Consider the following 56,480-nt stretch of genomic DNA (forward strand, 5'->3'; position numbering starts at 1 on the left):
ACAGCGCCGATGGTACTGCACCCGAAAGAGTGTGGGAGAGTAGGACACCGCCGGACACAACATTGAATGACTGAGGCCCGAATCAGGCAATGATGCCTGATTCGGGCCTCAGTTGTATGCACAGACGATTCGCAAGCAATACGATTTCACGCTAAAATTGATCTTCGCGTGCTTAGCTAAATTGTGGCTCTAGCACGTGGCCACGGGGTGTGGCGCAGCTTGGTAGCGCGCGTCGTTCGGGACGACGAGGTCGCAGGTTCAAATCCTGTCACCCCGACCACAAATCGCTGATACTACAGGCACGCAGCCCGGCTCCGCATCACGCGGTAGCTGGGTTTTCTGTTGAACCCACCACTTTTCCACCACAGACGGCTACATCCAGACGCTGCGTCACCGGCGGCTTGCAGTTCCGTGAGCTTCTTTCGGCGAACCCAGCACAGTGCAACCACAAGCGCCCAAGGCGGCTACAGCCCCATCGCTCGATTGTGCGTCTGCGAGGCTGATTCAGACTCCGTCGGGGCAGAATGCGGTCACCTGTATGGGGCTGGGGCTTGCGCGGTATGCGATGCCGGATTGACTGTGTGTTGTGAACAGGTGTGAACCATAGCGCAGATCCTGCGAGGTGAGCATAGTAAAGTTGCAGCGCTGAACCCGAAGGAGGTCCCAGGAGATGATTCCCTTGTTACTTGAGGAGACGTCTGTGGGATAGTGACGGAACGAGAGAGGAGGCTGCTTGATGTCCGAGGCCCTTGATTTCGACCCGAAGACAGACACCCCCTTCGACAAGTTTGGCAATCTGTCCAAGGCAGAGGCGATGCGTCAACTGGCCGCGTCTGACATCAACGAAGAGCTCTACGCAGCTGAGCTTAATGCTGAGTATGATGCCTATGCCGTGGTGAGGCCCAGGGAGTCCCTGCCGAGGAGCTCTACGCCGAGCTTGGCCTTGACGAGGAATGATCCGTTTTCGTGCCTGAATCACCCTCGTGGCGACTGATTCATCTGCCGAGAGCGCAGAAGAGTCTCCGTAAACGTGATAAGCAGGTTGCTCGAGAAGTACGGCGGCAACTCGACAGGCTCACCACTTTCGAGGATCTCGCTCAAGGGCTCAAACCGCTGTCTGCGCCGCTGGCGGGTCACATTCTCCTCCGGGTGTTCAAGGACTGGCGTGTGCTCATCCGGTTGCGGCATGGTGAGCTGGTCATCGTCGCTGTTGATGTCGACCACCGCTTGGCCGGCGTCTACGACTGAGCGTCCAGCACGTACGGTTCTTCCGGAAGAGGCGATGGAGGAAGAACCCACCCCCATAGGGGGTATCCACTTATCGTCGAAGACAGGTTGAGGGGCAGCCCGGCACCGCATGAGGCGGCAATAGACTTCATGTCTTAAGAGACTGGGTTTCACCTCACATGTCCTCAGATCCGAGGAGTGCACCACCACCCAGGTGGCGCCTATCCTGATGTATGTCGCGGTCATCTGAGCCGCCTCATCATTGTTCAACCAAGGAGGCGACATATGAGCACTCCGCACGCTGCACAGCGTCATGACGCCCAGCCCCAAGCCCAGGGATTGGCGGACCTGGTCAGTTCCACCCACCGTGCGGGTGAGGTGTGGGTGAGCAGTCCCTTCGACGGCACCCTGGTCGGCACGCTGCCCGCGTCCAGCGATGAGGATGTGCACAGCGCCGTCGCTGCTGCTCGCGACGCCCACCAGGAATGGGCGGCGCGGCCGGTGGCTGAACGCGTTGCGCCGCTCCTTGAATTCCGCGAGCTGGTTCTCCAGCACTCCGAGGAGCTGCTGGACCTAGTGCAGCTGGAGACAGGAAAAGCCCGGTCCAGCGCACTGGAAGAGATCGCTGACATCGTCCTCTGGTCCAGCTACCTGGTCCACCACGGGCCCCGCGCACTGCGCAGTCAACGTCGCTCCTCGGCGTTTCCGCTGCTGACCCGCACCACGGAGCACCACAAGCCCATCGGCGTCGTCGGGGTCATCACGCCATGGAACTACCCGCTGACCCTGCCGGTGACAGACTCGCTGCCTGCCCTGCTGGCAGGCAACGCTGTGGTGCTCAAACCCGATGAACAGACCAGCCACACCGCACTGCGCCTACTGAGCCTGCTGCGCCACGCAGGGATCCCTGAGGACCTGATGCAGATTGTGGTCGGTTCGGGTCCCGAAGCCGGAGCGGCCTTGGTGGACTGCGCCGACTACCTGATGTTCACCGGCTCCTCCGCCACCGGGGCACGTGTGGCCGCTCGCTGTGCCGAGAGGCTCATCGGCTTCTCCGGAGAGCTGGGCGGAAAGAACCCGATGCTGATTCTCGACGACGCCGATACCTCCAGAGCAGCGGCCACCGCCGCCCAATCCTGCTTCTCCAACGCCGGACAGCTGTGCGTCAGCATCGAACGGATCTACATCCACGATTCAGTCTGGGAAGAGTTCACCACCAGGTTCCTGCGAAGAGTCTCCCAGCTCAAACTGGCCCCCGGGCTGACCTGGCAAGCCGATGTGGGATCGCTGATCAGCGAGCAGCAGCTCAAGGTTGTCGCAGAGCACGTCGAAGACGCTGTGGAGAAGGGCGCCACCGTCCTCACCGGGGGCAAACCCCGGCCTGACCTCGGCCCCTTCTTCTACGAGCCCACAGTGCTCACCGACGTGACTGAGCAGATGGCGCTGCACAGCACAGAGACGTTCGGGCCGGTGGTCAGTCTCTACCGCGTGACCAGCGAAGAAGAGGCCATCGCGGCAGCCAATGACTCCCCCTATGGGCTCAACGCCAGTGTCTTCTCCGCCAAGCGCGGCCCCGCTGTGGCCCGCCGCCTACAGACCGGCAGCGTGAACATCAACGATGGATACGCTGCCTCTTGGATATCCCTTGACGCCCCCATGGGCGGGATGAAGAGATCAGGCGTGGGCCGCCGGCACGGTACACAGGGCATCCTGAAATACACCGAAAGTCAGACCGTCGCCCGGCAACGCTTCGCCTCAGTGGCGCGGCCAGCCGGAGTGGGGCGCCGGCTCTGGGCGCAGATGATGCTGCGCGGGATCAACGTGCTCAAGCGTCTGCGGTAGCATGACTGCCCGTGCAGTATGACCTTCAGAACAGAAAAGTCCTGGTCACCGGCGGCGCACGCGGTATTGGCCGGCTTCTGGCTCTCGGTGCCGCCCACCGGGGTGCCCGAGTGGCGATTTGGGACATCGATGCAGCTGCCGCCGAACGGGTCAGCCGCGAGATTCACCGCACCGGTGCAGCAGCAGAGGCCTTCGGTGTTGATGTCGCCGACCGCACTGCAGTGAAAGCGGCTGCCCAGAGCACCGGTGAGATCGATGTGCTGATCAACAACGCCGGGGTGGTCACCGGAAAGAAGCTTCTGGAGGCTCAGGAGGATGAGATTGAGCGCACTTTTCAGGTCAATGTGCACTCCTTGTACTGGGTGACCAGAGCATTCCTGGGCGGCATGGTGGAACGGGGGCATGGCACGGTGGTCACAGTAGCCAGCGCGGCAGGGCTGGTGGGAGTGGCCCGGCAGACCGACTACTCGGCGTCGAAATTCGCCGCTTTCGGCTTCGCAGAGTCCCTGCGCGCCGAGCTGGCCAAGGACAGCACCGGCGTGAACTCGTTAGTGGTCTGTCCCTCCTATACCAGCACCGGTATGTTCGACGGCGTCCGCACCCGCTTCCCGCTGCTGCTGCCGATTCTGCGCCCGGAGACTGTGGCAAAACGTGCCCTGGACTGCATCGAGAGGGGTGAGTCCCAGCTGGTGATGCCACGGCTGGCCAGAACGATTCCTGTGGCACGCGCCATGCCGGTGAGGATCTTCGACAGGACCATGAACTTCTTCGGGGTCAACACCAGCATGGACGGCTTCCGGGGCCGCGCCACTAGACCTGCTGACCGCGCCGAGCAGCCGGATGGCCTCACCAAGGAGCTCAAGTAGTGAGTCCGGCTAGACCGGCTGTCCCGCTGCCCTTTTCTTAGCAGCTCCTTTGTGCTGGTCGAATCGTATTATGGCGTTGCTGTGTACGGGCGGCTCCGTAGACTTGATGCTGTGAGCCCAGTGATCGCCTCGGTACAGCGCCCAGAGCTCTTCGGCGGTGTGCACCTGGGTACATTGGTCGTCACGGTGCTTCTGGCTATCCTGGTGATCTGGGCCGGGCGGCGGCTGCGAGGAACTGACGCGGAGGCCGCTCTGAGCCGGAGTGCAGGCTGGGTTCTTCTTGCCGCCTCCCTGGGGTGGATGATCTGGGGCATGCTCCCGGCCAACTGGGATATTGAGGACTCACTGCCGCTGCACTATTCGGATGCTCTGCGGTTCATCACCGCTGTCGCGCTGATCCGTAAGTCACAGTGGGCTGTGGCCGTGTGCTACTACTGGGGGCTGACCCTGAACACCCAGGCCATGATCACTCCGCATCCCAGTCAACTCGAGGTGTTCTCCGTGAACTTCGTGTTCTATTGGGGCCTGCACATCGCTGTTTTTCTGGGGCCGCTGTGGCTGGTCTGGGGATTGGGGCACCGGCCGCAGTGGAAGGACTTCTTCATCGCCTTCACTGCCGCCCTCCTGTGGGCCGGGATGGTGATGGTGGTCAACTCTGTGCTCGGGACGAACTACGCGTTCCTGAACCGAACGCCTGAGGGCGCTTCACTGCTGGACTTCCTGGGTCCATGGCCCATCTATGTCCTATGGCTGGTCGCGCTCACCGGAATGGTCTGGGCGCTGATGACCTGGCCCTGGACATCAGCGGTGAGGTCCTCTCCACCTTCCGCCGATAGGGTGGACACGTGACACTAGAAGGCCCCACACCGGGGGGAAGACGGCAGCAGAGGAAGCTCAAGGTCTCTGCGTCCCTTGCCGCGTTCCTCATCGGTTTCGTGATCCTGCTGGTCCTGATGCTGCCCAACCCCTGGGCACTGGCGGCAGGCGCCGTCGTCGGCGGTGCCGCTGCCGCAGGCACCTACGGCATGATGTACGGCAGAGAGATCAGCAGCCGGCGCAGATACGTTGAACTGACCACACAGCAGGAGGCGCTGAAGTCCAGACTGGCTGAGATCGGCACCACAGTGCGGGCCAGGTCGAACCAGTTTCCGCCGGCCACCCACGGCCAGCTGCGCATGACAGTCCTTGGACTGGAGGAGATCGTTCAGCGCTGGGAGACCCTGGACCGCGCCCCTGAGCAGCAGGATGCGGTCTATCACACCATCACCCGCCATCTGCCGCGGACTCTGGAGCTGTTCCTCGGGTTGCCCGACTCGGCCAAGCCCAAGCACGCCGAGGAGTTCAAGGACCAGATCAGCGTGATGGCTCAGGCGGTGGCGAAGACTCGCGATCAGGTGGTGCAGAAAGACCTCCAAGCCTTGAAAGCCAACCGTGCCCTGCTGGAGGAGGCGCTCACCGATCCTGATGAGCGGCTGTTCCGGCAGGAGGGTCTGTAGCTGTAGCCGCGGACCTTTCCCCCAGCAGCTGCGCGGCGATGATGCTCTTGGCTGTGAGTCTCTGGCCCGGTGATGACGCAGTCTCAGCAGAACAGTTGATACTGTGACGATCACTGCATTCGGAAGGAAGCCTTCATGACCCTCAGCAGCGTTCTCATGGGAGTCTTCATCGCCGTCGACCTCATCATCAAAGTCGTCGCCATCGGGGTGGTCCCGGAGAACCGCAAGCCATCCTCCTCAACCGCTTGGCTGCTGATCATCCTCTTCTTCCCCTTCATCGGGCTGCCGCTTTTTCTGCTCATCGGCAGCCCCTACATCAACAAACGCAGGCAGCGTATCCAAGCACGGGCGAACACCATCCTGGCCACAGGCGCTGAACAGCTGCCCTCGGCGCCGCCGACGGTTGAGCTCTCCGGTGAGCTGCGCGGTGTGGTGGAGCTGACCCGTTCGCTGACCTCGCTGCCGATGGTCACCGGGAGCAACCTCGGGGTCGAGATGGACTACCAGAGGTGCTTCGAACGGATGGCCGAGCTGGTGAAGACAGCCGAGGAGACCGTCGAGGTCGAGTTCTACATTGTCGCCCGGGACTCGACCACCGAGGGATTCTTCCTGGCACTTGCCGCCGCGGTCCGGCGCGGCGTGAAGGTCAGGCTGCTGCTGGATCACATAGGCTCGCGCAAGTACCCCGGCTTCACAGCGATGCAGAGCTGGATGACTGAGGTGGGGATCGACTGGCACTTCATGCTGCCCTTCCGACCGTTCAGAGGCTCCTGGAAACGACCCGACCTTCGCAACCACCGAAAACTCCTGGTGGTCGACGGCCGGGTCGCGATGATGGGGTCGGCGAATCTCATCGGCTCCACCTACGGCTCTGAGAAGAACCACAGGATGGGCAGGCACTGGCACGACATCATGGTCGAGCTCACCGGAGAAATCGTCAGCTCCCTGGAGGCGGTCTTCGCCGTCGACTGGTACAGCGAAACCGGCGAAGTCATCAATATCCACGCCTACCGGTTCAGTGAGCACCTACCAGATGAGCGCTTGCTGCCCTCGGCACACGGGCCTGAACGCGAGGTGGGCGGGTCGGTCAACGCTCTCCAGCTGATCCCTTCCGGTCCTGGTTTTCGCACCAGTGCCAGCCTGCGCGCCTTCAACTCCCTGATGTACACCGCCAAAGAGCGTCTGGCGATCGTCAGCCCCTACTTTGTGCCCGAGGAGTCTCTGCTTGAAGCGATGACCACCGCAGCAATGCGTGGAGTTCAGGTGGAGCTCTACGTCAGTGAGCAGGCCGATCAGTTCATGGTGGACCGCGCGCAGTCGTCCTATTACCAGGCGCTGCTCGACGCCGGGGTGAAGATCTACATGTACCCGGCACCGCAGGTGCTCCACACCAAATGCTTCCTCATCGACCAGACCTGCGCAGTGCTGGGCTCATCGAATATGGATATGCGCTCATTCGGCCTGAACTACGAGATCAGCCTGCTGGCCACCGGCGGCAACGTCGTGGAGCAGATTCATGGTGTGATCGCCGAGTACCAGCGGCTCAGCACGCTGGTGGACCCCGAAGAGTGGCCCAAACGCTCCGTGGCCAGGCGCTACTCCGAGTCGGTGATGCGCCTGACCTCGGCCCTGCAGTAGATACCGGCTTCGTCTGCGGCGACCTACCTGAGGATCTTGTAGGCAGGTGTGGTCAGGAAGTCCTCGTAGTTCTCGGTGTCGAGGACCAGGTGCCTGATGATGTCCGCCGCCGGCTCGAAGTAGCTGGTGAAGGTTTCGGCGTCGTCAATCTCTGAGCGCAGCCGCTCCACCTCCTCATCCAGCAGTTTCTGCACCAGATCGGTGGTGACGGTGACACCGGTATCAGCAGTGACCGTCTTGTTGTGGATCTGCTGCCACACCTGGGATCGGGAGATCTCGGCGGTCGCGGCATCCTCCATGAGGTTGTGGATGGCCACTGCGCCGTTGCCGGAGAGCCAGACCGCGGTGTAGTACACCGCCACGTAGAGGTTCATCCGGACACCCTGTTCGGTCACATCGCCCTCGGCGGCACCGACGTTGAGCAGGTCTGCTGCGGTGACCACGACGTCGTTGCGCTTGCGCTGAATCTGGTTCGGTTCCGAGCCCAGGACTTTGGTGAACTCCTCATCGCAGAGATCCACCAAGTCAGGATGGGCCACCCAGGAGCCGTCGAAGCCGTCAGTGGCCTCACGGGACTTATCATCGCGGACCTTCTCGATCGCCTTGGCGGTCACCTCAGGTTCACGGCGGTTCGGGATGAACGCGGCCATGCCGCCCATGGCGAAGGCCTCGCGCTGGTGGCAGGTCTTGACCAGCAGCTCCGTATAGGCCCGCATGAACGGCTGGGTCATGCCCACCTGGGCACGGTCGGGCAGGACGAACTGCGGCCCTGAGGCGCGGAAGTACTTGATGATGCTGAACAGGTAGTCCCAGCGGCCGGCGTTGAGCCCGGAGGCGTGGTCGCGCAGCTCGTAGAGGATTTCGTCCATCTGGAAGGCGGCGGGAATCGTCTCGATCAGCACGGTAGCTTTCACGGTGCCGTGTGGGATGCCGAGCTTCTCCTGGGCGAAGGTGAACACGGCGTTCCACAGCCGCGCCTCCAGGTAATGCTCCAGCTTCGGCAGGTAGTAGAACGGCCCGGTGCCCTTCTCCGCAAGAACCGCTGCGTTGTGGAAGAAGTGCAGGCCGAAGTCGACGAGGGCGCCGACAGCCGGTTTGCCGTCGATCTCGATGTTCTTCTCCGGCAGATGCCAGCCGCGGGGGCGCACGACGACGACCGGAAGGGTCACGTCCTCGCGCAGTGTGTACTCCTTGCCTTCTGGAGAGGTGAACTGAAGGGTTTCGCGGGCGGACTCGTAGAGGTTCTTCTGGCCATCGACCAGGTTTCGCCAGGAGGGGGAGAGGGCGTCCTCAAGGCAGGCCAGCCAGACCTTGGCGCCAGAGTTCAGGGCGTTGATGGCCATCTTGGCCGGCGCCGGCGGGCCGGTGATCTCCACCCGGCGGTCGGCCAGGCTCGCCGGCTGTTCGGCCACGGTCCAGTCACCATTGCGCACTTCGGCGGTCTCGGCGGGAAAGTCCATGGTGCCGGCCTTCGCGGCCTCAGCCTGGGCGGTGCCCCGCTTCTGCAGGAGATCGTCGCGGGTTCCGGCGAACCTGGCGTGCAGCTCTTCGATGAAATGCAGTGCTTCGCTGGTGATGATGAGGTCGGTTCCGTCGACGTCATAGGGCTTATTGACAGTGATGCTCATGGCTGCTCCTAGATGGTCACAGGGAAGTGAGGTGGTGTTCAGCATCATTTCTATGTCATAGAATCCACACTATGAAAGATGCAGTCCACCATGCGGACTCACTGCGTGTCGGCAATCCCCAACGGGTTCAAGTGGTTGAGCGCGCTTTCGGGCTGCTGGACGCCTTGGTGAAGTTCGAGGGCAGCGCCACCGCCGGGCAGCTCAAGGAGGCCTCAGGGTTGGCGGGCCCCACGGTGCACCGGCTGCTGCACACCCTCATTCACCTGGGTCTTGTGCATCAGCTTCCTGACCGGCGCTATGCCCTGGGCGCGAACCTGGTGCCTCTGGGGGAGGGGGCAACACGTCAGATGGGCGGATTGGCCGTGCCGCAGATGCAGTCGCTGGTGGCAGAGCTTGGCGAAAGCGTGAACATGGCGGCTATGGAGTCGGAGATGGTGGTCTATATCGCCCAGGCCCCGTCTCCGCACTCCATGCGGATGTTCACCGAAGTCGGGCGCCGGGCCTATATGCACTCCACCGGTGTGGGGAAGGCAATGCTGGCTACGCTGGACGAAAGACGGGTCAGGGAGGTGCTGGCCTCCACCGGCATGCCGTCGATGACGCCGAAGACCCTCACCCGGCCGGACGCCCTGGTGGAGCAGCTGCCCACCATCGCCCGGCAGGGTTATGCGCTCGACGACGAGGAACAGGAGCTGGGTGTGCGGTGCCTGGCCGTGTCCATCCCGCACGGCCCCACCCGGATGGCGCTCTCGGTGTCCGGGCCCACCTCCAGGATGGACGATGGCTTCGTCCGGCATGCTGCGCCGCTGATGGCGCGTACTGCCGCGGAGATTTCCCGGAAGTTCTCCCGCCGCTGATCCCTTGCCAAAGCGTAAGTTGAAACTTACACTTTAAGGGTGGATGTCTTTGAAGCGATCAGCGATCCCACCCGACGCCGCATTATCGAGTTGGTGGCGGCAGCTCCACGCGCCGCCGGTGAGATCGCCGGAGAATTCTCCATCTCCCGCCCAGCGGTCTCTCAGCATCTGGCCGTCTTGACCGCCTGCGGGGTTCTGCGGGTGAAAGCACAGGGGCGGCGGCGGGTCTATTCCCTTGACGACCAGGCTCTTGCTCAGCCGCACCACTGGCTGGAGGAGCAGCGTGGTCGGTGGAACAGTGCGCTGGATCGGCTGGAAGCTGCGATGGAACTCCAGGACGGCGCCAACCAACAGGAGGACGAAACCGATGAATGATAGTGACAGCTCACGCGGAACGCTTGGCGTTGGCCCCGACGGATCGTTTCAGATCCAATTCGTTCGCACTCTGGTTCAGCCGCCAGAACGGGTGTGGCTCTGGCTGACTGTTCCGGAGCTGCTGCAGCAGTGGCTTCCCGGCTGTGAGATCGATGCGCGGGAAGGCGGTGCGGTGCGATTCGACTTTGGAGAAGAGGGAACCGCCACCGGGGAGGTCCGCAGTCTCTCGGAATCCGGCGCAGACGCTGGGTATCTGCGGCACACCTGGGTGTGGGAAGGGGTGCCAACTTCTCTGGTGACCTGGACTGTGGAAAAAGAGGGCGACGGCCGAACCCGGCTGTCTCTGCTGCACCAGGAACTGGTCGAAGAGCCGGCCCGCGAATTCGCCCTTGGCTGGCACATGATCCTGGACTCACTGGACCTAGACCTGCGGGGCCAGTCCACTGATCCTGCCTGGGAGGCGGCGGAGGAGCTGGCCGGAATCTACCTCGGGGCGGGATAGCCGCACCCTGATCGGGTGCCGTCCCTCGTCATCAATCCCAGCAGGGGACGGTGTCCTCAGAGGCCGGGCGGGGCTCTTGACGCCCTTAATCAGTGACCGGCGGCATCGCATCCTTCACTAGCGCACCACCGAGCTGAGCAGCAGGCTGGTCTCCGAGTTCATGATGCCCTTGACCCCGCGTAGGCGGGTCAGCAGCGCGTCGAACTGGCTGAGATCGGCGCAGGAAATCTCCGCCACCAGGTCCCAGGCTCCGTTGGTGGTGTGCAGTGCGGTGATCTCCGGATAGCCGCGCAGTTCGGCAATGACCTGGCTGGTGGCCCGGCCGAAGAGCTCGATGAGGCTGACGGCCCTGACTTCCCCGACTTCCTGGGGGTCCCGGATGCGCACGCTGAAGCCCACGATGATTCCCTCAGCGGTGAGCTTGTCGATCCGCTTGGCCACTGTGGCCCGTGAGACTCCAAGACGGTCCGCCAGGGCTGAGACGGCGGCACGGCCGTCGCGCCGGAGCTCTGAGATGAGCCGCCGGTCAAGGTCAGAGACAGGTTCCATGGTCATCATGGTAAATCATAGGTGGCAAAGTGTTCCTACAATGATCATAATTTGTGCGAGATGGGTATTACGGTTGCACATCGATATTCGTATCCTGGTCTCAGACCCTGATGCGCAGACATGATGGAGGCCTCTTCGTGACCCAGTTCGTTGATGTGAAGAACATGACTCGGTGGATTCACCGCGACGGCGTGGAGCCGATCATGGCCGGGATGGTTCAGTACCTGGAGGATGACTTCCTCCGCTGGGAGAAGTTCGACAAGGTCCCCCGGGTCGCCAGCCACACCCCCTTCGGCGTCATTGAGCTGATGCCGACCTCCGACCATCAGGAGTATGCGTTCAAATACGTCAACGGACATCCCTCCAATCCGGCCCGCGGTTTTCAAACGGTGACAGCCTTCGGGATGCTCGCCGACGTGGACAACGGCTACCCCACCTTTCTGGCGGAGATGACGCTGCTCACCGCCCTGCGCACCGCCGCCACCTCAGCCATGGTCGCCAAGCGGCTGGCCCGCCCGGACTCCACCGTGATGGCGATGATCGGTGCCGGCTCCCAGGCGGAGTTCCAGGCTCTGGCCTTCCGTGCGGTGCTGGGCATCGATCAGCTGCGGGTCTACGACGTCGCTCCCGAGGCGGTGGTCAAGCTGCGCCGCAACCTTGAGCCGCTGGGCTTCGGCATTCTCGCCGCGGACTCCACCGATGAGGCTATCGAGGGCGCGGATGTGATCACCACCTGCACCGCGGATAAGGCGCGCAACACCATTCTTCGCAGTGACCAGGTGGGCCCAGGGGTGCATCTGAACGCCGTCGGCGGTGACTGTCCCGGCAAGACCGAGCTGGAGGCGGCCATTCTGGACCGTGGCAGAGTCTTTGTCGAGTACCCTGAGCAGACCCGGATCGAAGGCGAGATCCAGCAGATGGCTCCGGACTTCCCCGTGGTGGAGTTCTGGAAAGTGCTGGCAGGCCAAGAGCATGCCCGGTGCAGTGAAGGGGAGATCACCATCTTCGACTCCGTCGGCTTCGCCATCGCCGACTTCTCCGCGCTGCGCTATCTGCGCGATGCCACCGCCGGCACCGATATGCAGGCCAGGATCGACCTCGTCGCAGATCCGGAGGACCCCAAGGACCTGTTCTCGCTGATCAACTCGCTGAAACCGGTGGGCTAGCGATGACCGCCGAGCTGCTTGCCTCGCCTGCGGCGGCAGGCGCTTTCGGCGTGATGGACGCCACCTTGACCGGCCGGGGCAGACCCCGTCAGGGACCGGGCGGGATCCGCCCGCCGGCCCCACCAGCACAGGCACCGGCACATGTCGCGATGGTGCGGCCGCACCGGTTCACCGTCAACCTCGCCACCGCCGCGGACAATGCGTACCAGCGAGCAGCTGTTGAGACTCCTGACGCCGCCAGGCTTGCCTATGAGCAGTCCAGCAGACTCGCAGAGGCCCTCGCTGCAGCGGGGGTGGGAGTTTCGCTCTTCGACGACGAGCACGGACTGAGCCCGGACAGCGTGTTTCCGAACAACTGGTTCACCACCCACCCTGCTGGACAGGTGGTCCTGTGCCCCATGTACGCTCAGAACCGCCGGCAGGAACGGCGGGGCGACGTCGTCGAGCACCTGCGGGCGGCGTTCCAGGTCAGTCAGGTGGTCGATCTCAGCGCAGCCGAGGAGGCCGGCCAGTTCCTGGAGGGCACTGGTGCGGTGGTCATCGACCACGCCGGCGGGCTGGCCTATGGATGCCGTTCGCACCGGCTGTCCCAGGAGCTCTTCCAGCACTACTGCCGGCTGCTCGGCCTGGAACCGGTGCTTTTCGACGCAGCGGACGCCGCCGGAAAGCCGGTGTTCCACACCAATATCATGCTCAGCGTGGGGGAGAACGTGGTGTTGATCGGCAGCGAGCTCATCCGTGATCCCGCCCAACGGGCAGCAGTGCTGGAGCGACTGCGGGAATCGGGGCGCACAGTGGTGGAACTGACCGAGACCCAGATTCGCGGTTTCGCCGGAAATGCGCTGCAGCTGACCGGCGATGACGGCCCGGTGCTGGCGATGTCCATCACGGCCAGGGCCGTGCTGCGCCCCGATCAGGCGGAGGCGATCAGGCGGAGCTCACAGATCCTCAGCGCCGATGTCTCCACCATTGAGGCCTCCGGCGGGTCAGTGCGCTGCATGCTCGCCGGCATCCACCTGCCTCCCCGCTGACCCAGGATCCGCACCTGCAGTGTGGCCTTGAGGTGCTGACATATCGCAGTTGTGAGACATCGGAGGTGCGATGAGCGTCCGGCAGGCAGGATCATGAGCAGTGCCCGGTGAAGCGTCTCAGCCGTACTCAGCCGTACCAGGCGGATGCATCCTGGTCGGGGACGGACTCTTCCTGCTCTGCGGGGTGAGCACTCGGGTCCAGCTGTCTGATCACATCGGTCGGGGGGTTGACCATCAGGATGGCCTCGTCACGGTAACCGCGCAGCTCCTCGTCAATGAAGCTGGGCAGCGCCTCCTCCAGCTGGACGTCCCGGCCCTGGCGATCGGAGAGCTGCCAGCGGTAGTCCAGCAGCTGATGCATGATCTCCGCCGGCTCCAGCTTGTCGCGCAGATCACGTGGAATCTTGCTGATAGTGGGTTGGAAGACGTTCTGGGTCCACATATGTGCGGCCACTGACTCATCGCCGTGCGGATCGGTGGCCGCGCGGTAGGCATCGATCGCGCCCAGCAGCCGGCGCGCCTGGTTCTCCTGTACGTCCAGCCCGGTCAGCGCCATCAAACGCCGGTGGTGATGCCCGGGGTCGACCACCTTGGGCCGCAGCAGCAGATTTCCCTCTTCGCGTGCGGAACGGATGTCGTACTCCTCCACATCGAAGCCCAGCTCATTGAGTCTGCGGATACGTTCTTCGATCAGCCAGCGCTGATCAGGATTGAACGTGGTGTCGCCGGTCAGCTCCTGCCAGAGTCCGCGGTAGGAGTCGATGAACTGGTGGCTGGTGGCCACGGCATCGACGTCCTCGTCCACGAACCCGCCTTCCATGAGGTCCATCAGCTCCCCGGCGATGTTGACCTGGGCGACGTCGAGATCGTACTCCCGCTGCCCCGCAGAGAGGCTCGGGTGGATCTCCCCGGTCTCCGCATCCACCAGATAGGCCTTGAAATGGCCCGCGTCGCGCCGGAAGAGCGTGTTGGACAGGGAGACATCGCCCCAGTAGAAGCCCAGCAGATGCAGCTCCACCATCAGCAGCGCCTGGGCGTCGATCAGCCGCTGCAGAGTGTCCTTGCGCATCATCTGGTTGAACACCGCCCGGTAGGGCAGGGAGAACCGCAAATGCCGCGTGACCAGCGCCGGGGAGAGCGGCTGGCCATCCTCGCCGGCCCGTCCGGTGACCTCCGCCACGGGCTTGACGCAGGGAGCCCCCAGCCGGCCCAACTGGCGAAGCATCCGGTATTCGTGCCGGGCGGCCCGCTCCGAGGTCTCCTTGATGGCGATCACTGAGCCGCCCAGATAGGCGAAGCGCACAATATGGCGTGAGATGCCGCGCGGCAGGGCAGCCAGCACGTCATCGGGCCATTCAACCAGGGGCAGATGCCAGGGAAGGTCCAGCAGTTCTTGGGGAATGGTGCCCGATGCGGTCAGGCTCAGGCCCGCGGCAGGTCTCATAGGTCCTCAGTGTAGGGGCACCTGCGCCCTGGCGTCAGCGAGTCTGTTGAGCACCTCGGCCAGGGCCTCCGGTTCGGGAATCCGATAGTCGGCCTTGGTCTGACCCTCGCCGACCTTGACCCCCAGGTCTCCGGTGCGGAGCACGGCGAAGCCGTGTTCGTCGGTGACGTCATCGCCGGCGAAGAACACCGCATCAGGTGATGTCAGCTCGCGCAGCTCCTCGATGGCTTCGCCCTTGGTGGACTGCACCACGACTGCTTCCAGGATGCGTTTGCCCTCTTTGACATGCGCCCCGTCGACCAGGCTCAGTGCGGCGCGTGCCTGGTCCAGTACCTGCTCGCCACGGCTGTGGTCTGTGATGTGACGGACATGGACCGCCCCGCCAGCCGGTTTGTGCTCCACCCAGGCGCCCTCATGCTCGGAGGCGATGGACTCCAGGACCTCGAGCACCTGGGCGCGAGCGGTCTGCTCGGCGCCGGTCAGCTCCAAGCCGGGGGAGTCCGGTCCCAGCCAGCGCTCCGCGCCGTGGGAGCCGAACAGCAAGGCGCCCTGAGGCGGACGCGCAAGCGCACGCAGGGTCTCCAGGGGGCGCCCCGAGACATAGGCCAGGGTCACCCCAGCCTGTTCGGAGAGCCGCTCGATGGCCTGCGCATTGGCCGGAACTGGCCGGGCGGAGGCGGCATCGGCCACCAACTCGGCCACGCAGCCGTCAAAGTCCAGGCACAGCAGGACAGTGTCCTTGGCCGCGAACTGCTCAACGGCGTCGGCGAGTTCGGGTGAAAGCGTCACAGAGAACCTCCCTCATGGCGTGGTCACAGTTGTCCCAGTCGGTCAAGGAAATCCTCGGCCCAGCGCTGCACATTATGGGAGACCACCTGGCGGCGCAGTGAGCGCATCCGCTTGCGCACGTTCTCCCGGTCCAGGGTGGTGGCTTGCACGATGGCGGCCTTGAGCTCGTCGATGTCATGGGGGTTGATCAGCAGCGCCTGCCGCAGCTGGTCCGCCGCGCCGGTGAACTCGCTGAGCACCAGCACCCCGGTGCCGTCCTTGCGCGCTGCCACATACTCCTTGGCCACCAGGTTCATCCCGTCGCGCAGCGCGGTCACCAGCATCACGTCTGCGGCCAGGTACAGCGCGACCATCTCCTCTATCGGGTACGAATGGTGCAGGTACCTGATGGCGGTGTGGCCCATGGTGTCGAACTCGCCGTTGATCCGGCCCACCGCCAGCTCGATCTCATCGCGCAGACGCTGGTAGGACTCCACGCCCTCGCGGGAGGGTGAGGCGATCTGCACCATAGTGTGTTCTCCGGCCCGGATACGGCCCTCCTGCAGCAGTTCCTCGTAGGCCTTCATGCGGTGCCGGATGCCCTTGGTGTAGTCCAGCCGGTCCACGCCTAGGAAGATCGTCTCCGGGTTGCCCAGCTCGGCCCGGATCTGCGCGGCCCGGGCGATGATCTTGGGGTCGTTGGACAGCTCCACGATCCGCTCGGTGTCGATGGAGATGGGGAACGCCTTGGCCTCCGAGCGGCGGAAGGTGCCCTCTGCAGGCGCTGACAACTGGCGGGATGCGGTGCCGCGGGCAGGGTCGGCGTGGAAACCTTCGAAAGGTGCTTCGGCGCCGTCGTCCTCCAGAGGAACGTGCACCTGGTCCGACCTGATGTAGTAGCCCAGTCGGTACCGCACCGCGCGCTGGAAGTTCCGGGCGTCGGACTCGCGCTGGAAGCCGATCAGGTCCGCCCCCAGCAGTCCCTTCATGACCGAATGGCGCCACGGCAGCTGGGCGAACAGGCCCGGCGGGGGGAAGGGGATGTGGTTGAAGAAGCCGATCCTGAGGTCCGGGCGAAGCTCGCGCAGCATCTGCGGCACCAGCTGCAGCTGGTAGTCCTGCACCCACACCGTGGCACCTTGGGCGGCGACTTTGGCGGCTCCCTCGGCGAAGCGCCGGTTGACCTTCTGGTAGGCGTCCCACCAGTGGCGGTGGAACAGCGGCCTGGCGATCACATCGTGGTACAGCGGCCACAGCGTGCCGTTGGAGAAGCCTTCGTAGTAGTCTTCGACCTCCTGGGCGCTCAGCGCCACCGGGTGCAGGTGCATATCGGCGTGGTCGAAGGGCTCCAAGGTCTCATCGGCGGCGCCGTGCCAGCCGACCCAGGCTCCCTCTGAGCTGGACATGATCGGAGCCAGGGCGGTGACCAGCCCTCCAGGTGAGCGCTGCCAGCCGATGGAGCCGTCATGGTGGGTGATCCGATTGACGGCCAGCCGGTTGGCGACGACGACGAAGTCGTACCCGGTCTGATATCCGCCCTTGTCAGCTGTCTCAGTCATCGCCGCTGTGCCCCTTTCTCCTTATTGCTCTTACCCTACCGTGAGCAGCACTCAGGTGTGATGGTTGGCACCTTTCTGGCGGCTGGAGCGGAGGTTCCAGGACTTCGGTTGTACCCTGGTAGCTGTTGTTCATCTCCCTCTACCGCGTTCAACGGAGACAAATCTATGGCACGAAACGGCGGCGCAAGCGCACGCGAACAGGCTCGCAGGCTCCAGCAGGAGCAGGAGCGCAAACGGAAGCTCCAATCTTTGCTGCTGCGCATCGGCGTCGTGGTGGTAGCACTGGCCGTCGTGGTGGGTCTGACGTTCTACGTGGTGACTCGGGAGGACAACGGAAGCTACACCGAAGGTCCGGCGCCGGCCGCCGCCAACGAGCAGGGCGGCATCGTCCTGACCTCCTCCACCGAGCTGGCCGAGGGCGACGATCTGAGCACAGTGGATTCCGAAGAGATCGATGATGCGCTCACCGTCGGCTCTGCCGGTGACCTTCCGCCCGGTGTGGAGCCCCGCGAAGAGGGTGAGCCCCCGCATGTGGTCATCTATACCGATGCCGGCTGTCCCGGCTGCGGAAGCTTCGAGCAGCAGAACCATCAGATCCTGATGGAATGGCTCGATGCCGGGGCCATCACCCTGGAGTACCGTTCGGTTGACTACCAGCTGCCGTATTCGGCGCGCGCTGCCAATGCGTTCTTCTGCATGGCTGAGGAGTACCCCGAGCACTACGGCTCCTTCCTCGGCTCGGTCACCGCAGAGCGGGCCCAGGGGGCGGAGTACTCCAACGACGAGCTGGCCGCCCGTGCTGAATCAGACTACGGAGTGGACATCTCCCAGTGCATCGCTGACGGGGATTACCGGGCCATGGTGAACTACACCACCACATTGGCCTCTGCCAATGGTGTCTCCGGCACCCCGTATGTCTATGTGAACGGTGAGTTCGTCGAGGATCTCGGCGCCACAGCTCAGGTGATCCTCGCCGCAGTGGAGGAGTATCAGGAAGAGCTCGGTGAGGACCTGGTGGAGTCGCCTGAGGAAGACCTCGAGGATATCGACGACGAGGACGCCCCGGAGCAGTCCGACGCCGAGGACGCTGACGACGACGAGTAGCGCGGTGCGGGCAGCCCGCGCCCGGTCCTTGACGTCTGGATTCGGAATGAATGTCGAGGCATGGGTGGAGGTTACATCGGGGGCCTCGACCCCCACGCCTGAAGCCGTTGAGTTGGTCAGACAGGTGCGTTCGGCGTTAGACTGATATGTCGCGTCGTCGTACCCAAGACGTCCGCAAGCCTCCTTAGCTCAGCTGGTAGAGCAGCTGATTTGTAATCAGCAGGTCGTCGGTTCGAACCCGGCAGGGGGCTCTCTGATGCCGAAGCGTGCGGGAATGTTCTCACAGACCCGGGGCGTTCGGCTCTGTGTGGTTCTTCCCGGTGCCATGGGGATTCTCGACCACATTCACCACAGCTAGCGCCCAGCGGCATCAAGCACCGTGCCTCCCCTGGGCTGATGGAGGCCCTCATGTTGTCTGATACGGAATCTCAGCCGCTTGCGTTCGAGGATCGGCGCATGCCCAGGGCTGACAAGCTCACCATCGGAGCACTGCTGGTGGCGGCTTTCGTGATGATTCTCAACGAGACCATCATGAATGTGGCCCTGACTCCGCTGATGCAGCAGTTCCAGGTCTCCGAGCCCACGGTGCAGTGGCTGACCACAGCTTTCATGCTCACCCTGGCCGTGGTCATCCCCACCACCGGCTACATCATCGGCAGGTTCAGCCTGCGTGGTGTCTTCACCGCAGCGATGGGCCTGTTCCTCCTGGGTACCGTATTGTGTGCTGCCGCCCCGGGATTCAGCTTCCTGGTGGCTGGCCGGGTGGTCCAGGCAGCCGGCACCGCCATCATGCTGCCGCTGCTGATGACCACTGTGCTGACCCTGGTGCCATTGCGCCGCCGCGGGGTGGTGATGGGGAACATCGCCATCGTCATCTCTGTGGCACCTGCCACCGGGCCTACGTTGTCCGGGTTCATCCTGCACATCGCCGAATGGCGGTGGCTGTTCCTGACCGTCCTGCCCATCGCGCTCATCGCGCTCGTGCTGGGCCGCCCCCGGCTGAGCACCACGCCGGGGACGGTCGGCAAGGGCCTGAACATCCCCTCCCTGCTGCTGGCGGTACCCGGCTTCGGCGGCGTGGTCTACGGGATCAGCCAGATCGGCGGCGGCCACGGCACAGAGGATGTGGAGGCCGCTGCTGAGGGTCCCGGCGTCGATCCTCTCGCCGTCGGGGTGCTGGCGCTGGGTGTGCTCTGTGTGATGGCCTTTGCTCTGCTACAGGTGCGGCTGCAGAAGACCGACTCCGCCCTGCTGAGCCTCAAGCCCTTCAAGTACTCGATGTTCACCCGCAGCCTGATGATGATGCTGCTGATGATGGTGGCACTGTTCGGTGCGCTCATCCTGCTGCCGCTGTTCCTGCAGTCTGTCAGGGGTCTGGATACGCTGGCCACTGGCCTGCTGATGCTTCCCGGTGGCCTGCTGATGGCGCTGCTGGCACCGTTCGTGGGGCGTCTCTACGACCGGGTCGGGCCCAGGCCCCTGGTCGCCCCCGGCGCGGGGATTCTGATCGCAGCGCTGTTCGGCTTGAGCCTGCTCGGTCCGGAGACCCCGCTGGGGGTGGTGCTGAGCCTCCACCTGGTGCTCTCCGGCGGGCTCGCCCTGCTGTTCACCCCCGCTTTCACCACCGCGATGAATCCGCTTCCGCAGCCGCTGTACTCCCATGGGTCAGCGGTGCTCAACACCCTGCAGCAGCTGGCGGCCGCTGTGGGCACCGCGGCTCTGGTGGCGGTGGTGGGCATCGGCTCTGCCGTCGCTGCTTCCCAGGGTGCGGGGCCGGAGGAGGCGGCACTGGAAGGGTTCCGGATTGCCTTCCGGGTCGCTGCCGCACTGAGCATCGGCACTCTGCTGCTGGGGCTGAGCCTGCGCGCCACCAGCTCCGACGACGACGCCTCGGCGGGTGCGTCCACTCCGGTCGCTCGCTGAGTCGGCCGGCCGTTCTGAGGGCGGGCGTCAGGAGGGATCGGAGGCGGCGGGGTGGTTGAGCCTCTCGGTGGCTCTTAGGTGACATGGGCGTCGTCGCGATGGACGAGTGCTGTCATTTCTTGCTGATCACCGCAACGTCGCCCCTGTTCCCAAAGCAACAACAGCACTCGTCGCCGAGGAAGGCTTCTGGGCGAGAAAAGACTGGGCAGGCAGGAGCTGACACGCGCGGGCCATGCACACATTTCTGTTTATAACCCCGGTTTTGCACTCTGTGGTGCCCAGACTTCGGGAAAACAAAGGGGACCAGCCCGCACCGAGCTGGTCCCCTTTCAGCGAGTTGCTGCTCGCTGTATCGCACCCAAGTGATGTCTACCTTACACATAGCTCGCCTGATTAGGCAATACATGTCTTTCGAAATGCTTGCCGCGCAGGCTCCTGCTTGGTGCCTTCCGGCCGTGACCTGCGGTGATATGCCCTTGGTGTGAGGCACATCATGGAAAAACCCAGTCTGATAGCGTCGTGTAATGTCCGAGGGGTGCTCCGGGAGGGGGCTGAGACCGCGCAGAGTCCGCGTGGGACCCTATGAACCTGATCCAGTTCGAACTGGCGTAGGGAAGGGAAGTGCGACATGACGCTCTTCGAGGAGCTTAAGCATGCTGCGGCAGATGACTGGTCTGACTACACGCACCACGAGTTCGTCCGGCAGCTGGGAAGGGGGAGCCTGGCCCAGCCGGCCTTCCGTCATTATCTGGTCCAGGACTATCTGTTTCTGCTTCAGTTCGCGCGCGCCTACGCACTGGCCGCCTATAAGGGTCACACCTTCGCAGATCTGGCCAAGGGCCAGCGGGGGCTCACCGCGATCATCGAAGAGAGTGAGCTGCACGTCAGGCTGTGTGCCGGGTGGGGGATCACTCGGGAGCAGATGGAGGCAGCACCGGAGCATCCGGCCACTGTCGCCTATACCCGGTACGTGCTCGACGCCGGAATGCGGGGAGATCTTCTGGATCTCCAGGTGGCGCTCGCGCCCTGCGTGGTGGGGTATGCGGAGATCGGCGCCAGGCTCCAGCCCGCGCTTGAGGCCGACCCTGAGCACCCCTACGCGGAATGGATCGCGGAGTACGCCGGCGAGGACTCGCAGCAGCTGGCCGCAGAGGCGATCGCAGAGATCGAAGAGCTCGGCGCCCGTTTCCTCTCCCCGGCGCGGTTCCCTGCGCTGGCTGAGACCTTCGCCACCGCCACCCGCATGGAGACCGCCTTCTGGCAGATGGGCCTGGACCTCGGAGACCCGATTGAATCGAGTGGAGAGTGAGCTTGCTCGGACTCTTCCGAGACCCGACTGAGCTGCGTGAAATGTGCCGCTTGCGGGACTATTTCCGAAGTGACTGAGGGTTGCCCGCTCTGCGGACAGGTGAGGCTTTGCCCGCCGGCGGAACCAGCGGCTTCAGGTGTGATGGTCAGCCTGGGCTGACCGAGAGCCGAGCGGGCTTTGCCCGCCGGCGGAACCAGCACCGCACCAGCAGGAATAGGCATGGCTGAGACGTGTTGTGCCTGGTATGACTGAGCAGAAGAACATCGTCATCGTCGGCGGGCACGGCAAGATCGCCCTGCTGACTGCGCCCAGGCTGATAGACGCCGGATTCGCCGTCGACTCTCTCATCCGCAACCCCGCACATGCCGAAGAAGTCGAGGCCACCGGCGCCGCACCGGTGCTCCTGGACGTCGAGCAGGCTGAGACGCAGACGCTCGCTGAGGCATTCGCCGGGGCCTGGGCTGTGGTGTTCTCCGCCGGGGCCGGTGGGGGAAACCCGGCCCGGACCAAGGCCGTGGACCACCTGGCGGCCGTGCGCACCATGGATGCGGCAGCCCAGGCCGGAGTCAGCCGCTATGTGATGGTCTCCTACTCGCGTTCGGAGGTGGACATCCACTCGCTGGACCCGGAAAGCTCCTTCTACCCCTATGCCGAGGCCAAGCACCATGCGGATCACTACCTGCGCGGCACTGAGCTGGACTACACCATCCTGGGTCCTGGCAGGCTGACCGATGAACCTGCCAGCGGGTCGGTCATTCTCACCGATGCGGCAGGCGCTGCCGGTACCAGCGCGCAGGGCGGTGCCGAAGCCACCCGGACCTCCCGCGGCAACGTCGCCGAGGTGATCCGTCATGTACTGGTCAGTGGTGCCGCCAGCCGGCAGGTCATCAACTTCTTCGACGGGGATGCTCCCATCTCCGAGGCCATCAGCTGAATTGGGCCGCAGCGCCGCCGGGTGCTAAGATTTTGTGGTTCTCAGGATCTGTAGCTCAGCTGGTTAGAGCGCACGCTTCACACGCGTGAGGTCGATGGTTCGAGTCCATTCAGATCCACGTACGGGGCAGTCTGCCTCCGACTGCCTGAATCTCAGGCTCATACGTTCTCTTCACCCGGTAGGTCCGTTTCGGCGGGCCTACCGGTGATTGTCTTGTGTGCGGGAGGATCCATGCCAGAGCGGGAGAGATACTCCGCTGAGTCCGCTCAGCGGAGTCATGACGACGACGCCGCCCACCACACTAAGCCCATCGATCCCGTTGTCTCAGGACCGTCCACCGATACCAGCCTGACCCCGGTCGTCCGCCCCTCCGAAACCTCTCCGGAGCAAGATGAAGGACTCGTCAAAACGCTGACCGGTTCGATCGCCGCCTCCTGGGCCTCCGCTGCCGAGGAAGCCCATCTGGAGTGGCAGGAGTACGATGCCGAGGCTGCCGCACGTGCTGCCCAGGAGGCTGAGGCCGAAAGCGCCGAGGTCACGCGGCACGCCTACCGGGATGACTTCTCACTGGCGGAGACCATAGAGCCTCCGGTCGCCACCTCAGCCATGCCTGTGGTGACACCGCAGACCGGGGCCACCGGGCCCATCAGCCTGCCGATCACTGCCCCCTCGACGCCGCTGCCGCGGATTGCGCCCTCCGAGCCGATCCGGAGGCGCCCGGCCCTCCGCCCTTCCTGGCTCAAGCCCAAAAAGCGAGCAGGGGGCCGAAGCTCCACGATCTTCGACCGCAGTGTCTTCGACCGGCGGCTCAACCCGCAGCACGTCTTCACCAAGATCATGCAGACCGAGCGGCCGGTCACCGATCAGCAGTCGATCATCGACCGGCTGCGGGGTACTCCCTTCCAGAACACGGTGCAGGGCGATCAGTACGGCGCCGGGAACGAGCTGGAGACCATCAACTTCGTCCTGGACCTCGCCGAAGCCCTGTTCCGCTACGGTGCTGGTGCCCTGGAAGTCGAGACCTCCATCATCGCGGTCACCGCCGCCTTCGGGATGCGGAACACCGATGCGGACATCACCAACCAGTCCATCATCCTCAACTGGGCCCCTGAGGGACAGATCCCCTATTCCCGGGTCCGGGTGGTGCGCTCCTGGTCCTCGAACTTCCAGGCGCTTTCGGCCGTGCACCGCCTGGTGACAGACATCACCTCTGGAAGGCTCACCCGGGCTGAGGCGGAGGACCAGCTCAAGGAGATCACCCGCCAGCCCAAGCCCTACCCGCGCTGGATGGTGACGCTGTGCGGAGCACTGTTCGCCAGCTTCTTCGCGGCCTACCTCGGCGCACCGGTGCTCGACGCCGCTGCAGGTTTCGCTGCCACTCTGGTGGTGCTGTGGGCCACCCGCCAGCTGACTGCATGGCGGGTGCCGGAGTTCTTCGCGCTGGCCTCCGGAGGGTTCATCGCCTCAGCCTTCGCCATGACGGCCTTCGGGCTGGATGCCGACATCACCCCCTCCATGGTCACCGCCGGCGGACTGATGATCCTGCTGCCCAGTGTGCGCATTGTCAGTGCCCTCCAGGACGCCATCAACGGATTCCCGATCACCGCAGCCGGCCGCCTGGTCTCCTCGATGATCGCCTTCGCAGGCATGACGGCCGGCATCATGGCCGCCGTCGTCGGTGCCGAGATGGTCGGAGTGGTCCAGACCGAGCTGGCCCAGGACCTTGACCGCATCTACCCCGCACCGGTGCTGATCGCGCTGGTGTTCGCCGCCTGCAGCGCCGCAGCGATCGTTGAGCAGACCCGCCCCGTGCTGATTCTGCCCACCGGCGCTGTCGCCGCCCTGGGCTTCTGCGCGCTCTACCTGGGGGAGCTGCTCGGCCTCGGTGATCGCTTCACCCCGGTGATCGGGGGCCTGGTGGTGGGCGCGCTGGGCCGCGTGGTCGCGCTCCGGTGGGGCGCACCTCAGCTGGTGGTCGCCGTGCCAGCCATGATGTTCATGCTGCCGGGCCTGATGGTCTTCCGCGGCATGTACCAGATCGCGATCGAAAACACCGCCGGCTCCATGATGGGCGGCATCTTTGAACTGTTCAATGCGCTGATCATCATCATGGCCATCGCCGCCGGCATTGTGCTCGGTGATGTCATCATGCGGCCCTTCACCTCAGACATGCAGGCCAACGAGCGCTCAAACACCCGCCGCCGGTAGTCTCCACTCCACCGGAGTCACCCCCAGCCTCTGCAGTGCGGCATTGGTCCGGGAGAACGGCCGGGATCCGAAGAAGCCGCGACTGGCTGAGAGCGGCGAGGGATGCGGGGAGGTGATCACCTCGGTGTGCGGACCGGAGTTCAGCACCGGCTGCAGCTGCCGCGCCTGGGCGCCCCACAGGATCGAGACCAGCGGAGTGCCGCGCTCGGCCAGGGCTCGCACCGCGGTCTCGGTGACAGCTTCCCAGCCGATGCCCCGGTGTGAGGCCGGTGCCCCGGCGGCCACGGTCAGGACCCGGTTGAGCATCAGAACCCCCTGCTGGGCCCAGGCGGTGAGATCACCGTGGCTGCTCGGCGGGATGCCCAGATCGCTGTGCAGCTCTTGGAAGATATTGATCAGTGACCGCGGCAGCGGCCGGACGTCGGCGGCCACCGCGAAGGACATGCCGATCGGGTGCCCCGGCGTGGGGTAGGGGTCCTGGCCGATCACCAGCACCTTGACCTGGTCGAACGGCTGCCGGAAGGCGCGAAGAACATTGGCCGGCTCGGGCAGAATGCGTTCGCTGCGTCGCCGTCCCTTCAGCTCCTCGGCCACTGCGGCGAACTGTGCCTCCGCGGGAGCCAGCGCCCGCTCCCACCCAGGGTCCAAGGGATCGATCAGCTGCTCAAAGGTGCTCACACCACACCAGGGTAGACCACCCACAGCGGTCCGAAGTGCGCGGATATTCACCGTCACCGGGCGACACGCCCGTAGGATGGGTTCCATGAGCCAGTTCCCCCATGACGATTTCGATGAGGTTCCGCCCTACCGGCAGGACGAAGTCGGCAAACACCGCGCCCCAGGAGCAGCACCGGCCGGCGGAGCCACCGGGTCCTCAGGCGTGGCCAAGTGGATCGGTCTGCTGGTGGTCGCGGTGCTGGTGATCGTCGCCGTCGGCTGGTTCGTCACCCGGGACGGCGACGACGGCGCCCCCGTCGCCGAGGAGGAGAACGGCCAGGAGGAAGCTGATCCGGACGAGGAGAACGGTGACAACGGCGCTGAGGGTGAGAACGGCGAGGACGGGGAGAACGGAGCCGAAGAAGAGCCCGGGGGCGGGCTCAGCGATGAGCATCCGGTGCGCGCGGTCAACGCCGGGGCCCCGGACGGCTCCGCAGGTCAGCTGACCAGCCAGCTGCAGGAGCTGGGACTCGATGTGGGCCAGTCCCTCGACTGGAACTTCGCAGAGTGGAGCACCCCTACCACTCCGCAGGTGATCTACCCCGAGGACGAGCAGCAGGAGTTGGCCGAGGCCATCGCTGCCGAGCTGGGGATCGACACGGTGAGCCAGAACGAGTCCTGGAGCACCATTGTTGTGGTCATCGGCCCTGAGTACGAGTAGGCCGCAGAGCGTCTTCCTCCTTGCACTCTCAGCGTCAGAGTGCTAAAAATTGTTTTAGCACTCTCGTGTCGAGACTGCTAAGACGAACCCATCAGATGAGGCTCTTAGAATGCCTGGAGTGACACCCGGGCGTGGGCCGTCCGTCGCGGGCATCTGACTCCAGGTTCGACTTATTGACGCGAATACCGTCCGAATCTACTCACGTCCAGGAAGGACTTGTGCCGATATGGCTAAGACCATTGCATTCGACGAAGAGGCCCGCCGGGGCCTCGAGCGGGGCCTGAACAGCCTCGCCGACGCCGTCAAGGTCACCTTGGGCCCCCGCGGCCGCAACGTTGTGCTCGAGAAATCATGGGGCGCACCGACCATCACCAATGACGGCGTCTCCATCGCCAAGGAGATCGAGCTCGAGGATCCCTACGAGAAGATCGGTGCCGAGCTGGTCAAGGAGGTCGCCAAGAAGACCGACGACGTCGCCGGCGACGGCACCACCACCGCCACCGTCCTCGCTCAGGCCCTGGTCAAGGAGGGCCTGCGCAATGTGGCCGCCGGCGCTGACCCGATGGGCCTCAAGCGCGGCATCGACAAGGCGGTCGACGCCCTGACCAGCGAGCTGCTGGGCTCCGCCAAGGAGGTGGAGACCACCGAGCAGATCGCCGCCACCGCTTCCATCTCTGCTGCTGACCAGCAGATCGGTGAGCTGATCGCCCAGGCCCTCGACAAGGTCGGCAAGGAAGGCGTGATCACCGTTGAGGAGTCCAACACCTTCGGCCTGGAGCTTGAGCTCACCGAGGGCATGCGCTTCGACAAGGGCTACCTCTCCGGCTACTTCGTCACCGACGCTGAGCGTCAGGAAGCAGTTCTGGAGGACCCGTACATCCTGATCGTCAACTCCAAGATCTCCTCGGTCAAGGACGTCATCGGCGTGCTGGAGCAGGTCATGCAGTCGGGCAAGCCGCTGCTGGTCATCGCCGAGGACGTGGAGGGCGAGGCCCTGGCCGCGCTGGTGGTCAACAAGCTCAAGGGCACCTTCAAGTCTGTGGCGGTCAAGGCCCCCGGCTTCGGTGACCGCCGCAAGGCCATGCTTGCTGACATCGCCATCCTCACCGGCGGCCAGGTGATCGCCGAAGAGGTCGGCCTCTCCCTGGAGAACGCCACCCTGGATCTGCTGGGCACGGCCCGCAAGGTGGTCGTCACCAAGGATGAGACCACCATCGTCGAAGGCGCAGGCAGCGCCGATGAGATCTCCGGCCGGGTCAACCAGATCAAGGCTGAGATCGAGAACACCGACTCTGACTACGACCGCGAGAAGCTGCAGGAGCGCTTGGCCAAGCTGGCCGGCGGTGTCGCGGTGATCAAGGCCGGTGCCGCCACCGAGGTGGAGCTCAAGGAGCGCAAGCACCGCATCGAGGATGCCGTGCGCAACGCCAAGGCTGCTGTGGACGAGGGCATCGTCGCAGGCGGTGGCGTGGCCCTGATCCAGGCCGGCGCCCAGGTGTTCGGCTCCCTCTCCCTGGAGGGCGATGAGGCCACTGGTGCCAACATCGTGAAGTTCGCCATCGAGGCTCCGCTGAAGCAGATCGCCATCAACGCTGGCCTGGAAGCCGGCGTGGTCGCCGAGAAGGTCAAGTCCCTGCCCATCGGTGAGGGGCTCAACGCCGCCACCGGTGAGTACGAGGACCTGCTGGAGGCCGGCGTGGCCGATCCGGTCAAGGTCACCCGCTCTGCTCTGCAGAACGCAGCCTCCATCGCCAGCCTCTTCCTCACCACCGAGGCCGTCGTCGCCGACAAGCCTGAGCCGCAGCCGGCCGGCGCACCCGGCGGTGACATGGACGGAATGGGCGGCATGGGCGGCATGATGTAACCCCACCCCACTCGAGAAGAAACCCGCAGCCACCCGGTGGCTGCGGGTTTCTTCTCTGCCCGTCAGTGGCCGAACATCTTCGCATTGGCCAGTTCAGTGTCTTCATACTGCGTACTGGCTGCGGACATCGCCTGGCGCACGCTGGCCAGGGACTGCTCCACCTGGGCCTGGGTGGCTCGCCACTGGGTCAGTACGTCCTGGAATGCGCCGGAGGCGGCGCCCTTCCAGGTCTCCTGGAGCTGACGCAGCTGTCCCTCCATCGAGTTGACATCCGACTGGATGCGGCTCAGGGTCGCCTCCACTGTGCCGGATTTGGCCATCAGGTCGCCGGTGTCGATCTGGAATACTGCCATGATGGATCTTCCCTTCCTGTGCTGGGGAGTGCGGGAGGAATGGGGCTCCTCCCGCACCCACGCTAGAAGGTGCCTGCCGGCCGGAAGGGGGCCGGATGTGTGTCTGTGGACTGGCCGGCGAGCCGGCGGGTCCCGGACCTCATCTGGGGAAAACTCTCCGCCCGGTGTTCCCAGGCTGGACTCCTGACGAGGATGCCGCCGGTCAAGCCTGCCCCGTGAGCCCCTCCAGCAGCAGAGCGATGTGCAGAGTGGTCAGGGTCTCCCCGTCCAGCCGGCGGCCCAGAGTCCGTTCCAGCCGGGAGATCCGCGCATAGAGGGTGGGCCGGGAGACGCCCAGTGTCCTGGCCAGCTCAGCCTTGTTGTTGCCGATAGCCAGTGAGGCAAGCACCAACTGCCGCATCTGCTCCCCCTCTGCGCCGCGGAACGGTGCCAGATGGTGGTCGAGGAACCATGCCGCGTGTGGGCTGTCCGCAAGATGAACGAGCAGGCCGGTCAGACCCAGATCCGCCGCTGTCCAGAAACCGCACTGGGAGACCTGCGAGGGGATGCTGCCCATCGGCGAACGCTGCATCAGCTCGGCGGCCGAGGCGGCAATCCTGGCGGTCGTTCCTAAAGTCTCCGGTGATTCCGGCAGCGCAATGGGCCCGGTCCCCAGGGCCACGGTGTAGCGAGGGATGATCTCCTGGTTGCGCCGTCGCACCACCTCCTGCCGGAGTCCGGTGCAGAGCTTCTGCGGAACGCCGTGGGCCAGCAGCACCCAGATCTCCCCGGCGCCGCCGGATCCGACCAGGGCCGGAAACCGCAGCGAGCTCGCGGAGCTGCGAATCAGCGCTGCCAAGAAGGGGGCCTGCCCGTCGGCGGTGTCCCGGGGCCCGTGGACGCCGTGAATGCGGAAGACCATCGGGGTGTACCGCGCTCCGGCGGGCATGCCCAAGGCTTTGGCCCGGTCGAAAATCTCCTCCTGCGGCAGACCTCCGGGAGAGGCGAGGTCGTCGAAGAGGTTCGTGGTGGCGCTGACGATCGGGTCCCAGGCAGAGGAGGGCGCCTCGGCCAGGCCCAGCTGCCGGGACACCAGCTGCCGGTGCAGCGCCTCAGTGATCTCCACAAAGCGCACGATGCGCCTGAAGAGCAGCAGCGGTGTCAGCTCGGGGTCTTCGACCGTCTCACGCTCAGCGGCGACCTGCTGCAAGGCGCTGCGCAGACGGGGCCGGTCCTGCAGGACTTCGATCGCCAGCGCCGCCGCACCGATTCCGTCGAGATCTGCCATGTAGCCGTGCAGGGCGGGCACCAGGTCATCGCGGTCCTCGCGCAGGCGGGGAAGGGTGGAAAGCACCAGCTCCCCGCCCTGGAGCATATTGCCCGGAAGCTCCTGCCCGATGATATGCACCCAGCGAATAGAGCGGTCCATACGAGCTGAAGGGGTGAGCAGCTCTGGACTTCCCGTGGAGATCGGCTCAAGCTGCAGCGCCTCGTGCAGAGTCAGCGGATCGGACATATCCCTGACTTTACATCCTGTCAGGACGCCGAGGGCCTGTGTCCCCGGGGCTCTGCGGCGGCGTGGGCGCTCAGCAGCGCCTGCTCGGCGAGACGCCGGCTGGCGCCGTCGTCATGCATCCACAGCGGAACCGCGCGTGCGGTGAGTCCCCCGGCCTCCAGCGCTGTCAGTGCGGAGGCGTCCTCGGTGTCCACCAGCCAGGTGTCCAAGACCCCGCCGCGGCTGCGCGCCCCGAAGCTGAGCCCCACATTCTCCGCGGTGCAGGACTGTCCCAGTGCTGCCAGACACTGGGCCGCCATGCCATGGACTGCAGCCCCGCCGATGATCGAGGAGATGCCGACCACCGGTGCGCGGGTCTGCTGCACCGCCTGGCGGATCCCGGCAATGCCTGGCACGCCAGGGTGCCCAGCGGCACCCGGAAACCCCAGGACGGTTCCGAGGGAGACCACCGGGTTCGACGGCGCCAGGATCACCAGGTCGGCCTCGGTGATCGCCTCCACCACGCCTGCTGCCGGAGCCGCCTGCTCCACCCCGCGCTGAACGAATCGCCGAGCAGCGGCTGAAGCCCGGGTCCGCACCCACCATTCTTCGAAGTGCATGGTGCCCTCGGCAGTCTCCACCCAGGTCTCCGCCTCATCGTCGGTGGCCGGAAGCAGGCGCGGCCCGGACCGCAGACCCTCCCAACGCAGGCACAGCTGCGCGGTCGCCTCGGAGAGGGTCAGACCTTCGCGGAGCAAGGTGGTGCGGGCCAGATGGGTGCCCAGGTCAAGGTCGCCGAGGGTGAACCAGGGCCAGCCGACGCCGTAGGCCTTCAGTTCGGCGCCGACCCGCTCGGACTCCCCGGCGCGCCCCCACCCCCGCGCGGTGTCATTGACTCCGGCCAGGGCGTACATCATCGAGTCCAGGTCGGGGCAGACCCGCACTCCGGTGAGCCACATATCGTCGCCGGTGTTGACGACCACGGTCAGTGAGGCGCGCTCCTCGGCGAGGGCAGACCGCAGACCGCGGGCGAACTTCGCCCCGCCGACGCCGCCGGCGATCAGCACCACCTGTCTCATGGGGACACCACTGGTGCAGCCTGGGGTGCTCAGGAGACCCCGGTCAGGGCGATGCTCGAGTTCGTCTTGTACTTCTTGTTCACCGAGATGAGCACAGCGGTGAAGGGCTCCAGGTGCCGGGCCAGGCGAAGCGGGCCCACATCGATGCCGCGGCCCCCGGTGACCTTGGCCGCCAAGGCGACGACCGTTTCCTTGGCAGCGGTGTCATCGCCGCAGACCAGGACGTCCTCGTGGCTGAGATCGTGCTCCAGCTTGTGGAGATTGACCGCTGAGAGGTGGTGGAAGGCCCCAGTGACGGTGGAGTCGGGAAGCAGCCGGGCCGCCTCCTCGGCGGCGCTGCGGTCAGGGATCTCCGCGCCGACTGGGCCCTTCTTGTCGAAGACCAGCGGATTGACACAGCTGATCACCAGTTTTCCGGCCAAGGACGGTGCAAGGGAGGCGACGACGTCGTCGTGCCCCTTGTAAGGGACCGCAAGGATGACCGTGCTGGCCCCGGAAGCCGCCTGGTCATTGGCTGCGCCGCTGATGCTGCCGGGGAAGGACTGCGTGGTGGTGAGCTCGGCGGCCTGGGCCCGGGCGCGCTCGGCACTGCGTGAGCCGAGGACAACGTCTTCGCCGGCGAGGGCGAGCCGCAGCCCGATTCCGCTACCCTGGGGGCCAGTTCCACCGATGATGGCAATAGACAACGTCTCTCTCCTTCGAGTGGGGACTTGCGCTGATGGCCGTACCAGGTTCGGCTGACCTTCATGAAAAGATATCACCGTTCTGACAGCGTGCTCCGGGGCAAGACCGTGACATCACCGCGCGGCCCCACCCGGTGGGCAGCAGAAGGACGACGACCCGATCATGGAGAGTGAGCACCGATGAACAGAGCCTCGCGTGTGTCTGCGGCAGCGTCAGTGGCTGCGCTGCTGGGGCTGGTCGGCTGCTCCTCGCACACGGCCGATCCGGCTGCCGGAACGGATTCACCAATCATCGAGAACTGCGGGTTCGACCTGCCCGCTGAGCCCACTCCGGAGCGGGTGGTGACCATCAAATCGACCCCGCTGGAGCTGATGCTCGCCCTTGACCTCTCTGAGCTGGTGGTCGGAGCGGCCTTCCTCGACGGGCCGCCGCCGGAGGAGCTTCTGCCCCGGGACTGGGAGGTGCCGGTGCTCGCCGAGGAACTGCCCGGACGCGAGGCGCTGCTGGCTGCCGAACCCGATGTGGTGTTCGCCGGCTGGGAGTCGAACCTCAGCGCCGACGGCATCGGCACCCGCGAGGACCTGAGCGATATGGGGCTGCGCAGCTACATCGCTCCGCCGGCCTGCGAATTCGGCCAGGAGGCCTCCCCGCTGAGGTTCGAGGACATCTTCGAGATGATCACCGAGGTCGGCGTGCTCTTCGCCGCCGAGGACCGGGCGGCAGCGCTGATCGATGAGCAGCGGACCGCCCTGGAGGGCATTGAGGAGCCTGAGAGCCCGCAGCAGCTGCTGTGGTACTCCTCAGGCGAAGAGACCCCCTTCGTGGGGGGAGGAACCGGGGCCCCGCAGATGATCATCGAGGCGGCAGGACACACCAACGTGGGCGCGGACCATCCGGAGACCTGGTTCAGCATGCCCTGGGAGTCCTTCGTCGACAGTGACCCGGACATCATCGTGCTGGTGGACGCTCCCTGGCACACTGCCGCCGATAAGCGGCAGCGGTTGGAGTCCCATGCTGCGGCCCAGCACATGACCGCGGTGCAGCAGGAGCAGTTCGTCGTCGTCGACTTCGCCACCACAGAGGCCGGGGTGCGCAATATCGAGGCCGTGCAGACTCTCGCTGAGTCGATCCACGTCCTGGTCGGCGATCAGTGAGCAGCTTCGGCGCCGCCTGGCGGTTACCGCGTGGTGAGACCTCCGAGCGGGGACTGCCGGGGCTTGTGGTCATCACCGTGCTGGCGGTCGGCCTGGTCGTCTCGCTCATCAGCGCAGTCTCCCTGGGCGCAGTGGATCTGCCGATGAGGGGGATATGGCAGGCGCTGACCACCGATTCTGAGCACTGGCAGATGCAGGAGACCATCCTGGTCCAGGTGCGGATTCCGCGGGTGCTGACCGCTGCGCTGGTCGGCGCCGGCCTCGCGCTGGCCGGAGCCGTGCTGCAGCGCACCCTGCGTAACCCGCTGGCTGAGCCCTATCTGCTGGGCATCTCCTCCGGCGCCTCCCTGGGGGCCGTCTCGGTGATTCTGCTGGGGGTGGCGCTGTTCCTGCCGCTGGCGGCCTTCGCCGGGGGCATCCTGGCCTTGGCGGCCACGCTGGGTCTGGGCAGCGGGCCGGCAGGCATGACCACTGAGCGGGTCATCCTGGCCGGGGTGGCGGTGACGGCCTTCTTCAGCGCGCTGACCTCGCTGGTCATCTTCCGCTCGCCGGACAGCGACGGATACCGGCAGGTGCTGCACTGGCTGCTGGGATCACTGGCCAGCTCCACCTGGCAGACTGTGACCATTGCAGGCATCACCGTCCTGATCTTCGGGGGTCTGCTGCTGGCCAGCGCCCGCCTGTTGGGGCTGTTCCACCTCAGCGACGCCGAGATCGAGGCGCTGGGCATCAACACCCGGCGAGCACGTGGGACCGTGCTGGTGTTCGCCGCGCTGCTGGCCGCTGGAATGGTCTCAGTCTCCGGCGCCATCGGCTTCGTGGGCCTGATCGTCCCGCATGTGGCCGGTGCCCTGGTCAAAGGTTCAGAGACGAAGCGGCTGATCGCCTCGCTGCTGATCGGGGCCCTGCTGCTGATCTGGGCCGATACTTTCTCCAGGACCGTGCTGCTGCCCGAAGAGCTGCCGGTGGGCATCACCACCGCCATCTTAGGAGCCACCGCCTTCGCAGTGATCATGATTCGCCGGCGGAGGGTCAGCCTATGACGCTGACGGTGACACCGCTGCAACTGAGGCGCAGCCGGGGCTTCAGCCTCAACAGCCCTGCGATGGACCTTCGGCAGGGCGAGATTCTCAGTGTTCTGGGACCCAACGGGGCCGGCAAGAGTACCTTCCTCCAGCTGCTGGCCGGACAGCTGAAGCCAGATCAGGGCAGTGTGATGTGGGAGGAACAGAGCCGGGCCGCACTGGGTCGCAGAGCCTGGGCGAAGCATGTGGCCTTCGTGTCCCAGGAGGCCAGCGCGCCGCCGGCGCTGCGTCTGGGCCAGTATGTGCGGCTGGGGCGGATTCCCTTCCGCGGGCTCTTCCAGCCCTTCACCGCCGAGGATGACACTGCGGTGGCCTCCGCCCTCGATCTCTGCGGCCTGACCGACTACGCAGACGCGTGGATGGAGCAGCTCTCAGGCGGCCAGCGCCAACGTGGACGCATCGCGCGCGCCCTGGCTCAGGACCCCGGCGTGCTGCTGCTGGATGAGCCGACCAACCACCTTGACCTGGCGGTGATGCGCAATACCGCACATCTGCTGGAGGACTTGGCCCGTTCCGGAGTCGCACTGGTGATCAGCGTCCACGATCTCGACTTCGCGGCGGTGCTCTCCGACCGGGCAGCGATCCTCCACCAGGGCCAGGTCCAGGTGATCGGGCCCACCTCGCAGACACTGACCGCGGACACGATCCGCAGATACTGGGGCGTGGAGGTGACCAGCGTCCAGGACGGACAGAGACGGCGTCACGTCCTGCGCTACGGACGTGAGCCAGGTGCCGGCGCAGGCTAGCTCAGCAACGCCTGGTCCTCACCGCTGCGAGGGGCTCACCGTACCGGCCCCGGGGCGCCGGCCGGTGTGCCGAAGATAACTGAGATAGTGCTCCGCCGTGTCCAGATCATGCCTCAGTCCGCTCTGCTGCGGAAGCTGAATCTCGGTGAAGCCGGACTCGGCATGCCGTGCAGCGGAGTCGGGGCCGAAAGCCGCTCGGCGAGGACTCCCGGGCAACAGCGCGATCACAGTGCTGCCACGCCCTGAGCAGTCAGGGACGAAAGCATCCTTGCCCAGCCTCTCCACCTCACCAAGGAGCCTGTCGACCTCTGCGGCGCCGAGATACGGCAGATCGGCGTGGATGACCAGTAGCGGTGACATCCCGTCCTGAGCCCGGATATGGCACACGGCCTCGGCGACGGCCTCATTGAGGCCACCCACCGGGGACTGCACAAGCGTCTCCACCTGATCCTCGCGGTGCCTGCCCGCCAGCTCTTCCGAGAGGTCAGCGTCTGAGACCACCAGTATGCGCCCCACAGCGCCGCTGCGCCCCAGCTGGTGCAGCACCGCGGAGGAGACGTCACGCATCAGGGTCTCGACCACCTCGTCGGACAGGTGAGTGCGCAGCCGGGACTTCGCTGTGGCGAAGTTGCGGAGCGGGACAATCGCCACCCAGCTGCCCGGGGCACCGGCCACCAAGCGGTCACTGGCTGCGTGCACCATCGGCGAACCCCTGACGGTAGGCTTCTTCGGATCCGAGGCGGAAGAGGTCGGTGTCGGCCTCGCGGAGGATCTCCCGCGCTGAGCGCGGGGTCTGACGGTCGACGTAGTGCCCCAGCCCGCGCAGCACCGCCACCGGGACACCGGAGGCCTTGCCCTTGACCAGGTCCGCGGCCGCGGCGATCTCATCAGCGATGCACCGCAGGGTGACCGAGAGCGGCTTGCCATCAGTGTCCGTCCCGCCCCGGGCGTCGTCCAGCGGTGTGATTCCCGCACAGCCGATGGCGATGTCGGTCTGCCCGTGACGCCACGGCCGGCCGACCGTGTCAGTGATCACCACCCCGATATCCGCCCCGGTCTGGGCATGAACCTCCCGCACCAGCTGCCGGGCCGAAGCGTCGGGGTCCTCCGGCAGCAGCAGAATCCGGTCGCCGGGGACGTTGCTGGCGTCAATTCCGGCACCAGCGGCCACAATGCCCAGCCTGTTCTCCACGATCAGCGGCTGACCGGTCCCAGGTGCGTGCGCGACCACCCGCACGGTTTCCTGACGCAGTGCCTCTTCCCGCTCAGCAGCCGGCAGAAAACGGCCTTCGACTTTGGAGACGGCCTTGCTGGTCACCGCCAGAACATCGCCGTCCCGCAGGGGAGCATCCGCGGTGGCATCCAGAATCTCCTGCCACAGGCAGTGGGCTTCGGTGAGCTCCGGGATGCCCAGCACAGCGGTGATGGACAGCTGAATCGGGAAGGACTGGGGCACCAGCTGCTGACACCTGCTTCCTATGGCTGGACTGCGGGCGCTCCACACACCCGCGGGGCAAAAAGATAAACGTCACCATATCCGATGCTGCGGCACCGGTTGTCAGCCGCCAAGACTTTCTGTTGACACACTGGAAAAACAACACAGCATCACGTTGACACAGTGTAAGCCTCGTGCCTCTGTCAACTCTGGGATGATCAGAACACCAGCGAGCCCCCGGCGTGGGTGCGGGCTGTGAGAAATACGGATTTAACAGTGCGCGATTGTCCGGTAACACCTCAGGCGTACAGTCTCGCGACGTAGGCACCAGCAGAAGGATGTGAGGGCATGGCCACAGTGCGCGTGGCGCTCAGTCAAACCACATGGACAGGTGACAAAGAGTCCATGCTGGACAAGCACGAGGGGTTCGCCCGGGATGCCGCACAGCAGGGAGCCCAGGCGATCTGCTTCCAGGAGCTCTTCTACGGCCCCTACTTCGGCATCACCGAGGAAGCCAAGTACTACCGTTTCGCTGAGCCTGCCGAGGGCCCCACCGTCACCCGCTTCGCCGCTCTGGCCGCGGAGCTGAACACGGTCATGATCCTGCCGATCTACGAAGAGGAGATGCCCGGGGTCTACTACAACACCGCGGTGGTCATCGACGCTGACGGCTCCCTCGCGGGCAAGTACCGCAAGATGCACATCCCGCACGTGGAGAGCTTCTATGAGAAGTTCTACTTCCGCCCGGGAAATCTGGGCTGGCCCGTCTTCGACACTGCCATCGGACGGATCGGGGTGACCATCTGCTACGACCGGCACTTCCCCGAAGGATGGCGGATGCTCGGGCTGGCCGGGGCGCAGATCGTCTTCAACCCCAATGCCTCCAAGCCTGGACTCTCCAACCGGCTGTGGGACCTCGAACAGCCCACCGCCGCAGCGGCCAACGGTTACTTCGTGGTGGTCCCCAACCGGGTCGGCAGGGAGGACAATGAGTACGGCGATCTCGCGGTGGACTTCTATGGCACCAGCTACGTGGCCGACCCGCGTGGCAACTACGTGGGTGAGCGCGGCTCCTCAGAGCATGAGGAACTGCTGGTCCGGGATCTGGACATGGACCTCATCTACCAAGTACGCGACGACTGGCAGTTCTACCGGGACCGCCGGCCCGACGGCTACGGGGCCATCACCGCACCCTGACCTCTTGACCATCAGATGCATGACATATCTCTCAAGGAGGAGCGATGCCTGACCTGATCATCACCAACGGCACGGTCATCAACGCCACCGGGACCGTCGAAGCCGATGTGGTCGTCGAGGGCGAGAAGATCGTCGGCCTGCTCAGCCCCGGCACCGCCGAGACCGCCGAGCTGCAGCCGAAGAAGATCATCGACGCCGCCGGCAAATACCTCATTCCCGGCGGCATCGACGCCCACACCCATATGCAGATGCCCTTCGGCGGCACCAACGCCTCGGACACCTTCGAGACCGGCACCCGGGCGGCAGCGTGGGGTGGAACCACCACCATCGTGGATTTCGCCATCCAGAAGCACGGCGAACGGGTCCAGGACGGTCTGGAGACCTGGCACGGGCTGGCCGCCGGCAACTGTGCCATCGACTACAGCTTCCACCAGATCATCGGCGAGGTGAACAACGACTCCCTCAAGGCCATGGAGTCCCTAGCCGATGAGGGCGTGACCAGCTACAAGATGTTCATGGCCTACCCAGGGGTCTTCTACGCAGACGACGCACAGATCCTCCGCGCCATGCAGAAGGCCCGCGACCTGGGGCTGATGACCATGATGCACGCGGAGAACGGCCCCGCCATCGACGTACTGGCCGAACAGCTGGCAGCCCAGGGCAAGACCGCCCCCTACTACCACGGCATCGCCCGGGCCTGGCAGATGGAGGAGGAGGCCACCCACCGGGCCATCATGCTGGCTGACCTCACCGACGCGCCGCTCTACATCGTGCATATGAGCGCCAAGCAGGCCGTCGAGCAGGTGGCCTGGGCCCGCGATAAGGCCAAGAACGTCTTCGGCGAAACCTGCCCGCAGTACCTCTACCTCTCCCTGGAGAAGCAACTGGGCGCCAGATCTGAGCAGTGGGGTGACTTCGAAGGCGCCAAGTGGGTCTGCTCCACCCCGCTGCGCAGCGAGGAAGAGGGCCACCTGGAGGCGATGTGGCAGGGGTTGAGGACCAATGACCTGCAGATGGTCTCCACCGACCACTGCCCGTTCTGCATGAAGGACCAGAAAGAGCTGGGCAAGGACGACTTCCGCGCCATTCCCAACGGCATCGGGTCGGTCGAACACCGGGTCGACCTGCTCTATCAGGGCGTGGTGGACGGACGGATCAGCCTGCCGCGATGGGTGGAGCTGACATCGACGACGCCGGCGCGGATGTTCGGCATGTACGGCACCAAAGGCGTCATCCAGCCCGGCGCCGATGCCGACATCGTGGTCTATGACCCCAACGGTCACACCTCCATCGGCGTGGACAAGACCCACCACATGAATATGGACTACTCGGCATGGGAGGGCTTCGAGATCGACGGCCATGTCGATGTCACCATCTCCCGGGGCACTGTGCTGGTCGACAACGGTGAATATCTCGGCACCAAGGGCCACGGCCGGTTCGTCAAGCGCGGCCTCTCGCAGTACCTCGTCTGATATGCCGACCCGCACTGCACCGGGTCCCGATGAAAGGAAACCACCGATGGAATTCGGCGTCGTCGCCCAGACCAACCCTCCAGCCGCCCGAACGATCGCCCTGGCGCGCCGGGCGGAGGAGCTCTCGTTCGACAATTTCTGGACTTTTGACTCACATATCCTGTGGCAGGAGCCCTATGTCATCTACTCCCAGATCCTCTCGCAGACCACCACGCTCACCGTAGGGCCGATGGTCACCAACCCGGCCACTCGGGACTGGACGGTGACCGCTTCGGTCTACGCGACTCTTAACGCCCACTTCGGCAATCGCACCGTGTGCGGCATCGGCCGAGGGGACTCCGCGGTGCGCGTCAAGGGTGATAAGCCGGTGAAGCTGCGGGAGTTCAAAGAATCCATCCAGGTGATCAAGGAGCTGGCCAACTCGCGTCCGGCGCAGATCAACGAGGCCAGTATCCAGTTCCCCTGGAGCCGCGGCTCACAGCTGGAGATGTGGGTGGCGGCCTACGGGCCCAAAGCACTGCAGATCGCCGGAGAGGTCGGCGACGGTTTCATCCTGCAGTGCGGAGATGTGGACATCGCCGAGTGGATGATCGCCAGCGTGCGCACAGCGGCTGAGGAGGCCGGGCGCGACCCTGAGGCGATCAAGTTCTGTGTGGCTGCACCCTTCTACGTCACCGACGGAACTCAGGAGGACTACCATCACGCCATCGAGCAGTGCCGGTGGTTCGGCGGCATGGTGGGCAACCATGTGGCTGATATCGTCACCCGCTACGGCACTGACTCCGCTGTGCCCAAGGCGCTGACTGACTACATCGCCGGCCGGCAGGACTATGACTACAACCAGCACGGGCGCTCCGGCAACGATCATGTGGACTTCGTCCCCGACGAGATCGTCGACCGGTTCTGCATGATCGGTACGGCCGAGGAGCACATCGCCAAGCTGGAGCGGCTCAAGGCTCTGGGTATGACCCAGTTCGCAGGCTACCTCGGCCATGACAAGGAGGATGCGACGATGGCCAGCTACGGCCAGCAGATCATCCCCGCTCTGCAGGACGAGATCCTGGCCCGGTCATGAAAGCAGCCCTATGACAGCAGCCCCGACCACCGTCAAGCTCAAGGACCGTTCCGGCAGAGCCGGCGCGCTGCGCGTCTGGGTCTGGGGAGCGGCGGGAATACTCGCCCTGATGGTGCTCTGGGAGGTCTACAAATTCCTGGGCCCGGCCGATGGTGTGGTCGTCTTCGGCACCCGCGTGCTGCCGCGCACCTCTGACCTGGCCATGCCGCATCTGTGGGAGATGTTCGCCCGGCTGGCCGAGGCAGAGACCGGAGCGCCCACTGCCGATCCGCTCTGGTACGCGGTGGGTGCGGCCGCACTGTTCAGCCTGGGCATAGCGGCCGCAGGCTGGGTGGTGGGCGTGGTGGTCGGCGTCGCCTTGGCCCTGGTGATGCTGCGCTGGAAGTGGGCCGAATGGGGTCTGCTGCCCTGGATCGTGCTGTCCCAGACGGTGCCGATCATCGCCTTCGCCCCGGTGGTGCGCAACTGGGGCATCCAGCTGGACCCGCCCTTCTTCGCTTGGCAGGACTGGATGTCGGTGGCGCTGATCGCCTCCTGGCTGGCGTTCTTCCCGGTTGCGGTGGGCGTGCTCAAAGGCCTGCAGTCCCCGGAGACTATGCACACCGAACTGATGCGCAGCTATGCGGTGGGCTGGTGGACCACTCTGCTGCGTCTGCGCACCCCCGCCGCGGTACCGTTCATGCTGGCGGCGATGCGGCTTGCGGCGGCCAATGCGGTGATCGGTGCGGTCGTCGCCGAAGTCTCCACCGGGCTTCGCGGCGGGATCGGCCGGATCCTCATCCAGTGGGCCGGCCAGGCCTCCAACGACCCCGCCAAGGCCTGGGGTCCAGTCTTCGGGGCAGTGGCCCTGGGGCTGGTCGCAGCCGGCTCCGTGGCCCTGCTGGGCATGACACTGCGGAAATACCGACGACAGGAGGAGGGCTCATGACTGACCCAACACCGAACGGTGAATCTTCTGCTTCAGGTGCGAAGGCCGCGGAAACGCGGCCGAGAGCCGAGCGGGGTTCCCCCGCCGGCGGGACCAACACTGCCGCGGTGGATGCCGCACACGTGGACAAGGTCTTCGCCACCTCATCAGGGGAGGTCCACGCTCTCTCCGATGTAAGCCTGACGGTTGCCCCCGGGGAATTCGTCTCCCTGATCGGGCCCTCCGGCTGCGGCAAATCCACGCTGATGCGGCTGATCGCTGACTTGGACTCTCCGAGCACCGGTGAGCTCAGCGTCTTCGGCAAGACCCCGGACCGGGCCCGCCGTGACCAGGACTACGGCATCGCCTTCCAGAAGGCTGGGCTGCTGCCATGGCGCACGGTGGCTGACAACGTGGGTCTTCCGCTGCAGCTGCACAAGGCCCCGGCCTCCCAGCGCAAGGCCAGAGTCGCCGAGCTGCTGGAGATGGTGGGCCTCTCCGACTTCTCCGGCCACTACCCTGATCAGCTCTCCGGGGGTATGCAGCAACGAGTGGCCATCGCCCGCGCACTGGCGGAGAAGCCCCGTATGCTCCTGATGGATGAGCCGTTCGGAGCTCTGGACGAGATGACCCGCGAACGCATGCAGACCGAACTGCTGCGCATCTGTGCCGAGACCGGGGCCGCGGTGGTCTTCGTGACCCATTCGATCCCGGAGGCGGTCTACCTCTCCGACCGGGTGGTGGTGATGTCCCCCAGGCCGGGCCGGATCGCCGAGGTCATCGATATGGAGCTCGCCGACTCCTCCCAGCGCAGCGACGCGCTGCGTGAGGACAGCAGCTACTTCGACATGATCACTGCCGTGCGCGAATCTCTGCACGGCGGCAGCTCCGCCTCTCGGGGAGTGGAGACCCGCTGATGAGCGCAGAAACGCTGAGCCCCCGGCAGAGGACCATTGGGCGGGTGGGCGCGCCGGTCCTGGTCGGTGTGCTCGGGCTGCTGCTGTGGCAGCTGATGGTCGGCGTCTTCGGTGTCTCCAGCTATCTGCTGCCGGCGCCCACGGCCATCTTCGCTGAGGCGAACCGGGCCTCAGCACATATCTGGAACGGTGCGCTGATCACCGGCTGGAACGCTCTTGCGGGCCTGATCGTGGGCACTCTCCTGGGTGTGGTCTTCGCCGCCTGCGCGGCAGCGTCGAAATCGGTCAATGCGATGGTCAACCCCCTGGTCGCCGCGCTGGCGGTGATCCCCATCGTGGCGCTGGCCCCGATCCTGAACACCATGTTCGGCTCCACCCAGTTCCCCCGGCAGGCCATCGCCGGCCTGGCCAGCTTCGTTCCGGTCTTCGTCTCCACGCTGCGCGGGCTGCGGCAGGTCGACCCGGAGCTGCGCGACCTCATGCACACCTACGCGGTGTCCCCGGTGCAGACCTTCTTCACTGTGACCCTGCCCACCGCGGTGCCCTACGTCTTCACCGGCGTCAGGCTGGCCTCCTCGCTGGCGGTGATCTCTGCGCTGGTGGCCGAGTACTTCGGCGGGCCTCGCGGCGGACTGGGCGGCATTATCTCCACCGCCGCGGCGTCGAGCCAGTACCCGCGCGCCTGGGCCTATGTGCTGGCCTCCATCGCCGTGGGCCTGGTGTTCTATCTGACCACCATGCTGCTGGAATGGCTGGCCAACCGCTCCCGCTCAACGGCCTCCGGCTGAGAGACCATACAACCCAACCGCAGCACCGATGAGAAAGAAGGAAGAATCATGAAGCACTCGACAAAGCGGCATCCCACCCGCAGCGTGGCCCTGAGCACCCTTGCCGCAGGTGCGCTTGCGCTGACAGCGTGCGGAGGCGACAACGGAGATGATGGGGCCGGAGGTGACGACGGCGAGCTGCAGCAGATCAGCCTGCAGCTGCAGTGGCTGCCCCAGGGACAGTTCGCCGGCTACTTCGCCGCCGCCGAGCAGGGCTTCTTCGAGGAGGAGGGCCTGGAGGTGGAGATCATCGAATCCGGCGGTGACATCGTCCCCCAGGACGCGCTGGCCAACGGTGAGGTGGACTACGCCATCGCCTGGGTTCCCAAAGTCCTGGAGACCATGGAGGCCACCGGCGCTGAACTGGTGAACATCGCCCAGGTCTTCCAGCGCTCGGGAACCCTGCAGGTGGCCTGGGCAGACGATGACATCGAAGGTGTCGATGACTTCGAGGGTCAGCGGATCGGATCCTGGGGCTTCGGGAATGAGTGGGAGATCTTCGCCGCCATGGCCGAGTACGGCCTGGACTCCTCGACGGTGGACATCATCACCCAGGACTTCAACATGAACGCCTTCCTGGAAGGCGATATTGACGCCGCCCAGGCTATGACCTACAACGAGTACGCCCAGCTGCTGCAGGCGGAGAACCCGGACACCGGTGAGCTCTACACCGAAGATGACTTCACCGTCATCGAATACGAGGAGACCGGCGGTGCCATGCTGCAGGATGCCATCTGGGCAGACGGTGAGCGGCTGGCCGAGGATGCTGACTACGAGGAGACCACCGTGGCCTTCCTGCGTGCGGTGGCCCGCGGCTGGGCCTGGGCCGCTGAGAACCCCGAGGAGGCGGCAGAGACCGTCCTCGACGCCGGCTCCGGCTGGGACTTCGACCATGAGCTGTGGATGGTCAACGAGACCAACCGGCTCATCTGGCCCGCCCCGGACGGTTTCGCAATGATCGATGAAGCAGCATGGGGAGACACGGTGGCTGCCGCGCTGGAGGCGGTCAACGAGCAGGGCGATTCACCGATTACCGAGGAACCCAGCGATGAGGCCTGGTCCAATGAGTACATTGAAGCCGCGCTCGCCGACTTGGAGGATGAGGACCTGGATCTGACCGGCGAGAGCTGGGCGCCGATCGAGGTTTCCTTCGAGAGCGACGGCGGCTCCTAGCGATGGCGGGTGCCGGGATCGGTGGCCGGGGCCGGGTTCGCTTGATGGCCCGGTGCTAGTCACCTCCCCCGCCACCACTTCTGCCTGCCGCATCCGACGCCTGTTGTCCTATCACACGACTATGAGTGTATGAAGGCGCAACAGCTGTATGACGGTGCGGAACAGAAGGAGGCAGAGCTCATTCGCCTACGCCCATGATCAGTATTGGAGGATATGAAGCACTACGACGTCGTCGAGATGAGCATCGCCGAGATGCTCGCCGCGCTGGACTCCGGGGAGGTGACCAGCACGGATCTGGTCTGTGCCTACCTGAACCGGATCGGCTACTACGACCGCACCGGATGGTGTCTGAACGCGGTGCCGATCATCAACCCTGGTTGTCTGGCTGAGGCCGAGGAGTCGGATGCGCGACGCCGCCGGGGTGAGCCGGTGCGCCCGCTGGAGGGTGTTCCGTTCACGGTTAAAGACAGCTACATGGTCGAGGGTCTGACCGTGGCGTCGGGATCGGTGGCGCTGAAAGATCTGATAGCCGGTCACGACGCCGCCACGGTCCAGCTGCTGCGCAATGCCGGTGCGGTGCTCATCGGCAAGACCAACATGCCGCCGATGGCTGCCGGCGGCATCCAGCCCGGTGTGTACGACTACGCCCGCAGCCCCTATCGCCCGGACTACCTCACCGCAGCCTACGGCTCCGGGTCCTCGAGCGGGTCAGGCACCGGCACCACCGCCAGCTTCAGCGCCTTCGGGATGGGGGAGGAGACCGTCTCCTCGGGCCGCTCGCCGGCGTCGAACAACTCACTGGTGGCCTATACGCCCTCCCGCGGACTCATCTCCATCCGGGGAAACTGGCCGCTGCGGCCCAGCTGCGACGTCGTCGTACCCCACACCCGGACGGTGGAGGACCTGCTGCATCTGCTGGATGTGCTGGTGGTGGAGGATCCGGAGACCGAGGGGGACTTCTGGCGCCAGCAGAATGCGGTCACGCTGCCGGCTCCAGCCTCGGTGCGGCCGGAGACGTTTCTCAGGGAGCGGCCGCGCCGGCTCGAGGGTGTCCGCCTGGGGGTGCCGAAGATGTATGTGGGCGAGGATCCGCACGCAGCCGTGCCTCCGGTGTGCCGGGAGACGGTCGCGATGCTGTGGGCCGCCGCCGAACGTCAGTTCGAAGCACTCGGCGCTGAGATTCTCCACGTGGACTTCCCGGTGGTCTCCCACTATGAGGAGGACCGGCCGGAGGCGGAGTCATTGGTGGAGCGGGGGATGATGCCCGCCAACTGGCGAACTCTGGAGTCCGGGGCGGTGGCAGCCTTTGTCCTGGATCAGTTCCTGCGGCTCAACGGTGATCCGAACCTCAGCAGCTGGGCAGACATCGACGGTGATGCGGTCTTCCCCGCCGAGGACGCACCGGTCCATGTATGGGTGGAGCGTGCCCGCGGCGGCTTCGACTGGCAGCGTATGGCGGAGTACGTCAAGGTCGGGCTGCCGGAGAGCCTTGACGAGTTCGACGGCCTGGACCGGCTGCTCACCGGATTGGAGGAGGCCCGTACCCGGGACTTCGAGGACTGGATGGCCGATCAGGGCCTGGACGCAGTGATCTTCCCGGCGGCAGGGGATGTGGGGCGCGATGACCTGTTCAGCCGGCCGGAGTCGATGGCTGAGGCCACCCGCAACGGTGTGGTCTACTCCAACGGAAACCGGGTGATCCGGCACCTGGGCATCCCCACGGTGACGGTGCCGATGGGCACGATGGCCGACCTGCAGATGCCGGTGGGGCTGACCATCGCCGGGGCCGCCTATGCTGATGACCGCCTGCTGGACTACGCCTGGGCCTATGAGCAGGCCGCTGCGGCCCGGGTGGCCCCGTATCTGACGCCCACCCTTCCCAGCAACCGGATTCCGGCTGAGGTCACCGGCCGAGCTGAGGCTGCTGCTGAAAGCAGCGGCTCTGCGGGTTTCACGCTGAGCTGCGAAGTGTCCGCGGAGGTCTCCGAGACCCATTGGATCATCACGGCCACCGTTGAGACCTCTGTGGCGGAGGCGGAGGTCCAGGCCTGGGCAGACGGTCATATCCTGCTGCCGGTCAAGGGCCGGTCCGGGGCCTTCTCCGGGAAAGTCTCCACCTCGCGCAAGCGGCTGGATGACCAGATCATGGTGCTGGTCAAGGCTGTTGTCGGCGGACGCTCCGCTGCTGTGCTGAGGTTCATCCCCCTGCCGCAGCCGCGGCAGTCCAGGAGCGCACCGTCCCCGAGAGCTGCTTGACACTGTGTAAAAAAACTGATCTGGCAAGTCGACACTCTGCTACTGCGCCCACCGGCGTCTCAGAGGTGATCATTGAACTATGGCTACAACATCCCATCTGATCAACGGTCGCAACGTCTTCCCCTCCGGTGTCCGGACCACCGAGGTCGAGAATCCCGCAAACGGCGAGGTGGTCGCCGAGATCCCGCTGGCCTCCCCCGCCGAGGTGGACCAGGCCGTCGCCGCAGCGAAGGATGCCTTCCAGTCCTGGCGGAGCACCTCGCTGTCCCGCAGGGTCCAGATCCTCTTCCGCTACCGAGAACTGCTCAACGCCCGGAAGGACGAGCTGGCTGCCATCATTTCCCGGGAGCACGGCAAAGTGCACTCCGATGCCCTGGGCGAGGTGACTCGCGGACTCGAGGTGGTCGAATTCGCCTGCGGAATCCCGCATCTGCTGAAGGGTTCGTTCACTCAGAACGCCTCCACCAGTGTTGACGTCCACTCCGCCCGGCATCCGTTGGGCCCGGTGGCGGTGATTACTCCTTTCAACTTCCCGGCCATGGTGCCGATGTGGTTCACCCCGATCGCGGTGGCCACCGGCAATACCGTGGTCATCAAACCCAGTGAGAAGGACCCCAGTGCGGTGAACTGGCAGGTTGAGCTGTGGAAGGAAGCTGGACTGCCTGACGGTGTGGTCAACGTCCTGCACGGTGACAAAGTGGCCGTCGACGGGCTGCTGAACCATCCCGACATCCAGTCGGTCTCCTTTGTGGGCTCCACTCCGGTGGCCAAGTACGTCTATGAGACCGGCACGGCTGCCGGCAAGCGCGTCCAGGCCCTGGGCGGGGCCAAGAACCACATGGTGGTGCTGCCCGATGCCAACCTGGACCGGGCGGCTGACAGTGCCGTCTCCGCCGGATATGGCTCCGCCGGCGAGCGCTGCATGGCCATCTCAGTCACCGTGGCTGTCGGTGACATCGCCGATGAACTGGTCGAGAAGATCGCCGAGCGCACCCGCGGACTGAGCCTCAAGGGCGAGGATCCGGATATGGGTCCGCTGATCTCGAAGGCGCACCGTGACAAGGTGCGCGGTTACGTTGACGGTGCTGAGGCCGAAGGGGCCTCCTTGGTGGTGGACGGGCGCACCTGGGAAGAGTCTGATCAGCCCGGGGCTGCTTTCCTGGGGCCGACACTGCTGGACAACGTCACTCCCGAGATGAAGGCCTACCAGGAGGAGATCTTCGGCCCGGTGCTCTGTGTGGTGCGCGTAGAGACCTACCAGGAGGCGCTGGAGCTGATCAATGCCAACCCCTACGGCAACGGCACCGCCATCTTCACCCGCGACGGTGCTGCCGCCCGGCGCTTCGAAATGGATGTCCAGGTGGGTATGATCGGGGTCAACGTGCCGATCCCGGTGCCGATGGCCTATTACTCATTCGGCGGTTGGAAGAACTCCCTGTTCGGCGACAGCCACGCCCACGGCACCGAAGGTGTGCACTTCTTCACCCGGGGCAAGGCCGTCACCACCCGGTGGGGCGACCCGGCAGAGGGCGGACTGGAGCTCGGCTTCCCCCAGAACGACTGACCCGGGTGCCACGAACAGCTCAACGACGAGGAAACGAGTAATCATGATTGAGACTGCACACCGCCTTGCGGTCGCAGACCCCCAGATCTCCCCAGAACAGATCGAGGCGGGACGCCGGGCCTATGAGCTGGACCGCAAGCACGTCTTCCATTCCTGGAGCGCGCAGCAGGCGCTCGACCCGATGACGGTTCTGGACGCCGAAGGCTCCTGGATCTGGGACGGGGAGGGCAAGAAGCTGCTGGACTTCACCTCACAGCTGATCTTCACCAATATCGGGCATAAGCACCCCAAGGTGGTCGCTGCCATCAAGCGGCAGGCGGAGACGCTGTGCACCGTTGCACCGCAGCACGCCAATGAGGCTCGCTCGGAGGCCGCACGGCTGATCACGGGGATGCTCCCTGCTGACATCAACCACGTGTTCTTCACCAATGGCGGTGCTGATGCCAATGAGCACGCGGTGCGCATGGCCCGGCTGCACACCGGACGGCGCAAAGTGCTCTCGGCCTACCGCTCCTACCACGGCGGAACCCAGCTGGCGATCAATCTGACCGGAGACCCCAGGCGGCTTCCCTCGGACCAGGCCAGTGACGGCGTGGTCCACTTCCTGCCGGCCTACACCTACCAGTCCTATTTCGGTTCGGCGGATGAGAAGCAGGAATCCGAGCGCGCGCTGAACCATCTGCGCGATGTAGTGCTGCTGGAGGGCCGGGACAAGGTGGCCGCCATTGTCCTGGAGGCGATTCCAGGCACCGCCGGGATCTACCTGCCGCCCCCGGGCTATCTCCAGGGTGTACGGGAGCTCTGTGATGAGCACGGCATCGTGCTGATCATGGATGAGGTGATGGCCGGCTTCGGCCGGGCGGGACGGTGGTTCGCCCATCAGCACTACGGCATCGAGCCCGATATCGTGACCTTCGCCAAGGGGGTGAACTCCGGCTATGTCCCGATGGGCGGGGTTGCGATGGATGATGCCATCTACTCCACTTTCGCCGAAACGGCCTACCCGGGTGGCCTGACCTACTCGGGGCACCCGTTGGCGGCCGCCGCGGCGGTGGCGACCATCGGGGCGATGCGGGAAGAGTCCATGGTGGAGCATGCCCAGCGCCTGGGCGATGAGGTCATCGGCCCGCGTCTGGAGGATCTGAAGGACAACCACCGGTCAGTGGGCGACGTCCGTGGAGTCGGCGTGTTCTGGGCCATTGAGCTGGTCCAGAACCGTGAGACCCGGGAACCGCTGGCCCCCTACGGGCAGACCGCACCGGTGATGAACCAGATAGTCGCTGAGTGCAAGCAGCACGGCGTCCTGCCGTTCCTCAACATGAACCGGATCCATATCTGTCCGCCGCTGAACATCTCTGAGGAGGATCTGCTCTTCGGGATCGATGTAATCGACCAGGCGCTGAGCCTGGCGGACGGGGTCATCGCCGGAGACTGACCCCGCTCTCAGTCATCGCGCGCGCCCCGTGCCGCCGCGCGGAACTGCTCGATCTCCTCCTCGGTGAGGTCCACCTCGTGCTCATCATCGGGGCAGGGGTTCTGATCGGTCGGCAGCCGCAGCGTCATCGTCGCTCCGCCGCCGCGGGTCTCTGAATGCCGCACGCTGCCGCCGTGCTGTGCGGCGATCGCTGCGCAGATTGCCAGGCCCAGGCCGGTCCCGCCGGTCTCCCGCTGCCTGGAGTTGTCGGCCCGGTAGAAGCGTTGGAAGATCTTCTGGACATCCTCGGGCTCGATGCCCTCTCCGTGGTCGCGGACCTCCAGCACCGATTCACCGGTGCCGCTATCGGAATCCTCCGCGCCGACTGCCAGTTCAATGGGCGTGCCCTCGGGGGTGTACCGCAGGGCATTGGTCACCAGATTCGTCACAATCTGCCGGATCCTGCCCTCATCACCGATGACCGGCGCCGGCGAGGGGCTCGCGCCGTTGAGCCCGATGACCCTCACCTCCCGGTCCGGAGCGTTGACCGTCAAGTCCATGACTGCTTCATGGGCGATGATGTTCAGGTCCAGGGGCTTGCGCTCCAGGGCGCGCTGCTCATCCAGTCTGGCCAGGGTGAGCATATCGTCGACCAGGTGCCCCAACCGGGTGGCCTCCGACTCGATCCTGCCCATGGCGGCGCCCACCGCCTCAGGATTGTCATTGAGGCCGCCCTGCCGGTAGAGCTCGGAGAAGCCGCGGATGGTGACCAAGGGAGTGCGGAGCTCATGCGAGGCGTCTTGGATGAACCGGCGCATCTTCTCCTCGGAGGCCTCCTTCTGGGCGAAGGCCCGTTCAATATGCTCAAGCATGATGTTCAGCGCTGCGGCCAGGTGCCCGATCTCCGTCTCCGGCGGTGCAGTGGTCCGCACGCGCTGGGAGAAGTCACCTTCGGCAATCGCGGCTGCGGTCTTCTCCACCCGCAGCAGGGGCCTGAATGCCCTGGTGGTCAATGAGTAGGCGATGATCGATGCCCCCAGGGTGGCCAGCAGTCCGATGGTGGCCACCAGGAAGCTGGCTCGTTCCACGGAGGTCTCCAGACTCTCCAGCGGAAGGGCGATGACGACCGTCTCTTCTTGGTGCATCAGCGGGTGCGCCTGCACGCGGAAGCCTCGGGAACCCTCCTGGGTGCCTTCGGCGTTGAATGACTCATGGCCCAGATCTGCGGCCTGCTGCGGACTCAGCTGAGGGATCTGCGGCAGATCGGCAGTCTCGCTGCTGGTGGGGCGCAGGGACATCCCGGGGATCGGCTGCCCCTCCTCATCCAGCATCCAGCCGTAGAACCGGAAGATCGACCGGTGCTCGGACCACGAGGGGCCGGATTCGGGTTCCTCCGCGCTCTCCAAGAGGTCGTAGAAATAGTCTGACAGTGCCTGGGCGTTGCTGCTGAGGTCATCATCCATATTCCGCAGCAGCTCCTGCCGGTACAGCGAGGCGGAGGCGAAAGTGGTCACCAGCAGCGTCAACAGCAGCAGCCCGGAGGTCAGGGTGACCAGCTGCGTGCGCAGGGAGTTGCCTCGCCACGCCCGGGCGATCGCAGAGAACAGACGCATGAGGTGAATTCTATGCTGTGACCCTTATCGGGGCACCGGCCACCGAAGGATGTCTCTCAGGCGGAGGCGGCGGCTCCCTGTGTGCGCTGCCTCCGCTCCCAGGTCTGCAGCACGTACCCCACCCCGCGCTTGGTCTGGATTGCGGGGGCGCCCTCCGCACCGGAATCGATCTTCCGGCGCAGATAGGAGATATAAGACTCCACGATCGAGGCGTCGCCGTTGAAGTTGTACTCCCAGACATGGTCGAGAATCTGCTGTTTGGACAGTACCCGGTTGGGGTTCATCATCAGGTAGCGCAGCAGCTTGAACTCGGTCGGGGATAGTTCAACGACCTCGCCGTCGCGGCGGACCTCATGGGCATCGTCGTCCAACTCGAGGGTGTCGATGGTGATCACCGCATCCTCATCCTCGTAGGGGGCGGTCCGGCGCAGTACGGCTTTGATCCGGGCCACCACCTCATCCAACGAGAAGGGCTTGGTGACGTAGTCATCCCCGCCCACCGTCAGGCCGGTGATCTTGTCATCGGTGTCATCGCGGGCGGTGAGGAACAGCACGGGGAAGTGTTTGCCAGAGGCGCGCAGCCGCCGGGTGACGGTGAAGCCGTCCATATCGGGCAGCATCACGTCCATCACTGCTAGGTCGGGCTGGAACTCCTCTGCAGTGTCCAGGGCCTCGCGCCCATTGGCTGCCGCGGCCACGTCAAAGCCGGCAAAACGCAGGCTGGTGGCGAGCAGTTCACGGATGTTGGGCTCGTCATCAACGACGAGCAGCTTGGCTTCTGGGGTCTTATCAGTCACATGTGCCAGTGTCCCTTCGGTTCCTGGAAAGTCACTGTAAGGACGCTGTAGATTGGGTTGGTGCAGCTGGTGGAACGTGAAGCTAGCTCATCGGCTGGCGCCGTCGTCCCAGGCTCAGCAGAAGGTGCAGGCACATCAGGGCGAAGCCCGCAGGGAAGCCCCAGAGAGTAGCCCAGTACAGGCTCTGATGGGGGATGATGTCGGCGAAGTAGAGGCCCAGGATGACCAGCAGGGCGATAAAGCTGACGGCAGTGATCACCACACCGAGAATCAATGATGCTCGGGCGGCAGGACCGGTGGTGGAAACGGGCATGGTCAGATTCTAGCGCTGTTGGTTTCGCGCTGGCGCACACGCTCTTCTCCATCGCCCCGCCGGGCATGCTGGGGCTGGCCATCACCCCTGAAGTCTGTGATTTCGCGGTACCCTGGTATCTGCTCAGAAGGAGGTAAAACAGACGTGCCCACTGGAAAAGTGAAGTGGTTCGACGCCGACAAGGGCTTCGGGTTTGTGGCCGGCGATGACGGCCAGGAGGTGTATCTGCACTCCTCGGCGCTGCCCTCCAGCGTCGATGCGCTGAAATCTGGCACCCGCCTGGAGTACGGCATTGCCGATGGCCGGCGCGGAAAGCAGGCGCTGAGCGTCAGAGTCATCAACGCGGCACCTTCGGTGGCGCGGGCCAACCGAAAACCGGCCGAAGAGATGGGCGAGCTGGTCCAGGACTTGGTGACGTTGTTGGACAACACCACCGGGCAGCTGCGCAAAGGGCATTACCCCAAGCCTGAGCAGTCCAAGAAGATCGCTGCACTGATGCGCCGTGTGGCCGAGGACTTCGACGCCTGATCATGCCTGCCTATAAGAAGGACTCAGTACTGGCCGAAGCGGTCGACGCCGCCCGCACCGCCCTCGACGAGATCGCCCCCGCAGATCAGATTGGCGAGCACCTGGGCATCACCGCCGACGGCGACCGTCTGCTGACCCACAGATTCTTCGCGCACCGCTCCGGGTACCGCGGCTGGGAGTGGTTCGTCACCCTGGCGCGCGCCCCGCGCAGCAAGAAGGTGACCGTCTGCGAAGTCGGTATGCTCCCCGGGGCGGAGGCCCTCCTGGCCCCGCAATGGGTGCCGTGGTCTGAGCGGATTGCTCAGGACGAGCAGAAGGACTAGCTGGAGGCCTCGAGGACGAAGTCGATGCACCTCAGCAGTGCACTGACATCATCCGGCTCTGTGGCCACGAAGGTGGCGATCCGCAGTTGATTGCGCCCCAGCTTCCGGTAGGGCTCCACATCGACGATCTCATTGACCCGCAGGGCCGTGGCCACTGCCGCGGCGTCGACGGAGGCATCGAAGTCCACGGTGACGATCACATCCGAGCGGTCCTCCGGCTTGGCCACAAAAGGTGTGGCCACCGGGTGATCCAGCGCCCACCGGTACACCCGCCCTGCGGAGTCGGCGGTGCGGGCTGAGGCGAAGCCCAAGCCCCCTGAGCTGTTGATCCACCTGATCTGCTCCTCCAGGGTCACCAGTGTGGCCAGAGCAGGCGTGTTGTAGGTCTGGTTCTTCCGAGAGTTCTCGATCGCTGTGGTCAGGCTCAGAAAGTCCGGGATCCACCGTTGGCCTGCCAGCTTCTCAGCGCGTGCCAACGCCGCCGGAGACATGATCGCCACCCACAGGCCACCGTCGGAGGCGAAGTTCTTCTGCGGCGCGAAGTAGTACACGTCAGTCTCAGCGATATCCACTGCCAGGCCGCCGGCGGCAGAGGTGGCGTCGATGACGGTCAGGGCGGCGTCATCGGCTCCCTCCACCCGGTGGACAGGTGCGGCCACACCGGTGGAGGTCTCATTCTGCGGCCACGCGTAGACGTCGACGCCCGTCTCAGCACTCGGCAGCGGGCGGGTTCCCGGCTCGGCGGTGAGGATCGAGCTGCGTTCTAGGAAGGGAGCTGCGTCAGTGGCTTTGGCGAACTTTGACCCGAACTCCCCGAAGGAGAGATGCTGGGCTCTGGTCTCGACGAGGCAGAAGCTGGCAATGTCCCAGAACGCGGTGGAGCCGCCGACGCCGAGGATCACCTCATAGCCCTCCGGCAGGCTGAACAGCTCACCCAGGCCTTCCCTGATGTCGCCCACCAGGTTCTTCACCGGAGCCTGGCGGTGGGAGGTGCCCAGCAGTCGGCGGCCGGCATCGTTGACTGCGCGCACCTGTTCGGGGCGAACCCGGGACGGGCCTGCGCCGAACCGGCCGTCCTGGGGCAGCAGCTCGGCGGGGATAGTGATGGTCTCAGGGCTCACGAGCGCTCCTCAGCTGGTGGTCGGTACGCATGTGCGCACCTCATATAAGGAATCATGTGGTGGAAACAGGCTGCGCGGATATGCTTGATTGAACACACCGCCCAGCGGTGAATACAGTACCAAGGAGCCCCTGACGTTGACTGATCTCATTGACACCACCGAGATGTATCTGCGGACGATCCTCGACCTCGAGGAGGAGGGAATCGTGCCGCTCAGGGCCAGGATTGCCGAACGGCTGGAGCATTCAGGCCCCACTGTCTCCCAGACGGTGGCGCGCATGGAGCGTGATGGCCTGCTCCGGCTGACCGAATCCCGGCAGCTGGAGCTCACCGGGTCAGGCAGGGAGTTGGCGGTGCAGGTCATGCGCAAGCATCGGCTGGCTGAGCGGCTGCTCTCTGATGTGATCGGCCTGGAGTGGCCCTACATCCACGAAGAGGCATGCCGCTGGGAACATGTGATGAGCGAGCGTGTGGAACGCCGCCTGGTGGAGATTCTGGATGATCCGGTGGAGTCTCCCTACGGCAACCCCATCCCGGGCTTGGAGCAGCTCGGGGTCAAGACCAGCGCCTATCCCGCATTGCTGGCGCGGACCACGCTGCGCCAGGCCGCTGAGGAGTATCAGGACGGCACAGGCGCCCGCTGGTGGACCGTCCAGCGCCTGGCCGAATCCATCCAAGTGGAGCCCGAAGTGCTCGATCAGCTTCGCGACGTCGGACTGTGCCCCGGGGCTGCGGTAGAGGTCTCGGGCCTGAGCGAGGCCTATGCGCTGCTGATGGTCGACGATGAGCAGGGGCGGCTTGAGGTGGAGCTGCCCCTGGAGGTCGCCCAGCATATCTTCGTCAAGCAGACCTCAGCGGGATAGCCCACAGCGCGGTGTCTCAGGTGTGGCACTGTGATGATTTCGTGACACACGAGGCGTGCTGGTCGCCGGTGACGACGCTCACCGTGACCTTAGCGTGACATTTATATCAATCTGTTATAAAGTCGTTCGCGTGCTCGGGGCAGACGTCCGAGATGCCTCGAAAACTCCCGGCTGGCGCCAACCCTGCAAGCTGGCCGGAAGTAAGTTCGCAAAACTACCGCACTCTGCAGGGAAAGGTTTTATACACGTGACAGACAACAACACCTTCGTCTCGCGCCGTGAGCGCCGCGCCCACAAGGGCAGCAACGCCGGTGCAGCCGGCCGCACCACAGCAGCTGTACTGGCCTCGGCCGGTCTGGTGATCGGCACCGGCGTGGCGGCGAATGCGACCGACGCCTCCACCGAGGGCCGCGCCGCCAGCACCGTTGAGGTTTCCGCGGCTTCGTTGACCGTTGAGCGTGCCAGTGTCCAGACGGCTTCTGTGGTGAGCGCGCCCGCTGAGGTCTCGCTGAGCTTCGAGCGCCCGTCCTTCTCTTCGCAGTCCGCCTCGGAGCCCGAGCCGCAGCCTGAGCCTGAGACACAGGCAGAGCCCGCCTCCTCCCAGGAGGATGCGAGCGAGCAGCAGAGCCAGTCAGAGCCGGCACAGCAGCAGGCCGCCTCGCCGCAGGGCGAGCAGGCCGAGGAGTCCCAGCAGCAGAGCTCCGGATCGACCAGCGAATCCTCCCAGGAGTCCAGCAGTTCAGAGTCCAGCTCCTCCGAGGAGTCAGCGCCGGCCTCAGGCGGCCGCGGCTCAGTGGTCTCCGCCGCATACTCCACCCTCGGGACGCCCCACGTGATGGGCGGCACCACACCTGGTTCCGGCATCGACTGCTCCGGCATGATCCAGTACGCCTACGCACAGGCCGGAATCAGCGTGCCCCGCACCACCCACGCCATGGCGAGCCTGCCCCGGGTCTCGAGCCCGCAGCCCGGTGACATCGTGCTCTCCAACGGAAACTCCCACGGCGGCATCTACATCGGCAACGGCCAGGTCATCTCCACGACCGCCAGCCAGGGTGTCCGAGTCCACGGGCTCCACGACGGGTGGCACAACGTCACCAGCTACCACCGTCCGGGCGGCTGATCACCAGAGAATCATCTCCACTCTGTGGGGTGCGGCTCTTCAGTGGAGCTGCGCCCCACAGGTGTTTAAACACTGTGCTCAGAGGAGTTTTCCCAGTGTGCGCCCAGCCCTCGCAGGGCGCCGATCGCGGTACTCGTGATCTAAACGTGACATTGAGACTGTTCTGTTATAAAGTCATCTCCGTGATTAACCCAGAGACCTCCATCCAGACCCGGCGGGAGCGCCGTATGGCCGCCGAGGCTCATGCCCGCCACACCGCCAAGAACCGTGCCGCCAAGACTGGACGCAAGGTCGGCGTCGTGCTCGGCACCTCGGGCCTGCTGCTGACCACGTCCGTGGCGGCAATGGCTGATGATGCTCAGTCCGACGGCCGTGCGCAGGCCACGCTGGCCGTGGGTGCTGCTGGCGGGGCAGAGCTCGCCTCATCCGTTCAGGCCACCACAGTGTCGGCCTCAGCCGACGTGGAGCTCGCCTTTGACCGGCCGGCAGTCACCTCCGATCCTGCAGCAGAGCCTGAGCCGGTGGCCGCCACAGACACCGAGGTCCAGGCCGCCACGTCTACCGACGCAGCCTCTGCCGCCACCGGCGACGCCACCGCCACAGGGGTCACTGAGGCTGCCAGCTCAGCCGAGGCTCCGGCCCCGGTTGCCAGCGGTTCGGTGATCAACGCCGCCTACTCGGCCATCGGCACCCCCTATCAGTGGGCAGGCGCCACCCGGGCGGGCATGGATTGCTCCGGCTTCATCAACTGGGCCTACTCCCAAGCGGGGCGCCCGCTTCCCGGCGGCGCCCGCAGCACACACGGAATGCTTGCTACCCTGCCCCGCGTCTCCACGCCGCAACCCGGTGACATTGTGATCTCGACCGGCATCCGCAGCCAGTACCACGCAGGCATCTATGTCGGAAATGGCCAGATGGTCGGTTCTCTGGCAGCCTCCGGCGTCACCACCCACGGCTACCACGAAGGCTGGCACAACGTAGTGGCGATCCTCAGGCCCTCCTGAGGACGCCATACGATCAAGGTCTCCAGCTGTGGGGTGCGACGCGGTCCGTGTCGCACCCCACAGCTGTTTCTGCGCCCAGGCTGCCGCCGCAACGGCGCTTCCGGGGTTTATAGTGATTCGGGAAGCATATGCCTCATAGAAGTCAACATACGCTGAGAAGACCCTAGGAAACGTCATGCGCACCTTGGTGCTCAACGCAGGCTACGAGCCGCTGAGCGTGGTGACCTCCCGCCGCGCCGCCGTGCTGGTGATGCGTGGAAAAGCGAGCGTCCTTGCCGAGGACTCCCACCCCATCGTGTCCCCCTCGGCCCTGGTT

Annotated in this window: 54 protein-coding genes, 3 tRNA genes and 1 riboswitch (1 of these 58 running past the window's edge); of the genes, 41 read left to right on the forward strand and 16 right to left on the reverse strand. The window is 65.2% G+C overall.

The features are described 5' to 3' along the window. Positions 1-203: 203 nt before the first annotated feature. The 8 genes from DVO78_RS02175 (at position 204) to cls (ending at position 7,069) form a co-directional block, all read left to right on the forward strand. A tRNA-Pro gene (locus DVO78_RS02175) sits at positions 204-280 on the forward strand. 456 nt (positions 281-736) lie between these two features. Then, positions 737-994 carry a hypothetical protein gene (locus DVO78_RS02180; RefSeq protein ID WP_120003184.1) on the forward strand — a complete coding sequence of 86 codons (258 nt, stop codon included), beginning with the start codon at positions 737-739 and terminating at the stop codon, positions 992-994. Beyond that, on the forward strand, positions 967-1,248 hold the full coding sequence (locus DVO78_RS17410; protein ID WP_157983816.1) for a type II toxin-antitoxin system RelE family toxin: 282 nt from the start codon (positions 967-969) through the stop codon (positions 1,246-1,248). Before DVO78_RS02180 ends, DVO78_RS17410 begins: the two co-directional genes overlap by 28 nt. A gap of 264 nt (positions 1,249-1,512) precedes the next feature. Then, on the forward strand, positions 1,513-3,069 hold the full coding sequence (locus tag DVO78_RS02190) for a succinic semialdehyde dehydrogenase (RefSeq protein ID WP_120003186.1): 1,557 nt from the start codon (positions 1,513-1,515) through the stop codon (positions 3,067-3,069). A gap of 11 nt (positions 3,070-3,080) precedes the next feature. After that, entirely contained in the window at positions 3,081-3,935 is an 855-nt protein-coding gene (locus tag DVO78_RS02195) for an SDR family oxidoreductase (protein WP_120003187.1), read from the forward strand. 111 nt (positions 3,936-4,046) lie between these two features. Further along, on the forward strand, positions 4,047-4,784 hold the full coding sequence (locus DVO78_RS02200) for a YwaF family protein (protein ID WP_120003188.1): 738 nt from the start codon (positions 4,047-4,049) through the stop codon (positions 4,782-4,784). Next, positions 4,781-5,431 carry a hypothetical protein gene (locus DVO78_RS02205; RefSeq protein WP_120003189.1) on the forward strand — a complete coding sequence of 217 codons (651 nt, stop codon included), beginning with the start codon at positions 4,781-4,783 and terminating at the stop codon, positions 5,429-5,431. Before DVO78_RS02200 ends, DVO78_RS02205 begins: the two co-directional genes overlap by 4 nt. Positions 5,432-5,566: 135 nt before the next feature. Beyond that, on the forward strand, positions 5,567-7,069 hold the full coding sequence (gene cls / locus DVO78_RS02210) for a cardiolipin synthase (RefSeq protein ID WP_120003190.1): 1,503 nt from the start codon (positions 5,567-5,569) through the stop codon (positions 7,067-7,069). 23 nt (positions 7,070-7,092) lie between these two features. Here the strand turns inward: cls and aceB are convergent, their stop codons facing one another. After that, complete coding sequence (gene aceB, locus DVO78_RS02215) at positions 7,093-8,697, reverse strand: malate synthase A (RefSeq protein ID WP_120003276.1); 1,605 nt, start codon at positions 8,695-8,697, stop codon at positions 7,093-7,095. Positions 8,698-8,768: 71 nt separating this feature from the next. On the opposite strand from aceB, the gene DVO78_RS02220 reads away from it, so the two are divergent. From DVO78_RS02220 to DVO78_RS02230, 3 genes are read left to right on the forward strand one after another with little or no spacing between them, the layout of a single operon-like run. Further along, positions 8,769-9,554, forward strand: a complete 786-nt coding sequence (locus tag DVO78_RS02220; protein WP_120003191.1) for an IclR family transcriptional regulator — start codon at positions 8,769-8,771, stop codon at positions 9,552-9,554. A gap of 39 nt (positions 9,555-9,593) precedes the next feature. Beyond that, positions 9,594-9,929 carry an ArsR/SmtB family transcription factor gene (locus DVO78_RS02225; RefSeq protein ID WP_120003192.1) on the forward strand — a complete coding sequence of 112 codons (336 nt, stop codon included), beginning with the start codon at positions 9,594-9,596 and terminating at the stop codon, positions 9,927-9,929. Next, positions 9,922-10,431 carry an SRPBCC domain-containing protein gene (locus tag DVO78_RS02230; RefSeq protein ID WP_120003193.1) on the forward strand — a complete coding sequence of 170 codons (510 nt, stop codon included), beginning with the start codon at positions 9,922-9,924 and terminating at the stop codon, positions 10,429-10,431. The genes DVO78_RS02225 and DVO78_RS02230 overlap by 8 nt, the downstream gene beginning before the upstream one ends. Before the next feature lie 117 nt (positions 10,432-10,548). Here DVO78_RS02230 and DVO78_RS02235 read toward each other — a convergent pair whose 3' ends face one another. Continuing rightward, on the reverse strand, positions 10,549-10,980 hold the full coding sequence (locus DVO78_RS02235; RefSeq protein WP_120003277.1) for an Lrp/AsnC family transcriptional regulator: 432 nt from the start codon (positions 10,978-10,980) through the stop codon (positions 10,549-10,551). A 137-nt stretch (positions 10,981-11,117) separates the two neighbouring features. Here DVO78_RS02235 and DVO78_RS02240 point away from each other — a divergent pair, with 137 nt between their 5' ends. Both DVO78_RS02240 and ctlX read left to right on the forward strand, forming a co-directional pair. Next, the gene (locus DVO78_RS02240) at positions 11,118-12,146 is read left to right on the forward strand and encodes an ornithine cyclodeaminase (RefSeq protein WP_274380728.1); all 1,029 of its coding nucleotides are present in this window, start codon (positions 11,118-11,120) and stop codon (positions 12,144-12,146) included. 2 nt (positions 12,147-12,148) lie between these two features. Then, complete coding sequence (gene ctlX, locus DVO78_RS02245) at positions 12,149-13,177, forward strand: citrulline utilization hydrolase CtlX (RefSeq protein WP_202912061.1); 1,029 nt, start codon at positions 12,149-12,151, stop codon at positions 13,175-13,177. A 127-nt stretch (positions 13,178-13,304) separates the two neighbouring features. On the opposite strand, the gene DVO78_RS02250 is transcribed toward ctlX, so the two are convergent. From DVO78_RS02250 to DVO78_RS02260, 3 genes are read right to left on the reverse strand one after another with little or no spacing between them, the layout of a single operon-like run. Then, entirely contained in the window at positions 13,305-14,621 is a 1,317-nt protein-coding gene (locus DVO78_RS02250) for a DUF4032 domain-containing protein (protein WP_120003195.1), read from the reverse strand. A 6-nt stretch (positions 14,622-14,627) separates the two neighbouring features. Continuing rightward, positions 14,628-15,410 (reverse strand): trehalose-phosphatase, encoded by a 783-nt coding sequence (gene otsB / locus DVO78_RS02255; protein ID WP_120003196.1) that lies wholly within the window; start codon positions 15,408-15,410, stop codon positions 14,628-14,630. A gap of 23 nt (positions 15,411-15,433) precedes the next feature. Beyond that, positions 15,434-16,948 (reverse strand): alpha,alpha-trehalose-phosphate synthase (UDP-forming), encoded by a 1,515-nt coding sequence (locus DVO78_RS02260; protein WP_120003197.1) that lies wholly within the window; start codon positions 16,946-16,948, stop codon positions 15,434-15,436. 165 nt (positions 16,949-17,113) lie between these two features. On the opposite strand from DVO78_RS02260, the gene DVO78_RS02265 reads away from it, so the two are divergent. From DVO78_RS02265 to DVO78_RS02295, 7 genes are all read left to right on the forward strand, one after another. Then, positions 17,114-18,052: a thioredoxin domain-containing protein gene (locus DVO78_RS02265; RefSeq protein ID WP_157983817.1), complete on the forward strand. Its 939-nt coding sequence runs from the start codon at positions 17,114-17,116 to the stop codon at positions 18,050-18,052. Positions 18,053-18,230: 178 nt separating this feature from the next. Then, positions 18,231-18,303, forward strand: a tRNA-Thr gene (locus DVO78_RS02270). 205 nt (positions 18,304-18,508) lie between these two features. Beyond that, positions 18,509-19,975: a DHA2 family efflux MFS transporter permease subunit gene (locus DVO78_RS02275; RefSeq protein ID WP_238385102.1), complete on the forward strand. Its 1,467-nt coding sequence runs from the start codon at positions 18,509-18,511 to the stop codon at positions 19,973-19,975. Positions 19,976-20,496: 521 nt separating this feature from the next. After that, positions 20,497-20,607: riboswitch (TPP riboswitch) on the forward strand. Then, entirely contained in the window at positions 20,604-21,284 is a 681-nt protein-coding gene (tenA, locus tag DVO78_RS02280; protein WP_120003199.1) for a thiaminase II, read from the forward strand. It overlaps the preceding riboswitch by 4 nt. Positions 21,285-21,528: 244 nt before the next feature. Further along, positions 21,529-22,218 (forward strand): SDR family oxidoreductase, encoded by a 690-nt coding sequence (locus DVO78_RS02285; RefSeq protein WP_120003200.1) that lies wholly within the window; start codon positions 21,529-21,531, stop codon positions 22,216-22,218. 44 nt (positions 22,219-22,262) lie between these two features. Beyond that, positions 22,263-22,336, forward strand: a tRNA-Val gene (locus tag DVO78_RS02290). A 113-nt stretch (positions 22,337-22,449) separates the two neighbouring features. Further along, positions 22,450-24,426 carry a threonine/serine exporter family protein gene (locus tag DVO78_RS02295; protein ID WP_120003201.1) on the forward strand — a complete coding sequence of 659 codons (1,977 nt, stop codon included), beginning with the start codon at positions 22,450-22,452 and terminating at the stop codon, positions 24,424-24,426. Here DVO78_RS02295 and DVO78_RS02300 read toward each other — a convergent pair. Next, positions 24,406-25,104 carry a uracil-DNA glycosylase gene (locus DVO78_RS02300; RefSeq protein ID WP_238385103.1) on the reverse strand — a complete coding sequence of 233 codons (699 nt, stop codon included), beginning with the start codon at positions 25,102-25,104 and terminating at the stop codon, positions 24,406-24,408. The two genes, DVO78_RS02295 and DVO78_RS02300, sit on opposite strands and share 21 nt — an antisense overlap. Positions 25,105-25,189: 85 nt before the next feature. On the opposite strand from DVO78_RS02300, the gene DVO78_RS02305 reads away from it, so the two are divergent. Together DVO78_RS02305 and groL are read left to right on the forward strand one after the other, a co-directional pair. Then, a complete protein-coding gene (locus DVO78_RS02305) occupies positions 25,190-25,804 on the forward strand; it encodes a LytR C-terminal domain-containing protein (protein ID WP_157983818.1) in 615 nt (204 codons plus the stop codon). Between the two features lie 226 nt (positions 25,805-26,030). Beyond that, on the forward strand, positions 26,031-27,668 hold the full coding sequence (gene groL, locus DVO78_RS02310) for a chaperonin GroEL (protein ID WP_120003203.1): 1,638 nt from the start codon (positions 26,031-26,033) through the stop codon (positions 27,666-27,668). 62 nt (positions 27,669-27,730) lie between these two features. Here groL and DVO78_RS02315 read toward each other — a convergent pair whose 3' ends face one another. The 4 genes from DVO78_RS02315 to npdG all read right to left on the reverse strand — a co-directional run bounded on the left by DVO78_RS02315 (position 27,731) and on the right by npdG (position 31,260). Beyond that, positions 27,731-28,021 (reverse strand): WXG100 family type VII secretion target, encoded by a 291-nt coding sequence (locus DVO78_RS02315; protein ID WP_120003204.1) that lies wholly within the window; start codon positions 28,019-28,021, stop codon positions 27,731-27,733. Between the two features lie 202 nt (positions 28,022-28,223). Continuing rightward, positions 28,224-29,516, reverse strand: a complete 1,293-nt coding sequence (locus DVO78_RS02320; RefSeq protein WP_120003205.1) for a PucR family transcriptional regulator — start codon at positions 29,514-29,516, stop codon at positions 28,224-28,226. 20 nt (positions 29,517-29,536) lie between these two features. Further along, positions 29,537-30,574: a 2-phospho-L-lactate transferase gene (gene cofD / locus DVO78_RS02325; protein ID WP_120003206.1), complete on the reverse strand. Its 1,038-nt coding sequence runs from the start codon at positions 30,572-30,574 to the stop codon at positions 29,537-29,539. 29 nt (positions 30,575-30,603) lie between these two features. Then, positions 30,604-31,260, reverse strand: coding sequence for an NADPH-dependent F420 reductase (gene npdG, locus DVO78_RS02330; RefSeq protein WP_202912062.1), 657 nt, complete (start codon positions 31,258-31,260; stop codon positions 30,604-30,606). A 177-nt stretch (positions 31,261-31,437) separates the two neighbouring features. Between npdG and DVO78_RS02335 the strand changes: the two genes are divergently transcribed. From DVO78_RS02335 to DVO78_RS02345, 3 genes are read left to right on the forward strand one after another with little or no spacing between them, the layout of a single operon-like run. After that, a complete protein-coding gene (locus tag DVO78_RS02335; RefSeq protein ID WP_120003207.1) occupies positions 31,438-32,412 on the forward strand; it encodes an ABC transporter substrate-binding protein in 975 nt (324 codons plus the stop codon). Continuing rightward, positions 32,409-33,455 (forward strand): FecCD family ABC transporter permease, encoded by a 1,047-nt coding sequence (locus DVO78_RS02340; RefSeq protein ID WP_120003208.1) that lies wholly within the window; start codon positions 32,409-32,411, stop codon positions 33,453-33,455. The genes DVO78_RS02335 and DVO78_RS02340 overlap by 4 nt, the downstream gene beginning before the upstream one ends. Beyond that, positions 33,452-34,243, forward strand: a complete 792-nt coding sequence (locus DVO78_RS02345) for an ABC transporter ATP-binding protein (RefSeq protein WP_120003209.1) — start codon at positions 33,452-33,454, stop codon at positions 34,241-34,243. The genes DVO78_RS02340 and DVO78_RS02345 overlap by 4 nt, the downstream gene beginning before the upstream one ends. An 18-nt stretch (positions 34,244-34,261) precedes the next feature. Here the strand turns inward: DVO78_RS02345 and DVO78_RS02350 are convergent, their stop codons facing one another. Further along, positions 34,262-34,945, reverse strand: a complete 684-nt coding sequence (locus DVO78_RS02350; RefSeq protein WP_120003210.1) for a CofC family guanylyltransferase — start codon at positions 34,943-34,945, stop codon at positions 34,262-34,264. Continuing rightward, positions 34,926-35,699 carry a coenzyme F420-0:L-glutamate ligase gene (gene cofE, locus DVO78_RS02355; RefSeq protein ID WP_238385104.1) on the reverse strand — a complete coding sequence of 258 codons (774 nt, stop codon included), beginning with the start codon at positions 35,697-35,699 and terminating at the stop codon, positions 34,926-34,928. The genes DVO78_RS02350 and cofE overlap by 20 nt, the downstream gene beginning before the upstream one ends. A gap of 327 nt (positions 35,700-36,026) precedes the next feature. Between cofE and DVO78_RS02360 the strand changes: the two genes are divergently transcribed. From DVO78_RS02360 to DVO78_RS02405, 10 genes are all read left to right on the forward strand, one after another. Further along, on the forward strand, positions 36,027-36,875 hold the full coding sequence (locus DVO78_RS02360; RefSeq protein ID WP_120003211.1) for a nitrilase-related carbon-nitrogen hydrolase: 849 nt from the start codon (positions 36,027-36,029) through the stop codon (positions 36,873-36,875). A gap of 44 nt (positions 36,876-36,919) precedes the next feature. Then, entirely contained in the window at positions 36,920-38,347 is a 1,428-nt protein-coding gene (hydA, locus tag DVO78_RS02365; protein ID WP_120003212.1) for a dihydropyrimidinase, read from the forward strand. A gap of 46 nt (positions 38,348-38,393) precedes the next feature. Further along, positions 38,394-39,422: a TIGR03842 family LLM class F420-dependent oxidoreductase gene (locus tag DVO78_RS02370; RefSeq protein WP_120003213.1), complete on the forward strand. Its 1,029-nt coding sequence runs from the start codon at positions 38,394-38,396 to the stop codon at positions 39,420-39,422. Positions 39,423-39,432: 10 nt separating this feature from the next. Beyond that, positions 39,433-40,350: an ABC transporter permease gene (locus DVO78_RS02375; RefSeq protein WP_202912063.1), complete on the forward strand. Its 918-nt coding sequence runs from the start codon at positions 39,433-39,435 to the stop codon at positions 40,348-40,350. After that, positions 40,347-41,246, forward strand: coding sequence for an ABC transporter ATP-binding protein (locus tag DVO78_RS02380; RefSeq protein ID WP_120003214.1), 900 nt, complete (start codon positions 40,347-40,349; stop codon positions 41,244-41,246). The genes DVO78_RS02375 and DVO78_RS02380 overlap by 4 nt, the downstream gene beginning before the upstream one ends. Beyond that, on the forward strand, positions 41,246-42,034 hold the full coding sequence (locus DVO78_RS02385) for an ABC transporter permease (protein ID WP_120003215.1): 789 nt from the start codon (positions 41,246-41,248) through the stop codon (positions 42,032-42,034). The genes DVO78_RS02380 and DVO78_RS02385 overlap by 1 nt, the downstream gene beginning before the upstream one ends. A gap of 48 nt (positions 42,035-42,082) precedes the next feature. Continuing rightward, complete coding sequence (locus DVO78_RS02390; RefSeq protein WP_120003216.1) at positions 42,083-43,246, forward strand: ABC transporter substrate-binding protein; 1,164 nt, start codon at positions 42,083-42,085, stop codon at positions 43,244-43,246. 213 nt (positions 43,247-43,459) lie between these two features. Then, positions 43,460-45,502, forward strand: a complete 2,043-nt coding sequence (locus DVO78_RS02395; RefSeq protein WP_120003284.1) for an amidase — start codon at positions 43,460-43,462, stop codon at positions 45,500-45,502. A gap of 79 nt (positions 45,503-45,581) precedes the next feature. Then, entirely contained in the window at positions 45,582-47,066 is a 1,485-nt protein-coding gene (locus DVO78_RS02400) for a CoA-acylating methylmalonate-semialdehyde dehydrogenase (RefSeq protein ID WP_120003217.1), read from the forward strand. A gap of 43 nt (positions 47,067-47,109) precedes the next feature. Then, on the forward strand, positions 47,110-48,501 hold the full coding sequence (locus DVO78_RS02405) for an aspartate aminotransferase family protein (RefSeq protein ID WP_120003218.1): 1,392 nt from the start codon (positions 47,110-47,112) through the stop codon (positions 48,499-48,501). Between the two features lie 8 nt (positions 48,502-48,509). Here the strand turns inward: DVO78_RS02405 and DVO78_RS02410 are convergent, their stop codons facing one another. From DVO78_RS02410 to DVO78_RS02420, 3 genes are all read right to left on the reverse strand, one after another. After that, positions 48,510-50,093, reverse strand: coding sequence for a sensor histidine kinase (locus DVO78_RS02410; RefSeq protein WP_120003219.1), 1,584 nt, complete (start codon positions 50,091-50,093; stop codon positions 48,510-48,512). Between the two features lie 56 nt (positions 50,094-50,149). Next, positions 50,150-50,890 (reverse strand): response regulator transcription factor, encoded by a 741-nt coding sequence (locus DVO78_RS02415; RefSeq protein ID WP_120003220.1) that lies wholly within the window; start codon positions 50,888-50,890, stop codon positions 50,150-50,152. 82 nt (positions 50,891-50,972) lie between these two features. Then, positions 50,973-51,203 carry a hypothetical protein gene (locus tag DVO78_RS02420; RefSeq protein ID WP_120003221.1) on the reverse strand — a complete coding sequence of 77 codons (231 nt, stop codon included), beginning with the start codon at positions 51,201-51,203 and terminating at the stop codon, positions 50,973-50,975. A gap of 144 nt (positions 51,204-51,347) precedes the next feature. Between DVO78_RS02420 and DVO78_RS02425 the strand changes: the two genes are divergently transcribed. Beyond that, positions 51,348-51,731, forward strand: a complete 384-nt coding sequence (locus tag DVO78_RS02425) for a cold-shock protein (RefSeq protein WP_120003222.1) — start codon at positions 51,348-51,350, stop codon at positions 51,729-51,731. Between the two features lie 2 nt (positions 51,732-51,733). Further along, positions 51,734-52,054, forward strand: a complete 321-nt coding sequence (locus tag DVO78_RS02430; RefSeq protein ID WP_120003223.1) for a DUF3027 domain-containing protein — start codon at positions 51,734-51,736, stop codon at positions 52,052-52,054. Here the strand turns inward: DVO78_RS02430 and serC are convergent. Beyond that, positions 52,051-53,175 carry a phosphoserine transaminase gene (gene serC, locus DVO78_RS02435; RefSeq protein WP_120003224.1) on the reverse strand — a complete coding sequence of 375 codons (1,125 nt, stop codon included), beginning with the start codon at positions 53,173-53,175 and terminating at the stop codon, positions 52,051-52,053. The genes DVO78_RS02430 and serC overlap by 4 nt on opposite strands. A gap of 136 nt (positions 53,176-53,311) precedes the next feature. On the opposite strand from serC, the gene DVO78_RS02440 reads away from it, so the two are divergent. From DVO78_RS02440 to DVO78_RS02455, 4 genes are all read left to right on the forward strand, one after another. Beyond that, positions 53,312-54,037 (forward strand): iron-dependent transcriptional repressor DtxR, encoded by a 726-nt coding sequence (locus DVO78_RS02440; RefSeq protein WP_120003225.1) that lies wholly within the window; start codon positions 53,312-53,314, stop codon positions 54,035-54,037. A gap of 247 nt (positions 54,038-54,284) precedes the next feature. Next, positions 54,285-55,160, forward strand: coding sequence for a C40 family peptidase (locus DVO78_RS02445; RefSeq protein WP_120003226.1), 876 nt, complete (start codon positions 54,285-54,287; stop codon positions 55,158-55,160). 182 nt (positions 55,161-55,342) lie between these two features. After that, positions 55,343-56,164, forward strand: coding sequence for a C40 family peptidase (locus DVO78_RS02450; protein WP_120003227.1), 822 nt, complete (start codon positions 55,343-55,345; stop codon positions 56,162-56,164). 175 nt (positions 56,165-56,339) lie between these two features. Further along, positions 56,340-56,480 carry the start of an HNH endonuclease gene (locus DVO78_RS02455; RefSeq protein ID WP_120003228.1) on the forward strand. It continues 390 nt past the right edge of the window, so 141 of the gene's 531 nt are visible here — the first part of the coding sequence; its start codon is at positions 56,340-56,342; its stop codon lies beyond the right edge, outside the window.

It is taken from the genome of Nesterenkonia muleiensis (assembly GCF_003600155.1).
Classification (GTDB): Bacteria; Actinomycetota; Actinomycetes; order Actinomycetales; family Micrococcaceae; genus Nesterenkonia; species Nesterenkonia muleiensis.

What these genes read in the sequence shown, in the direction of transcription:
- DVO78_RS02180 (WP_120003184.1), top strand. Translation starts at nt 737, where the DNA reads ATGTCCGAGGCCCTTGATTTCGACCCGAAGACAGACACCCCCTTCGAC.
- DVO78_RS02190 (WP_120003186.1), top strand. Translation starts at nt 1,513, where the DNA reads ATGAGCACTCCGCACGCTGCACAGCGTCATGACGCCCAGCCCCAAGCC.
- cls (WP_120003190.1), top strand. Translation starts at nt 5,567, where the DNA reads ATGACCCTCAGCAGCGTTCTCATGGGAGTCTTCATCGCCGTCGACCTC.
- aceB (WP_120003276.1), bottom strand. Translation starts at nt 8,697, where the DNA reads ATGAGCATCACTGTCAATAAGCCCTATGACGTCGACGGAACCGACCTC.
- DVO78_RS02220 (WP_120003191.1), top strand. Translation starts at nt 8,769, where the DNA reads ATGAAAGATGCAGTCCACCATGCGGACTCACTGCGTGTCGGCAATCCC.
- DVO78_RS02230 (WP_120003193.1), top strand. Translation starts at nt 9,922, where the DNA reads ATGAATGATAGTGACAGCTCACGCGGAACGCTTGGCGTTGGCCCCGAC.
- DVO78_RS02235 (WP_120003277.1), bottom strand. Translation starts at nt 10,980, where the DNA reads ATGGAACCTGTCTCTGACCTTGACCGGCGGCTCATCTCAGAGCTCCGG.
- ctlX (WP_202912061.1), top strand. Translation starts at nt 12,149, where the DNA reads ATGACCGCCGAGCTGCTTGCCTCGCCTGCGGCGGCAGGCGCTTTCGGC.
- DVO78_RS02250 (WP_120003195.1), bottom strand. Translation starts at nt 14,621, where the DNA reads ATGAGACCTGCCGCGGGCCTGAGCCTGACCGCATCGGGCACCATTCCC.
- DVO78_RS02260 (WP_120003197.1), bottom strand. Translation starts at nt 16,948, where the DNA reads ATGACTGAGACAGCTGACAAGGGCGGATATCAGACCGGGTACGACTTC.
- DVO78_RS02265 (WP_157983817.1), top strand. Translation starts at nt 17,114, where the DNA reads ATGGCACGAAACGGCGGCGCAAGCGCACGCGAACAGGCTCGCAGGCTC.
- DVO78_RS02275 (WP_238385102.1), top strand. Translation starts at nt 18,509, where the DNA reads ATGCCCAGGGCTGACAAGCTCACCATCGGAGCACTGCTGGTGGCGGCT.
- tenA (WP_120003199.1), top strand. Translation starts at nt 20,604, where the DNA reads ATGACGCTCTTCGAGGAGCTTAAGCATGCTGCGGCAGATGACTGGTCT.
- DVO78_RS02285 (WP_120003200.1), top strand. Translation starts at nt 21,529, where the DNA reads ATGACTGAGCAGAAGAACATCGTCATCGTCGGCGGGCACGGCAAGATC.
- DVO78_RS02295 (WP_120003201.1), top strand. Translation starts at nt 22,450, where the DNA reads ATGCCAGAGCGGGAGAGATACTCCGCTGAGTCCGCTCAGCGGAGTCAT.
- DVO78_RS02305 (WP_157983818.1), top strand. Translation starts at nt 25,190, where the DNA reads ATGAGCCAGTTCCCCCATGACGATTTCGATGAGGTTCCGCCCTACCGG.
- groL (WP_120003203.1), top strand. Translation starts at nt 26,031, where the DNA reads ATGGCTAAGACCATTGCATTCGACGAAGAGGCCCGCCGGGGCCTCGAG.
- DVO78_RS02315 (WP_120003204.1), bottom strand. Translation starts at nt 28,021, where the DNA reads ATGGCAGTATTCCAGATCGACACCGGCGACCTGATGGCCAAATCCGGC.
- DVO78_RS02320 (WP_120003205.1), bottom strand. Translation starts at nt 29,516, where the DNA reads ATGTCCGATCCGCTGACTCTGCACGAGGCGCTGCAGCTTGAGCCGATC.
- cofD (WP_120003206.1), bottom strand. Translation starts at nt 30,574, where the DNA reads ATGAGACAGGTGGTGCTGATCGCCGGCGGCGTCGGCGGGGCGAAGTTC.
- DVO78_RS02335 (WP_120003207.1), top strand. Translation starts at nt 31,438, where the DNA reads ATGAACAGAGCCTCGCGTGTGTCTGCGGCAGCGTCAGTGGCTGCGCTG.
- DVO78_RS02345 (WP_120003209.1), top strand. Translation starts at nt 33,452, where the DNA reads ATGACGCTGACGGTGACACCGCTGCAACTGAGGCGCAGCCGGGGCTTC.
- DVO78_RS02350 (WP_120003210.1), bottom strand. Translation starts at nt 34,945, where the DNA reads ATGGTGCACGCAGCCAGTGACCGCTTGGTGGCCGGTGCCCCGGGCAGC.
- DVO78_RS02360 (WP_120003211.1), top strand. Translation starts at nt 36,027, where the DNA reads ATGGCCACAGTGCGCGTGGCGCTCAGTCAAACCACATGGACAGGTGAC.
- hydA (WP_120003212.1), top strand. Translation starts at nt 36,920, where the DNA reads ATGCCTGACCTGATCATCACCAACGGCACGGTCATCAACGCCACCGGG.
- DVO78_RS02370 (WP_120003213.1), top strand. Translation starts at nt 38,394, where the DNA reads ATGGAATTCGGCGTCGTCGCCCAGACCAACCCTCCAGCCGCCCGAACG.
- DVO78_RS02375 (WP_202912063.1), top strand. Translation starts at nt 39,433, where the DNA reads ATGACAGCAGCCCCGACCACCGTCAAGCTCAAGGACCGTTCCGGCAGA.
- DVO78_RS02380 (WP_120003214.1), top strand. Translation starts at nt 40,347, where the DNA reads ATGACTGACCCAACACCGAACGGTGAATCTTCTGCTTCAGGTGCGAAG.
- DVO78_RS02385 (WP_120003215.1), top strand. Translation starts at nt 41,246, where the DNA reads ATGAGCGCAGAAACGCTGAGCCCCCGGCAGAGGACCATTGGGCGGGTG.
- DVO78_RS02390 (WP_120003216.1), top strand. Translation starts at nt 42,083, where the DNA reads ATGAAGCACTCGACAAAGCGGCATCCCACCCGCAGCGTGGCCCTGAGC.
- DVO78_RS02395 (WP_120003284.1), top strand. Translation starts at nt 43,460, where the DNA reads ATGAAGCACTACGACGTCGTCGAGATGAGCATCGCCGAGATGCTCGCC.
- DVO78_RS02400 (WP_120003217.1), top strand. Translation starts at nt 45,582, where the DNA reads ATGGCTACAACATCCCATCTGATCAACGGTCGCAACGTCTTCCCCTCC.
- DVO78_RS02405 (WP_120003218.1), top strand. Translation starts at nt 47,110, where the DNA reads ATGATTGAGACTGCACACCGCCTTGCGGTCGCAGACCCCCAGATCTCC.
- DVO78_RS02410 (WP_120003219.1), bottom strand. Translation starts at nt 50,093, where the DNA reads ATGCGTCTGTTCTCTGCGATCGCCCGGGCGTGGCGAGGCAACTCCCTG.
- DVO78_RS02420 (WP_120003221.1), bottom strand. Translation starts at nt 51,203, where the DNA reads ATGCCCGTTTCCACCACCGGTCCTGCCGCCCGAGCATCATTGATTCTC.
- DVO78_RS02430 (WP_120003223.1), top strand. Translation starts at nt 51,734, where the DNA reads ATGCCTGCCTATAAGAAGGACTCAGTACTGGCCGAAGCGGTCGACGCC.